Origin of the sequence: Croceicoccus hydrothermalis, from assembly GCF_022378335.1 — a bacterium.
Lineage (GTDB): Bacteria > Pseudomonadota > Alphaproteobacteria > Sphingomonadales > Sphingomonadaceae > Croceicoccus > Croceicoccus hydrothermalis.
On sequence record NZ_JAIQCI010000009.1, the window covers coordinates 1 to 57,671 of the forward strand.

51 protein-coding genes, 1 tRNA gene and 1 pseudogene (1 of these 53 running past the window's edge) are annotated in these 57,671 nt (G+C 62.6%); 25 read left to right on the plus strand and 28 right to left on the minus strand.

Annotation, left to right across the window (positions count from 1 at the left end; translation table 11 throughout):
- Both K4G67_RS08150 and K4G67_RS08155 read left to right on the plus strand, forming a co-directional pair.
- Window positions 1–782, plus strand: a 782-nt coding sequence (locus K4G67_RS08150) for an SIR2 family protein (protein ID WP_239805894.1), incomplete at its 5' end; no start/stop codon positions are given.
- A complete protein-coding gene (locus K4G67_RS08155; protein WP_239805895.1) occupies window positions 779–2,620 on the plus strand; it encodes an ATP-binding protein in 1,842 nt (613 codons plus the stop codon). The genes K4G67_RS08150 and K4G67_RS08155, both read left to right, overlap by 4 nt.
- An 819-nt stretch (window positions 2,621–3,439) precedes the next feature.
- Here K4G67_RS08155 and K4G67_RS08160 read toward each other — a convergent pair.
- On the minus strand, window positions 3,440–4,036 hold the full coding sequence (locus K4G67_RS08160; RefSeq protein WP_239805896.1) for an SOS response-associated peptidase: 597 nt from the start codon (window positions 4,034–4,036) through the stop codon (window positions 3,440–3,442).
- 61 nt (window positions 4,037–4,097) lie between these two features.
- On the opposite strand from K4G67_RS08160, the gene K4G67_RS08165 reads away from it, so the two are divergent.
- Window positions 4,098–4,340: a hypothetical protein gene (locus tag K4G67_RS08165; protein WP_239805897.1), complete on the plus strand. Its 243-nt coding sequence runs from the start codon at window positions 4,098–4,100 to the stop codon at window positions 4,338–4,340.
- Between the two features lie 65 nt (window positions 4,341–4,405).
- Here the strand turns inward: K4G67_RS08165 and K4G67_RS08170 are convergent, their stop codons facing one another.
- The 7 genes from K4G67_RS08170 to K4G67_RS08200 form a co-directional block, all read right to left on the minus strand.
- Window positions 4,406–5,335, minus strand: coding sequence for a HEPN domain-containing protein (locus tag K4G67_RS08170; RefSeq protein WP_239805898.1), 930 nt, complete (start codon window positions 5,333–5,335; stop codon window positions 4,406–4,408).
- A 412-nt stretch (window positions 5,336–5,747) separates the two neighbouring features.
- Window positions 5,748–5,823, minus strand: a tRNA-Lys gene (locus tag K4G67_RS08175).
- A 109-nt stretch (window positions 5,824–5,932) separates the two neighbouring features.
- Complete coding sequence (gene rodA / locus K4G67_RS08180; protein WP_239805899.1) at window positions 5,933–7,048, minus strand: rod shape-determining protein RodA; 1,116 nt, start codon at window positions 7,046–7,048, stop codon at window positions 5,933–5,935.
- Window positions 7,048–9,147: a penicillin-binding protein 2 gene (mrdA, locus tag K4G67_RS08185; protein ID WP_239805900.1), complete on the minus strand. Its 2,100-nt coding sequence runs from the start codon at window positions 9,145–9,147 to the stop codon at window positions 7,048–7,050. The genes rodA and mrdA overlap by 1 nt, the downstream gene beginning before the upstream one ends.
- Complete coding sequence (mreD, locus tag K4G67_RS08190; RefSeq protein WP_239805901.1) at window positions 9,147–9,704, minus strand: rod shape-determining protein MreD; 558 nt, start codon at window positions 9,702–9,704, stop codon at window positions 9,147–9,149. The genes mrdA and mreD overlap by 1 nt, the downstream gene beginning before the upstream one ends.
- The gene (mreC, locus tag K4G67_RS08195) at window positions 9,701–10,582 is read right to left on the minus strand and encodes a rod shape-determining protein MreC (RefSeq protein WP_239805902.1); all 882 of its coding nucleotides are present in this window, start codon (window positions 10,580–10,582) and stop codon (window positions 9,701–9,703) included. The genes mreD and mreC overlap by 4 nt, the downstream gene beginning before the upstream one ends.
- Window positions 10,583–10,621: 39 nt before the next feature.
- The gene (locus tag K4G67_RS08200; protein WP_239805903.1) at window positions 10,622–11,668 is read right to left on the minus strand and encodes a rod shape-determining protein; all 1,047 of its coding nucleotides are present in this window, start codon (window positions 11,666–11,668) and stop codon (window positions 10,622–10,624) included.
- A 202-nt stretch (window positions 11,669–11,870) separates the two neighbouring features.
- Here K4G67_RS08200 and mutL point away from each other — a divergent pair, with 202 nt between their 5' ends.
- Window positions 11,871–13,709, plus strand: coding sequence for a DNA mismatch repair endonuclease MutL (gene mutL, locus K4G67_RS08205; protein ID WP_239805904.1), 1,839 nt, complete (start codon window positions 11,871–11,873; stop codon window positions 13,707–13,709).
- A 68-nt stretch (window positions 13,710–13,777) separates the two neighbouring features.
- On the plus strand, window positions 13,778–14,242 hold the full coding sequence (locus K4G67_RS08210) for a hypothetical protein (RefSeq protein WP_239805905.1): 465 nt from the start codon (window positions 13,778–13,780) through the stop codon (window positions 14,240–14,242).
- A gap of 329 nt (window positions 14,243–14,571) precedes the next feature.
- Here K4G67_RS08210 and K4G67_RS08215 read toward each other — a convergent pair whose 3' ends face one another.
- From K4G67_RS08215 to K4G67_RS08240, 6 genes are all read right to left on the minus strand, one after another.
- Complete coding sequence (locus K4G67_RS08215) at window positions 14,572–15,381, minus strand: DUF1206 domain-containing protein (protein ID WP_239805906.1); 810 nt, start codon at window positions 15,379–15,381, stop codon at window positions 14,572–14,574.
- A 107-nt stretch (window positions 15,382–15,488) separates the two neighbouring features.
- Window positions 15,489–16,589: a redox-regulated ATPase YchF gene (gene ychF / locus K4G67_RS08220; RefSeq protein ID WP_239805907.1), complete on the minus strand. Its 1,101-nt coding sequence runs from the start codon at window positions 16,587–16,589 to the stop codon at window positions 15,489–15,491.
- A 97-nt stretch (window positions 16,590–16,686) separates the two neighbouring features.
- Window positions 16,687–17,256: an aminoacyl-tRNA hydrolase gene (gene pth / locus K4G67_RS08225; protein ID WP_239805908.1), complete on the minus strand. Its 570-nt coding sequence runs from the start codon at window positions 17,254–17,256 to the stop codon at window positions 16,687–16,689.
- 93 nt (window positions 17,257–17,349) lie between these two features.
- Window positions 17,350–18,045, minus strand: a complete 696-nt coding sequence (locus tag K4G67_RS08230) for a 50S ribosomal protein L25/general stress protein Ctc (RefSeq protein WP_239805909.1) — start codon at window positions 18,043–18,045, stop codon at window positions 17,350–17,352.
- A 142-nt stretch (window positions 18,046–18,187) separates the two neighbouring features.
- Window positions 18,188–19,081 carry a TraB/GumN family protein gene (locus K4G67_RS08235; RefSeq protein ID WP_239805910.1) on the minus strand — a complete coding sequence of 298 codons (894 nt, stop codon included), beginning with the start codon at window positions 19,079–19,081 and terminating at the stop codon, window positions 18,188–18,190.
- Window positions 19,078–20,016 (minus strand): TraB/GumN family protein, encoded by a 939-nt coding sequence (locus tag K4G67_RS08240; RefSeq protein ID WP_239805911.1) that lies wholly within the window; start codon window positions 20,014–20,016, stop codon window positions 19,078–19,080. The genes K4G67_RS08235 and K4G67_RS08240 overlap by 4 nt, the downstream gene beginning before the upstream one ends.
- Before the next feature lie 150 nt (window positions 20,017–20,166).
- On the opposite strand from K4G67_RS08240, the gene K4G67_RS08245 reads away from it, so the two are divergent.
- From K4G67_RS08245 to ppdK, 3 genes are all read left to right on the plus strand, one after another.
- The gene (locus K4G67_RS08245; RefSeq protein WP_239805912.1) at window positions 20,167–21,075 is read left to right on the plus strand and encodes a glycine--tRNA ligase subunit alpha; all 909 of its coding nucleotides are present in this window, start codon (window positions 20,167–20,169) and stop codon (window positions 21,073–21,075) included.
- Window positions 21,072–23,174, plus strand: coding sequence for a glycine--tRNA ligase subunit beta (glyS, locus tag K4G67_RS08250; protein ID WP_239805913.1), 2,103 nt, complete (start codon window positions 21,072–21,074; stop codon window positions 23,172–23,174). The genes K4G67_RS08245 and glyS overlap by 4 nt, the downstream gene beginning before the upstream one ends.
- A gap of 92 nt (window positions 23,175–23,266) precedes the next feature.
- On the plus strand, window positions 23,267–25,930 hold the full coding sequence (gene ppdK, locus K4G67_RS08255) for a pyruvate, phosphate dikinase (RefSeq protein ID WP_239805914.1): 2,664 nt from the start codon (window positions 23,267–23,269) through the stop codon (window positions 25,928–25,930).
- Window position 25,931: 1 nt separating this feature from the next.
- Here the strand turns inward: ppdK and K4G67_RS08260 are convergent, their stop codons facing one another.
- The gene (locus K4G67_RS08260) at window positions 25,932–26,849 is read right to left on the minus strand and encodes a methyltransferase domain-containing protein (RefSeq protein ID WP_338026412.1); all 918 of its coding nucleotides are present in this window, start codon (window positions 26,847–26,849) and stop codon (window positions 25,932–25,934) included.
- On the opposite strand from K4G67_RS08260, the gene K4G67_RS08265 reads away from it, so the two are divergent.
- Window positions 26,818–27,567, plus strand: coding sequence for a ComF family protein (locus K4G67_RS08265; protein ID WP_239805915.1), 750 nt, complete (start codon window positions 26,818–26,820; stop codon window positions 27,565–27,567). The genes K4G67_RS08260 and K4G67_RS08265 overlap by 32 nt on opposite strands.
- Window positions 27,568–27,871: 304 nt before the next feature.
- Window positions 27,872–28,234 (plus strand): phosphoribosyl-AMP cyclohydrolase, encoded by a 363-nt coding sequence (hisI, locus tag K4G67_RS08270; protein ID WP_239805916.1) that lies wholly within the window; start codon window positions 27,872–27,874, stop codon window positions 28,232–28,234.
- 15 nt (window positions 28,235–28,249) lie between these two features.
- Here the strand turns inward: hisI and cysK are convergent.
- From cysK to K4G67_RS08285, 3 genes and pseudogenes are all read right to left on the minus strand, one after another.
- Window positions 28,250–29,173: pseudogene (gene cysK / locus K4G67_RS08275) on the minus strand (cysteine synthase A).
- A gap of 27 nt (window positions 29,174–29,200) precedes the next feature.
- Window positions 29,201–30,484: an MFS transporter gene (locus K4G67_RS08280; RefSeq protein WP_239805917.1), complete on the minus strand. Its 1,284-nt coding sequence runs from the start codon at window positions 30,482–30,484 to the stop codon at window positions 29,201–29,203.
- The gene (locus K4G67_RS08285) at window positions 30,484–31,170 is read right to left on the minus strand and encodes a carbonic anhydrase (protein WP_239805918.1); all 687 of its coding nucleotides are present in this window, start codon (window positions 31,168–31,170) and stop codon (window positions 30,484–30,486) included. Before K4G67_RS08285 ends, K4G67_RS08280 begins: the two co-directional genes overlap by 1 nt.
- Window positions 31,171–31,229: 59 nt before the next feature.
- Between K4G67_RS08285 and lipA the strand changes: the two genes are divergently transcribed.
- Together lipA and K4G67_RS08295 are read left to right on the plus strand one after the other, a co-directional pair.
- Entirely contained in the window at window positions 31,230–32,204 is a 975-nt protein-coding gene (lipA, locus tag K4G67_RS08290) for a lipoyl synthase (RefSeq protein ID WP_239805919.1), read from the plus strand.
- 7 nt (window positions 32,205–32,211) lie between these two features.
- Complete coding sequence (locus K4G67_RS08295; protein ID WP_239805920.1) at window positions 32,212–32,673, plus strand: type II toxin-antitoxin system RatA family toxin; 462 nt, start codon at window positions 32,212–32,214, stop codon at window positions 32,671–32,673.
- On the opposite strand, the gene K4G67_RS08300 is transcribed toward K4G67_RS08295, so the two are convergent.
- Window positions 32,634–33,134, minus strand: coding sequence for a CinA family protein (locus K4G67_RS08300; protein ID WP_239805921.1), 501 nt, complete (start codon window positions 33,132–33,134; stop codon window positions 32,634–32,636). The genes K4G67_RS08295 and K4G67_RS08300 overlap by 40 nt on opposite strands.
- Before the next feature lie 12 nt (window positions 33,135–33,146).
- Window positions 33,147–34,316 (minus strand): bifunctional 2-C-methyl-D-erythritol 4-phosphate cytidylyltransferase/2-C-methyl-D-erythritol 2,4-cyclodiphosphate synthase, encoded by a 1,170-nt coding sequence (locus tag K4G67_RS08305; protein WP_239805922.1) that lies wholly within the window; start codon window positions 34,314–34,316, stop codon window positions 33,147–33,149.
- 73 nt (window positions 34,317–34,389) lie between these two features.
- On the opposite strand from K4G67_RS08305, the gene dusB reads away from it, so the two are divergent.
- From dusB to hflX, 7 genes are all read left to right on the plus strand, one after another.
- Window positions 34,390–35,415 (plus strand): tRNA dihydrouridine synthase DusB, encoded by a 1,026-nt coding sequence (gene dusB, locus K4G67_RS08310; protein WP_239805923.1) that lies wholly within the window; start codon window positions 34,390–34,392, stop codon window positions 35,413–35,415.
- The gene (locus K4G67_RS08315) at window positions 35,412–36,527 is read left to right on the plus strand and encodes a two-component system sensor histidine kinase NtrB (protein WP_239805924.1); all 1,116 of its coding nucleotides are present in this window, start codon (window positions 35,412–35,414) and stop codon (window positions 36,525–36,527) included. Before dusB ends, K4G67_RS08315 begins: the two co-directional genes overlap by 4 nt.
- The gene (locus K4G67_RS08320) at window positions 36,524–38,014 is read left to right on the plus strand and encodes a sigma-54-dependent transcriptional regulator (protein ID WP_239805925.1); all 1,491 of its coding nucleotides are present in this window, start codon (window positions 36,524–36,526) and stop codon (window positions 38,012–38,014) included. Before K4G67_RS08315 ends, K4G67_RS08320 begins: the two co-directional genes overlap by 4 nt.
- A gap of 43 nt (window positions 38,015–38,057) precedes the next feature.
- A complete protein-coding gene (locus K4G67_RS08325) occupies window positions 38,058–40,334 on the plus strand; it encodes a sensor histidine kinase (RefSeq protein ID WP_239805926.1) in 2,277 nt (758 codons plus the stop codon).
- 50 nt (window positions 40,335–40,384) lie between these two features.
- A complete protein-coding gene (ntrX, locus tag K4G67_RS08330; RefSeq protein ID WP_239805927.1) occupies window positions 40,385–41,767 on the plus strand; it encodes a nitrogen assimilation response regulator NtrX in 1,383 nt (460 codons plus the stop codon).
- Between the two features lie 162 nt (window positions 41,768–41,929).
- Complete coding sequence (gene hfq, locus K4G67_RS08335; protein WP_239805928.1) at window positions 41,930–42,493, plus strand: RNA chaperone Hfq; 564 nt, start codon at window positions 41,930–41,932, stop codon at window positions 42,491–42,493.
- 9 nt (window positions 42,494–42,502) lie between these two features.
- Window positions 42,503–43,822 carry a GTPase HflX gene (hflX, locus tag K4G67_RS08340; protein ID WP_239805929.1) on the plus strand — a complete coding sequence of 440 codons (1,320 nt, stop codon included), beginning with the start codon at window positions 42,503–42,505 and terminating at the stop codon, window positions 43,820–43,822.
- Between the two features lie 5 nt (window positions 43,823–43,827).
- On the opposite strand, the gene mazG is transcribed toward hflX, so the two are convergent.
- The 7 genes from mazG to K4G67_RS08375 form a co-directional block, all read right to left on the minus strand.
- The gene (gene mazG / locus K4G67_RS08345) at window positions 43,828–44,586 is read right to left on the minus strand and encodes a nucleoside triphosphate pyrophosphohydrolase (protein ID WP_239805989.1); all 759 of its coding nucleotides are present in this window, start codon (window positions 44,584–44,586) and stop codon (window positions 43,828–43,830) included.
- 95 nt (window positions 44,587–44,681) lie between these two features.
- Window positions 44,682–44,849 carry a hypothetical protein gene (locus tag K4G67_RS08350; protein ID WP_239805930.1) on the minus strand — a complete coding sequence of 56 codons (168 nt, stop codon included), beginning with the start codon at window positions 44,847–44,849 and terminating at the stop codon, window positions 44,682–44,684.
- Window positions 44,846–45,613 (minus strand): MBL fold metallo-hydrolase, encoded by a 768-nt coding sequence (locus tag K4G67_RS08355; RefSeq protein ID WP_239805931.1) that lies wholly within the window; start codon window positions 45,611–45,613, stop codon window positions 44,846–44,848. The genes K4G67_RS08350 and K4G67_RS08355 overlap by 4 nt, the downstream gene beginning before the upstream one ends.
- Entirely contained in the window at window positions 45,610–46,386 is a 777-nt protein-coding gene (locus K4G67_RS08360) for a TatD family hydrolase (protein ID WP_239805932.1), read from the minus strand. Before K4G67_RS08360 ends, K4G67_RS08355 begins: the two co-directional genes overlap by 4 nt.
- Window positions 46,386–47,936: a methionine--tRNA ligase gene (gene metG / locus K4G67_RS08365; RefSeq protein ID WP_239805933.1), complete on the minus strand. Its 1,551-nt coding sequence runs from the start codon at window positions 47,934–47,936 to the stop codon at window positions 46,386–46,388. The genes K4G67_RS08360 and metG overlap by 1 nt, the downstream gene beginning before the upstream one ends.
- Before the next feature lie 50 nt (window positions 47,937–47,986).
- Window positions 47,987–48,952 carry a DNA polymerase III subunit delta' gene (locus K4G67_RS08370; protein ID WP_239805934.1) on the minus strand — a complete coding sequence of 322 codons (966 nt, stop codon included), beginning with the start codon at window positions 48,950–48,952 and terminating at the stop codon, window positions 47,987–47,989.
- Window positions 48,953–49,042: 90 nt separating this feature from the next.
- Complete coding sequence (locus tag K4G67_RS08375; RefSeq protein WP_239805935.1) at window positions 49,043–49,915, minus strand: YihY/virulence factor BrkB family protein; 873 nt, start codon at window positions 49,913–49,915, stop codon at window positions 49,043–49,045.
- Window positions 49,916–50,132: 217 nt separating this feature from the next.
- Between K4G67_RS08375 and K4G67_RS08380 the strand changes: the two genes are divergently transcribed.
- The 6 genes from K4G67_RS08380 (at window position 50,133) to K4G67_RS08405 (ending at window position 57,372) form a co-directional block, all read left to right on the plus strand.
- Entirely contained in the window at window positions 50,133–52,040 is a 1,908-nt protein-coding gene (locus tag K4G67_RS08380) for a cation:proton antiporter (RefSeq protein ID WP_239805990.1), read from the plus strand.
- A gap of 8 nt (window positions 52,041–52,048) precedes the next feature.
- Complete coding sequence (locus K4G67_RS08385; protein WP_239805936.1) at window positions 52,049–52,687, plus strand: OmpA family protein; 639 nt, start codon at window positions 52,049–52,051, stop codon at window positions 52,685–52,687.
- A 117-nt stretch (window positions 52,688–52,804) separates the two neighbouring features.
- On the plus strand, window positions 52,805–55,033 hold the full coding sequence (locus K4G67_RS08390; protein ID WP_239805937.1) for a GGDEF domain-containing phosphodiesterase: 2,229 nt from the start codon (window positions 52,805–52,807) through the stop codon (window positions 55,031–55,033).
- Between the two features lie 236 nt (window positions 55,034–55,269).
- Window positions 55,270–56,565 (plus strand): 3,4-dihydroxy-2-butanone-4-phosphate synthase, encoded by a 1,296-nt coding sequence (ribB, locus tag K4G67_RS08395; RefSeq protein ID WP_239805938.1) that lies wholly within the window; start codon window positions 55,270–55,272, stop codon window positions 56,563–56,565.
- A gap of 19 nt (window positions 56,566–56,584) precedes the next feature.
- Window positions 56,585–57,007, plus strand: coding sequence for a 6,7-dimethyl-8-ribityllumazine synthase (ribH, locus tag K4G67_RS08400; protein WP_239805939.1), 423 nt, complete (start codon window positions 56,585–56,587; stop codon window positions 57,005–57,007).
- A 53-nt stretch (window positions 57,008–57,060) separates the two neighbouring features.
- Window positions 57,061–57,372 carry a hypothetical protein gene (locus K4G67_RS08405; protein WP_239805940.1) on the plus strand — a complete coding sequence of 104 codons (312 nt, stop codon included), beginning with the start codon at window positions 57,061–57,063 and terminating at the stop codon, window positions 57,370–57,372.
- Between the two features lie 11 nt (window positions 57,373–57,383).
- Here K4G67_RS08405 and K4G67_RS08410 read toward each other — a convergent pair whose 3' ends face one another.
- A protein-coding gene (locus K4G67_RS08410; protein ID WP_239805941.1) for a M13 family metallopeptidase crosses the window boundary here: on the minus strand, window positions 57,384–57,671 show its end. The gene runs 1,758 nt beyond the window's last position; the window shows 288 of its 2,046 coding nt (coding positions 1,759–2,046); its start codon lies beyond the right edge, outside the window — the gene reads right to left on this strand; its stop codon occupies window positions 57,384–57,386.

A 57,671-nucleotide genomic window follows, 5' to 3' on the forward strand; every position in this document is an offset into this window, starting at 1 on the left:
GATACCCAGTTCCTAATTCAGATCAGAGGCTTAGGCCACTCCCGCCAACCCTTCCGAACCCGCCTGGTGAATACGACGGGCTAGAGTTCGTTCGCACGCCGGTAGAGTTTTTCACCACCAACTACGATACGCTCCTGGAAGATGCCTTGGCGCTCTCGGGCGTTGAGTTCGCGGACGGCTTCACCGGAGGCGGTGTGGGGTTCTGGAACATGAATCACTATGATCATCGTCCCGGGGTAAGAGCCGTCGTCTCAAAGCTCCACGGATCGATAGACTGGTATCGGCCAAAAGCAGGAAATGCGACTTTGCTCCGTATCAGGCACGGCGACACTTACCCAGCGCATGGTGGTGCGGTGATGATCTATCCACAGGCCACGAAATACATCAACACTCAGCGCGATCCATTCGCCGAACTTTTTCAGCGGTTTAGAAATAGATTATCCCAAGGCAGTGATCATGTGCTCCTGATCTGCGGATATTCTTTTGGGGATGACCACATCAACGCTGAGATCGAAATGGCCATGGAATCGGGCAGGAATCAATTGACGATTGTTGCTTTTGCGGATGAACCAAACGACACATTGCCGCCGACCCTCCAACGCTGGATGACAGCTTCTTGGGCAAATCAGCTGTTTATTGCTAGCCCGAAGGGGCTCTATCAGGGAAGCGAGGGACCCGTTTTCCCAGGCGCGACTGGAAAGCGCGACTGGTGGACGTTCGGGGGCGCATCCAAGCTGTTCAGCGAAGGTCTGCCCAATGATATTCAAGAGGCGATGGCATGATGGCGTTCTCGCTAGACGCCGATCTTGAAATCGGCACGGTTTTTGAAGTCGCGGGGAACGCGATAAAGGTTACCCTCAAACGCGATATTACCGAACTTACACGGAGCCACAGCGGACGCGTCTACGACGTTGGACAGATTGGTAGTATCATCAAAATGCACCTCGGGCGGAGAATTATTTTCGCCACGGTCAAGCTGCTCAGACTCCAGTCAGACGAGGAGACCGCCTCACTCGCGCTGCAAGGCAAAGCCGCCGATCAGGACCGTCGAGTTATCGAAGCGGATCTTCTAGGAGAGGCTTGGTTTAACTCCGCAGACAAGAAGTTAAATTTTAAGCGGGGTGTTTCGACCTACCCCTTGCCCCTGCAAGCGGTCCATCTGATAACGAAGGACGAGACTGAGCAGCTTTTCATTAGCGCTGAAAAATCCGCCGAAGATGGGGCGGACCGCCATGTCCCGATCGGCAATTATGTCGGTGCGACCCGCGTACCTTGCAGAGCCAACATGGACCGCCTCTTCGGCCACCACTGCGCAGTCCTCGGTTCAACGGGCGCGGGCAAATCGAGCGCTGTAGCTGCAGTTCTGCATTCGGTTCTTGAACACGAATGTCATCCCGATAAGGGCACCAGGCCCTGTATCATCTTAGTCGATCCTCATGGGGAATACGCTTCCGCGTTCCATGGTAAGGCGAAGGTTTATCGCGCTTATGACGCGCTGGGTCAGAATGCCGAGGGAGCCGAAACGCTGAAACTGCCGTATTGGCTGATGTCGAGCGATGAGCTCCGATCCTTGGTTATCGGCAAGACTGAGTTCGAGGCCACGTCCCAGGCCAACACAGTCTATAAGGCCTTAGCGCACGCCAGAATGGTGGGTGCTGGCATCGCTCGGACGGCACTCGGGGATATCCCTGCCGACTTGCCCGCCGGTCAGCACCCGGAGCAGCCGATGCCGATGCCGGGAGTCGGGGAGGACAAAATTGTCTCCTTCGACCGTGACAAGCCTCGTCCCTTCAAGCTTGCTGAATTTCATGCTCACATTGTTGGTCGGCAGGCAAAACGACCGCAAGGTGGAGGCTGGGGCGATGTTACGGCTTCTGACTTCCAAAAGGACTATGCGTCTATCCTGAATAAGTTTCGCGTTCTCACGACTGACCCGCGTGTTCGTTTCCTCATGGAAGAACATAGCGAAGCGGCACCATCACTGACCGAGGTGTTGGGTCAATTTCTCAATGTCGATGGACAAGCAGAGTCGTGTCTCAAGATCGTGGACATCTCAGGCTTGCCAAATGAAGTGGCAGGTCCTCTCACCGGCGCGATCGCGCGACTTCTATTCCAGTATAAACTTCATCAGACCCGCGAGGAGCGTGAACGCGATCCGGTGCTCTTCGTCTGCGAGGAAGCCCACCGCTATGTGCCAAATCGTGGCGAAGCTCAGTACGAAGTGGCGCAGACTGCCATCCGCCGATTGGCTCGCGAGGGGCGCAAATACGGTCTAGGTCTGATGCTCGTCTCGCAGCGACCATCTGACATCGAGGACACAGTGATCTCGCAATGTAATTCGTGGATAGTGCTACGCCTGGCCAACAGCAGCGACCTAGAGCACGTTTCTCGAATCCTGCCGGACAGTTTGGCGGGCATGACTAGAATACTTTCGTCTCTGCCTCGGCAGGAGGCGCTTTTCGTCGGCGAGGCAGCGGCGATTCCAGCGAGAATTCGGTTGCGTACTCTCAGAAAGGATCAGTTGCCGAATTCCCATGACATTTCATTTGCCGAAGGCTGGTCGTCCGAAGGCACAACCAACGCAATCTTGACGGGGGTGGTCGAGAGAATGACCGCTTGACCACGGCTTGCTGCTACCACGTGATAGCTGCAAAACGGTTGGCCGCTTTGGCGACCCTAACCACCGATTTAGTTTCCTCGTTCAACGTGGTAGTGGTTTGCAGGGGCCACCCTTGCTTGCCTGAACGGAGTGCGGCTTTCTGCTTCTCCCGTCCAAATCCAGACTGTGTCCAGCGCCAACGTCGCTGACGCTCGGCGATGATCCGCTCGATGCCCGCTTTCAAGAAACTGACGACAGAGGGCGAACGACTGGATGAGGGGCGCACAGCCGACATAGATCTCATCTGTCGGGTGATGACGGACCGACCTGGGGGATCATGGAGAGGAGCAGACCGCCCGCCATCGACACCGAGTATCGCTTGATCGCGGGTTGCCGCGCCACATGACGTTTCTACGCCGGGACCGCCCCTCCTACGCTAGCGCGCCGCTCTTCAGGCAACTGTGCGCAAGGTGCATCCGAACGTGTCCCCAAGAACGAGTACGGACCTCTTCTCAGAAGCTCATTTGTTGCATTGCTGCTCGATTCTGCGAGGCGCCGTCGCACTCTGCATTGAAAACAAAAGGATTTCAGAGGGCAGGGCCAGCAGGGCACCTTGGGTGCAGTCGGCAAATGATCAGCAAAACCAACCACCTGCAGCCCGTCCGACGGCGCTGCTTTTATCTCGCCATCCTATTTCCTACCCACCCCAAACGGCCACGGACAATTCATCTGAACGGCACGCGATGCAGCGTAGTTGCAATTACGTGGCGTCGATGTTGCGAGGCGAGCGCAACGATTAAAGTGTACTGAAAGCGGCGTGAGCGCAGGCCGAAAGTAGTCCTACCAGCGCTGATCAGTCCTCTCGATTGCAAGTTCACCGACCCACGGCTTGCAAAGACTACGCGCCTCTCTTGTCGAACCGTCGGTCCATTTCGCCCAGTCGTTTTGCGACAGCAGTACCGGCATGCGTGAATGACATTCCGCAGCAACGCCTGCGCTGTCGGTCATCACCATCGAGTAGACGAGACCCCACTCATCGCTGTTGCGCCAGAGCCCTGCGGCTGCAAACAATTCGCTATCGGGACGACTTAGCCAGGTCCGCGTCTTGCTTCCCGGTGTGCCCTCGGCTTCCGCCCAGGCCGTCAGCGGAATGAGGCAGCGACGCTCCTCGAAGCTGAAGCGCCACATGTAGCTGTCGAGCTTGTCGGTGCGAGCGTTGTTGACCGGCTTCGGTTTGAGCGGCTCGCCGGTGCGCTTGCTTTTGAGCGACAACGGGAAACCCCAGGTCATCTGCGAGAGCTTGCCATCTGCAATCACAGCACCGGGATATCCCGGAAAAACTTCGGTCCCAAAGTTGGCGTTGCCGAGCTGATCGACTGCATTGAACCAGCGCGCGACCTCGTCGTTCGCCTTCGTCATTCGGTAGAGATTGCACATCGCAAAGCGCCTGCCGGGAGCATGTTTTGCTGTCAATCGGAAGCAGGGTGGAAGTTTCGAATTGGCAAATAGTTCCGGTTTTGTTCTAACGCAAAAAATGTTGATTCGACCAAGCGATGATGAACTTAACCATGTGATCGGGGCTGCGCTCGGTAAGGCCGAGACCTACGCGCTCCGCGACGTGCTTTCAGCAACGAGAGCCTTCAACCGGCGCGAAGCGGTCGATACGCTCACGGCAAGGATCGTGGAGGCGCTCGGGCCTTATGAAATTACCCGGGAGGCGGGAGAGGCCGCTTTTTCCTGAAACAGAACAGGTGAGTGGGTGTGACGCTCAGCAATCCTAGCGAGGCAAGCCAACCCGGCAATTGTCTAAGAGCCTTTTCCGGCGTCGGCTTTGAGTTTTTCTAATCGCTCAGAACAAACTTCGTGGACGACGCGACCCAGCTCCTCGACCTGCTCACCGAGCCATTCGAGCTCCTCTGGCGTGATACGGTAGTGTTTGCTGTAGCGCGCTTTCACATAGGCTTCCTTGAGCTTCTCGAAGCGCGCGCGGTCGCGCTTCGTTTCGCGCGGCCAGACGTAAGTCAGGCGAGGGTCGATGCGCTCGGCCTGAGTGCGCAGAAAACCGAGGTTGTGAACGTGAGGCGTGTAGAACGTGCAGACCAGGAGCACGCAATGATAGAGCCGCTCAGTGGCTTGGTGCATGTTGAACGCAGCCTCACGTAGGCCACCTTCGCCAACCAGAAATTCTGCTGCTTTCTTGAAGCGGCTGGCGCTCGGGAACCACTCGTCGAAATACTCCTGCGCCATCGCCTGCGCTTGCGGGGGTGTCTTCGGCTTAGGAGTATGCAGCTCGGTGTCGTCCGACTGGTAGAGCGCGACTCCATCCTGCTTCACGTCCATGAAGAAATAACGGCCATGCGCGAGGCCGTCGTTCACCTCTTGGAGAGTATGCACGATGAAATTAACCGGCGTGTGGAGCGTGCCCGTCACGCCGTATTCGCGCATCAGGCGGTCATCGAGCTTTGCCCAATATTTCACTCTGTCGGTGAGCCGCTTGTCATTGACGATGATGAGCAAATCATAATCCGACTGGTAGCCTTTGGCGGTATGCGGCTCGTCGACCCAGGTGCCGCGTGCGTAGCTTCCGTAAAGGATGACCTTGAGGATACGCCCGGCCTTCTTCCAGTCGTGCTTGGCCAGTGCGAATGCATCTTCGAACTCTTCGAAAATCAACTGCAAAACGCGCTCCAGCTCGCGCTGCTTTTGCGGAGGCAGGTGATCGAGGTCGGTCTTCATCGGTCTATGCCTAGCAAGCTGCTGTGAAGCTTGCACCTATGCATCGCGGCTAATCCTCATCCAAAAAACTCCAGGACGTTTGCTCGCTGATAGTGATTCACCGCGAGCACCGTCCGTCAATACCAAGAATTGGGGAGGGGGCGAGGAGGAGCGCTGTAGGACGTTGGCACCGGATGAATCCGGACGAAATTGGATGGAAATTTCCCCTTCATTCGGGATCACATTCGGATGTGCGGGAATTCGAGCGGGGAGACGAAATCCCGACAAAGCGCGCCTCAAGTACTCTGCGCTACGCCAGAGTTTCCGGGGCTCTTACGCCACTGCACGAGGCCGCTTGATTACGTGGTGATTAAACGGCCCTCGACACCCATTGGGAAGGGGTGTAATATCGGCCTTAAGTCTTTGAAAGGTTTGGTGGACGCACTAGGGCTCGAACCTAGGACCCGCTGATTAAGAGTCAGCTGCTCTACCAACTGAGCTATGCGTCCACTCTGTCGCGTTTCGGACAGACCGTCAGCGGTTCGGATCGTCCGATCCGCTGCGGGAGCGCTCCGTATACACATTGTCGCGACGGTGAAAAGGGGGTTTCTCGCGTATTTAGTCAAAATTGCTGACGCGGCGCTGACTCCACCGATTTACGGCCATGATCAGCCCCACGCAGATCATGATCGTCATCATCGAAGAACCGCCATGGCTCATGAAAGGCAGGGGAATGCCGACAACCGGCGCGAGTCCCATGACCATCATGAGATTGACCGCAGTGTAGAAAAAGATCGTCGCAGTCATGCCGGCGGCCAACAGGCGGGAGAAGCGGTCCGGCGCGCCGATCGCCACCTTCAAACCCCACCGCAACAGCAAACCGAACACGAAAATGACGAAGAATCCGCCGGCCATGCCCCATTCTTCGGCCATTGTCGCGAAAACGAAATCGGTGTGCGGTTCGGGAAGATAGTTCAGATGGCTTTGCGTGCCATTGCCAAAACCCTTTCCGAAAAAACCACCGGATCCGATCGCGATCTGCGACTGCGTTATGTGATACCCCGCGCCAAGCGGATCGCTTTCGGGATCGAGGAAGGTCAGAACGCGCTTTTGCTGATACGGGTGAAGGGCAAAGAAGAACAGCGCCGGAATGGCTGCCATACCGGCCACGCCGACGGTCACGAACCACGCCATCGGCAACCCGGCCAGAAACATGACGACCACCGCCCCGAACATGATCGCCAGACTGGTGCCAAGATCGGGTTGCAACAGCACAAGCCCCACCGGAAGTCCGATAAGGAAGGCGGGAGGTAGCAGCGATTTGAAATTCTGCACGTGCCCGCCCGGAAGAAGGTCATAAAGCCGCGCAAGAATCAGGACGATGCCAGGCTTCATCAGCTCCGATGGCTGCAACGTCATGAAACCGAGATTGAGCCATCGCTGACTGCCACCCCCCACGAAGCCCATCGCCTCCACCGCCATCAGCAGCAACACGAGCAGGACATAGACAGGCACGGCGATCGCCTTGATGAAGTCCATTGAGAAACGCGAAATGACGAATGCCATCGTCAGAAAAACGCCGAACCGAACGACGTGGAGCAGCGACCAGGGCCACAAATTGCCTCCCGCTGCCGAATACAGGACCGCCGCGCCAAACAGGACGAGCGCGGTGAGCGGAAGGATCACCCCCCACGGTTCGCGTGCGATAAAGGCGGGAACCGACGCGCGTGCCATCAATCCGTCGCCCCGGTGTCCGGCGTGTCCCCCCCGCCGGCCGGGCTGTCCGCACCGGCATCGGGGGTGTCGCCTTCGGGGGGGCGGGGGGCGCCGGCGGCGTCGACCGGGCTGGGGCTGGGGGCAGGGCGGCGGCCTTCTTCGACCGCGTCCTGTATTTCGCCCTGTTCCGGTTTCGGGGCCGCGCCGCCATAGGCCTGTTCATAGGCGGCGTATTTGCGGGACAGCCGTTCCTGTGCCGTACCGCCCCATTCTTTTTCATAGTTATGAAGCACTTCGAGCGCCTTGTTCGCATCGAACAGGAAGGTCATGACATCGCGCGCCACCGGATAGGCGGAGGACGAACCGGCCCCGTGTTCGATCGCCACGGCACAGGCGTAGCGCGGCTTGTCCGCCGGTGCGAAACAGATGAAATGCCCGTGGTCACGATACTTCCAGGGCACGTCGCGCCCCCCGCGACCATAGGCGAGCGAGACGACCTGCGCCGTACCGGTCTTTCCGGCAAGCTCGATCCCGTCGATGGGCAGGCGTGCGCGTCCCGCAGTGCCGGGACCGTTCACAACGTCGCGCATCGCCTGTCGCACGACCTGCAGATGTTCTTCGGGCAGGTTCAGCGAGGGCGCGGGGCGGGGCGCGTTTTCGAGGAGCAGGCGCGGCTGTATCCGCAAACCGCTCGCGATGCGGGAGGTCATCACCGCCTGCTGCAGCGGATTTACCAGCATGTAGCCCTGTCCGATGGTGGCATTCACCGTATCGAAGGTCTGCCATTCCTTGTCGTATTTTTTCAGCTTCCAGGCCGGGTCGGGCACCGTGCCATAGGATTGGCTCGCGACGGGGAGCGGGTATTGATAGCCGAGCCCCAGGCGCCGCGCCATGTTGGCAATCCGCTCCATGCCGATGCGCTGCGCGAAATAGTAGAAATAGACGTCGCAGCTTTGATAAATGCCCTTTGCCATGTTGGTGCGCCCGTGGCCGCGCCGGTTCCAGCAGCGAAACACGCGATTGCCCACGCGCAGTCCGCCATTGCAAACCACCGATTCCTCAGGGTCCAGCCCGCCTTCGAGAAAAGCCAGCGACACGAAGGGTTTCACCGTGGAACCGGGCGGATAAAGCCCGCTCAACACCTTGTTTCGCAAAGGAACATGGTCGTCTTCGGACAGCATTTTCCATTCGATGCGGCCGATGCCATCGGAAAAGCTGTTGGGGTCGAAACTCGGCATGGAGGACGCGGCGAGAATGTCGCCGTTCTTCAAATCCATGACCACGACCGACCCGGATTCGGGGCCGAGCCGCCGCGCCGCGTAATCCTGCAACGGGCCGTCGATGGTGAGCTGCACCGGATCGCCCTGCACATCCTCGCGCATGTCGAGATCGCGTACGATCTTGCCGCTCGCGGTGACCTCGGCGCGGCGGGCGCCCGGTTCGCCGCGCAGCGTATGCTCGAAATATTTCTCGACGCCGTCCTTGCCGATCTTGAAGCCGGGCGTGATGAGCAGCGGCTCCGGCTCCTCCTCGTACTCTTCCGCCGACACCGTGCCGACATAGCCGAGCAGGTGGCCGACGGCGGGGCCGGTGGGGTAATAGCGCGAAAAACCGCGCTGCGGTACCACACCGGGGAGATCGGGCAGCCGAACCGACAACGCCGCGAACTGCTCCCAATCGACGCCGGTCGCGACCTCGACCGGGCGGAAACCGCTGGTCGATTCGATCTTGTCGCGAAGATCGGTGATCCCTGCGGGGGTGAGTGCGAGCACATCGCCCAGCACCTGCAACGTCTGATCCACATCGACGATGCGGTCGGGGATGAGATCGACGCGAAAATCGGCCCGGTTGGAGGCAAGCGGCACCCCGTCACGATCGAGAATCCACCCGCGGCGCGGCGGGATGAGCGTGAGATCGACCCGGTTGCTTTCCGAGGCCAGCTCGTATTTTTCGTTCTGCGCCACGGCGAGATAGGTCATCCGCCCGGCCAGCAAAAGGCCGATGCCGCCCTGAACCGCGCCGATGAAGAAGGTTCGCCGGTCGAAGCGATTGTTGAGTTCGCCCGCGCTGACCCTCTGTTCGGGTTTCGCGACGCGCTTGCCAAAGCCGAACGCCATCAGCCGACCACCTTTACGCGAGCGCGACGAAGCATGTCGAGAACGGCAACGATGCGGGTGAAAAGCGGGAACATGATGAGCGACAACAGCAATTGCGGAACGATGAGCGACAGATCGAATGGCCCGCCGGCAAGCGCGGCAATGGCCATGGCCAGAGCGAGATAGGAAGCGAAAGCGAGACTTGCCACCATCCAGTCCTGCCAGAACCCGCGCCACCGTGCCCAATCGTCGACCATGTCCATCACGATCATGGTGACGGACCACAGGAACATAGCACTGCCAAATGGCTGTCCGCTGTAAAGATCGTCGATCAGGCCGAGCGGAAACCCGGCCCACACCGGCAACAGGCCCGGCCGCAACAATTGCCAGCTCACCAGCAGCATGAAGGCGAGCGGCGGCACCACCGGCGCCGATGCGATGATCGGCGACAGCGGGACGAGGGAGAGCAGCGCCACGCTGATCCAGGGGACGATGGTCGCGAGAATGCGCGACGGCGCACGATTGATGCGCCGCGAAAAAAGGCCCGATCCGGGCAGCCTGTCGCCGGCGAGGCTCATTCGCCGGGCGCGGGGCGCGGCGGCGGCAGGTCCGTCACCGGTTGCCAGATCGGCTGAATCGTGACGAATTCGGTCGCCGCCGGGTCCGAGATGATGCGCGCGACCGCACCATCGCGCGTGACATCCCTGACCACCGCGACGGGCACGTTCGGCCGATACAGTCCGCCGGAACCCGAGGTGACGAGCACGTCGCCTTTTTTCAGCGGATTGATGCCCATCTCGATCAGCCGGACGATAAGCGTTCCATCCGCCTGACCCTGGGCGAAACCCGCAACGTTTCCGCGCGTACGGCGCACCGGCACGACGCTCTCGCTATCGGTGATGAGCAGGATACGTGCGGTGCGCGATCCAACCTCCAGCACGCGGCCGACGAGGCCCGTCGGCGATCGGACCGGCTGACCCACTCTGACGCCGTCCCGCCGTCCCGCGCCGACAAGGGCAAGGCGGCGGCTGCTCGTGGCGGTCGATCCGATGAGGCGGGAGGCAGCGATGGCGCGGCCATCGGTTTCGCGCATGTTCAGCACGCGTTTCAACCGGCGGTTCTCTTCCTCGATCGCCTCGGCCTCGGCAAGGCGGCTGCGGGCGACGCGCAATTCCTCGCGCAGGGCGGCGTTCTTGCTCCCCGCCTCGATATAGCCGGCGACCACGTCGATCACCGACTTGCCGTTGGAGCGTCCGATGGCGGACGCCTGCCCGACCGGTTCGGCAACATCGGTGGCCGCGGTGCGGGCAAAGGCGAATGCGGACGGGTGAAACAGCGATACGATCAGCAGGACAAGCCCCAGCATCCCGCCAACCACGGCCGCGACATAGCTCGTGAAAATTGAGAACTGCGCCCTTTTGGAAAATCCCGGACGCCGATCCATCGGCGGCGCCATCTGTCCGCTCCCTCCTCGTTAGTGCGTGCGACGTCCGGTTCAGGCCGTCTCGAGCACGCCGCGATACACAGCCTCTTCCAGAGCGCGTCCGGTGCCCAGTGCCACGCAGGACAGCGGATCTTCGGCGACGGTCACCGGCAGTCCGGTTTCCTCACGCAGATATTCGTCCAGCCCTGCGATCAGCGCGCCGCCGCCCGTCAGAACGATGCCCTGATCGACGATGTCCGCGGCAAGTTCGGGCGCCGTGTTTTCGAGCGCGATCCGCACCGCCTCGACAATGGCGCCGATCGGTTCGGACAGGGCCTCGGCGATATTCGCCTGGTTGATCGTGATTTCCTTGGGCACGCCATTCACCAGGTCGCGGCCGCGAATGTGGATCTTTGCGCCTTCTCCATCCTCGGGAACGATGGCGGTGGCATAGCCTTTCTTGATCCGCTCCGCCGTCGAATCGCCGATGAGCAGATTGTGATGCCGCCGGACATAGGAGACGATCGCTTCGTCCATCTTGTCGCCGCCGACGCGCACGCTGGTGGTATAGGCCAGCCCGCGCAGCGACAGGACCGCAACTTCGGTCGTGCCGCCGCCGATGTCAACCACCATGGAGCCGACAGGTTCGGTCACTGGCATGCCGGCGCCGATCGCAGCGGCCATCGGCTCGAGGATGAGATAGACCTGGCTTGCCCCGGCGTTGGACGCCGCATCGCGGATGGCGCGCCGCTCGACCGAGGTCGAACCGCTCGGCACGCAGATGACGATTTCGGGATATTTCAGGATGTTACGCTTCGAATGTACCTTCTTGATGAAATATTTGATCATCTGTTCGGCAACTTCGATGTCGGCGATGACCCCGTCGCGAAGCGGGCGGATCGCCTCGATCGTGTCGGGCGTCTTGCCCATCATCATCTTGGCGTCGTCGCCGACGGCTTTCACCTTCTTGATGCCGTTCATCGTTTCGATCGCCACGACCGACGGTTCGTTCAGCACGATGCCGCGCCCCTCGACATAGACCAGCGTGTTCGCCGTGCCGAGATCGATCGCCATGTTCTGCGACCCGAATTGAAAGAGGCGGGAAAGGAATGAAGCCATAGTGAAAATCGTTTCCGTGAAATCTACTGCTGCGCCAGCCGAATCCATCGCATGGCCGGCAGGCGACCGCAATCGGGGACTCGCGCATCGCCCTAGACGATACAGGGGCCGTATGGGAAAATCTTTTTAACCTTGCCGCCATGGTTTTTCCACAGGGGTCAACTCGATATTCACAACAGTTGGCGTTATCACGAACCGAACCATGGCCCGCATCCGTCGCCTTCCCGAAAGCCTGATCAATCGCATCGCCGCGGGCGAGGTGGTCGAACGCCCTGCCGCCGCGCTCAAGGAGTTGGTGGAGAACGCCATCGATGCGGGCGCGCGGCAGATTTCCGTCACGCTGGAGCAGGGCGGCCTTAAGGGAATCGAGGTGACGGACGACGGCATCGGCATGACGCCGGAGGAGATCGCCCTCGCGCTTGAACGCCATGCGACGTCGAAATTGCCGGACGAGGCGATCGAGGAAGTCGCGACGCTCGGCTTTCGCGGGGAGGCCCTGCCATCCATCGCCAGCGTCGCGCGTCTGACCATCGAGAGCAGGCCGCGCTCCGCATCGCAGGGCTGGCGGCGCGTGGTCGATCACGGCGAGACGATTGCCGACGAACCCGCAGCATTGCCCCCCGGCACCCGCATCCGGGTCGAGAATGTGTTCGCCAGGGTTCCCGCCCGCCGCAAGTTCCTGCGCACCGCGCGCAGCGAATATGGCGCGTGTCACGATATCATGCGCCGTCTCGCCATGGCGCGGCCGGCGATCGGCTTTACATTGAGCAATGAAGGGCGCCGGATATTCGCGGTGCAGCCGGACGAAGATCTTGGCACGCGGGTAAGCCGCCTCATCGCGCGGGAGCTTGCCGACAATGCGGTCGCCATCGATTGCACGCGCGGACAGGTGGACGAACCGGTGCGGCTGACCGGGCTGGCCGGCCTGCCGACCTATAATCGCGGCGTCGCCGATCATCAGTATCTGTTCGTGAATGGCCGCCCGGTGAAGGATCGCCTGCTGACAGGGGCGGTGCGCGGTGCCTATGCCGACATGCTGGCGCGCGACCGGCACGCGGTGCTGGCGCTTTTCCTCGACATACCGGCGCATCTGGTGGACGTGAACGTGCACCCGGCGAAGACCGAGGTGCGCTTTCGCGACCCGCAGGCCATTCGCGGCATGATCGTGAGCGGGCTTCGCCAGGCGCTCGACACCGGCGACCGGCGCAGTGCGCAGACCCCGTCGCAAAGCGCCATGCGCGCCTGGCAAAGCGAGCCGTGGCAGGCCGAGCTTCATGCGCAAACCGATCTTTCCACGAAAGGAAGCGCCTTCGCGGTAAAGGAACGCGTGGCCGAGTTCGGTGCCTTTCCCACGGCCAACACGCGCCCGCACGGCCATGCGGGCGAAAATGCCGCGCCCGTTTTCGAGCCGCAGGGCCGCGCCGAAACCGCGGAGGAAGCGCCGCAGGATGCCGCCCGCTTTCCCATGGGGATCGCGCGCGGGCAGGTCGCCGAAACCTATATCGTCGCGGAGGCGGAGGACGGGCTCGTGCTCGTCGATCAGCACGCCGCCCACGAACGGCTCGTGCTCGAACGGCTGCGCGCCGCAGGGGCGGGGGAGGGCGCGCGCCGTTCGCAGGCGCTGCTCATCCCGCAGGTCGTGGAACTCGACGAAACCGATTGCGACCGTATCGAGGGCGCGGCTGAAAAGCTCGGCACCCTGGGTCTTGTCGTGGAACGGTTCGGGCCGGACGCGATGCTCGTACGCGCGATGCCCGGTGCCATTCGCGGCGGCGATCCGGCAAAGCTGTTGCAGGATATTGCCGACGATATCGCGGTGAACGGCGACGCGCTCCTGCTTGAAGAAAGGCTCGATCTCGTGTTGGCGACGATGGCGTGCCATGGTTCGGTGCGCGCGGGGCGGCGGCTCAATGTGACGGAGATGAACGCCTTGCTGCGCGAGATGGAGCGCACGCCGCGTTCGGGTCAGTGCAATCATGGTCGTCCGACCTGGGTAAAGCTGTCGATGTCGGACGTGGAAAAGCTGTTCGGGCGGAAATGAGGGAGAATGCCGCGATGAAGACCCCGATCCATACTTTTGGCCGTTTTGGGGCCCTCGCCCTTCTAACCGTGGCCCTGGCGGCCTGCGGCGATGGCGCATCGTTCGATCCGGCCCGGGACGCGGCCGATGTCGCGAAGATCCGCGCCACCCATGACACGCCGCCGGTCATGCCGATCGCGCCGGAGCGGATCAGCTACTCCGATGTGGAGGACAATAATCTGTTCGGCGTATCCTGCGCCTTTGCACCGGGCAATGGTATGGCGGTGATGATGATGGCGATGCCCGACCGCGCCTATATGAAGCTGGACGGCAAGATTGTCAGCTTCGCCGCGGACAAGGGTTCGGCCGCGATGCCGCTTGGCACATGGGCGCAATATGACGGCCGCGAATATGCCATCCGTATCGCGCAGCCCGAAGGGGAGGCGCCGCAGGACGGCATATCGAGGGTAAGCTGGAACGGTTCGATCGCGGTCGTCGATGGGCGAAACCGCCCGGTCTACGAAGAAAGCGGCACGTTGCAATGCGGGAGCTGATCTGAGCGTGCGGCCTGCGGGAGGACAGCGCGGTGGAGCGATAACTTCACCGGATTGGATAGCTTGCCCCCTGTCGCGACTGTTCCGCTTTATAGCATCGCGGTGCTGCTACGCGTTTTGAAGGTTTTCGTCACCTGGTGCACCGGGTTTCGGGGGTAGGGGGGACAAAGACCGGCGTAGATCGTCGCGGCCTTCTCCACGACGCGAAAGTCTTCGAACCAGAGCATCGTATTGGGTGAGGACGCCCGCGTTCAAAGTTCCCTTCGCCATGCCGCCCCACGCTCGCCGATCGGCAGGCATGGGGCGTCACATCGCAGGATCGCGTCAGATCAGAGGCGGTAGGCCGGCTTCAGCCCGTCGGGGCCAAGGTCGGGGACCACGCGATAACGCGCCATCACGAGGCTGAACACGCCGAAAAGCAGCAAGCCGATCGCCACCAGCGTAAACCAGATGCCGTCATCACGAAGCGATGCAACCGCGCCGCCCAGCGATTTTACCTGCGAAGAGCTGTCCAGCCAAGCCGACTGCACCAGCGACCAGCCGATGACGACAAACACCACGGCCCGCGCGGCATAGCCCGCATGGCCGAGATATTTCGTGAAATCGGGCGCCCGGCCCGAAATGCGGTTCATGAAATCGCCGGTGATCGCTTTCTTGCCCTGCATGACGCCGGCGATCAGGAAGCCGAGCCCCACGATGCCGATGATCGCCGGGCCGAAACCCATCGACAGGACGGTGCCGGTCGCCTGTTCGGCGCCGCTGGCTCCGCCCGACGACTGCTTGTCACCCTGCGCGAATTGGAACGCGGTATAGGCGAGCACGAGATGCGCGATACCGCTCGCGCCGTGCCCGACACGGTGGGCGATGCCCTTCTTGTCGCTGCCGTAATGTTCGATGTCGAACAACGGGCTGCACAGCCGGTACAGCGCATAGCCCAGGAGGCCCAGCGCACACAGATACAGGATCGGCGTGCCGAGCGGAATATCCTGCAGATAGTCGAACGCACCGCTCGCGCCATCGTCGGCCTGGCCCTGTCCGGTGGTGGACAGGAACAGATAGCCGATGAGAATATAGACCACGCCCCGCGCGGCAAAGCCGAGGCGCACGAGCCAGCGGAATTTTTCGGACTTGTCTACCATTGTCAGTTCCCCTTCTGATGGTGTGACAACGGTGGTGGCCCGAAATGGTGCCCGCTGGCCAATCCGATGTTAATTAAACTGTGGAAGCAATTGATTTTCCGGATGGTTCATACGTTGAACTTGAACAGCATCACGTCGCCGTCATTGACGATATATTCCTTGCCTTCCTGCCGCAGCTTGCCCGCCTCGCGCGCCGCGCTTTCACCGCCCAGCGTCACGTAATCGTCGTAGGCGATGGTTTCGGCCCGGATGAAGCCGCGCTCGAAATCGGTGTGGATCTCGCCGGCGGCCTGCGGTGCCTTTGCCCCCTTGGCCACGGTCCATGCCCGCGTTTCCTTCGGCCCGGCGGTAAAGAACGTCTGCAGGCCGAGCAGCTGGTATCCTGCGCGAATCACGCGGGCGAGCCCCGTTTCCTCCAGCCCCAGCTCGGCGAGATATTCGGCGCGTTCCTCGCCATTCATGCCGACAAGCTCCGCCTCGATCGCGGCGGAGACGACGACGGCCTGCGCGCCCTCGGCCTCGGCCTTGGCGAACACTTTTTCCGCCATCGCATTGCCGGTCGCGGCCTCGTCCTCGGCCACGTTGCAGACGTAGAGCACGGGTTTGGCGGTCAGCAATTGCGCTTGGCCGAAGACGCGCGCCTCTTCCTCGTCCTTCGGTTCGGTAAGGCGGGCGGGCTTCCCTTCGCGCAGGAGTTCGAGCGCCTGTCCCAGCACGCTGGCCGCGATCTTCATCTCCTTGTCACCGGTCTTCGCACGCTTTTCGGCGGCGGGCACTCGCTTTTCCAGGCTTTCGAGATCGGCCATCAGCAATTCGGTCTCGACCACCTCAGCATCGGCGAGCGGATCGACCTTGTTGGCGACATGCTGAATATCGTCATCCTCGAAACAGCGCAGCACGTGCACGATCGCGTCCACCTCGCGAATATTGCCGAGGAACTGATTGCCCAGCCCTTCGCCCTTGGACGCGCCCTTTACCAGACCGGCGATGTCGACGAAGGCAAGCTGCGTCGGGATGGTCTTGGCCGACCCCGCGATACCCGCAATCTTGTCGAGCCGTTCATCGGGCACGCCGACCTGTCCGACATTGGGTTCGATGGTGCAGAACGGATAGTTCGCCGCCTGCGCCGCCTGCGTTTCGGTCAGCGCGTTGAAAAGGGTCGATTTGCCCACATTGGGAAGGCCGACGATGCCGCAACGAAAACCCATCGAAAACTCCGGTCAAGAATTGAGCCGCGCCCATAGCCGGATCGGCGGGACATGGCCAGAAAACAGATATTGCGGCCGATACCGCGTTCTTGATGCCTCAGCCGTTCAGCCGCATCGCGACGTCATTCATGAACCGCTCGCCATCGCCCCTGGCCAGCCATTCCGCCTCCGCCGCGACCGCGCCGAGCATCGCGGCAAGATCGTCCATCTCCACCTTGGCATAATTGCCGAGGACATGGCCGGTAACCCGGTCTTTCGATCCCGGATGGCCGATGCCGAGCCGCACACGGGTGAATTCGCGGCCCATATGGCTGTCGATACTGCGCAGCCCGTTATGCCCCGCCGTGCCGCCGCCCTGCTTCACCTTCACGCGCATGGGGTCGAGGTCGAGTTCGTCGTGAAAGACGGTGAGCGCGTCGATCTCCAGCTTGTAGAAGCGCATCGCTTCGGCAACCGAACGCCCGCTCTCGTTCATATAGGTCGCGGGTTTAAGCAGCAGGATACGATGCGCGCCGATACGGCCTTCCTGCAACCAGCCGGAAAACTTCTTCTGCACCGGGCCGAAGCCATGCATGTCGGCAATCGTGTCAAGCGCCATGAAACCGACATTGTGCCGGTTCAGCGCGTATTTCGCGCCCGGATTGCCAAGACCTGTCCATAATTGCATGGCGTTTTCCTATCCCAGCCGCGGCCAAAAGCAAAACGCCGGCCTTGCGCATGGCACGGCCGGCGTTTCGTCTCGCCAGAAAGCAAGAACGCGTCAGGCGCTCTTTTCTTGCTGTTCCTTGGCGGCATCGTCGTCCGGGCCCTGCTCGGTCGCGGCGGTTTCGCCCGCTTCCATGCCGGCACCCGTCTGATCCGAACCCTCTTCACCATCGGCCTTCTTGAGAGCCGAGGGCGCGACGACGGTCGCGATGGTGAAGTCGCGGTCGGTGATCGCGCTTTCCGAACCCTTGGGCAGGTTCACGTGGCTGATGTGGATCGAATCGCCGATTTCGAGACCGGTCACGTCGATCTCGATCTGGTCGGGGATATGGTCGGCGTCGCAGACCAGTTCCAGCTCGTGACGCACGACGTTAAGCACGCCGCCACGCTTGAGCCCGGGGGCCGCTTCCTCGTTCACGAACACGACGGGCACGTTCACGTCGACCTTCGCATCCTTGGCAAGGCGGAAGAAATCGACATGGGTCGGCGTATCGCGAACCGGGTGAAGGGCGACGTCCTTGGGCAGGGTGCGCAGCTTCTTGCCGTCGAGTTCGACCATCACGATCGAATTCATGAAATGGCCGGTGTCCAGCAGTTTCACCAGCGCACGTTCCTCGACGTGGATGGGCTGCGGTTCTTCCTTGCCACCGTAGATGACGGCGGGAACGCGACCTTCGCGGCGCAGGGCACGGGAGGCTCCCTTGCCTGCCCGTTCGCGCTTTTCGGCCGCCAGGGTAAGCTGATCGCTCATAATCCTAGACCTTTGTATAAAGCTTGTTAGTTCAACTCGCGCGGCACGCGCCTCCAGGGATGACCATGTGCCGATGCGAAGGCGGGCGCGTAGCGGCTCAGCGCGCCGAATGCAAGCGCCGCGCGCCGAACAGGCCGCCCTTTCAATCGGCGCGCACGACCCGCCACCCGCGCGTGCGCAGCATCGCGATCAACCCGTCGTCTCCGCCCATGTGCCCTGCGCCCACCGCGACCAGCGGCCTGCGCCCATTGGACAACAGCGGCTCGATCTGCGCAATCCAGCGGCGATTCCGATTGACCAGCAAGGCCGTCCGCAGGTCCGGATCGGCGGCAAGGCCCTGCTCCAGCATGCGGGTGAGCGTGGCCGCGTCGCCGCGCATCCATGCATCGAGCATCGCGCCGTCATCCTCGGGCGTCTCCCAAATGCTCCGCAAAAGGGCGAGCTGCGCATCCTCGTCCAGACGGTCGAAGATCGCAAGCTGTTCGCCCGCGGTTTCGAGCCCGGCGACCGGACGCCCGCCGAACGCGTCGAGCAGCTCGCGATCGGTGCCCGCGCCGCTGTCGTTGCCGGCCTGCCGCGACAATGCGGACGATACGGCGAGCGCCGCCGCCCATGTTTCGACATCCCGAAAGGCGCCCGGCTCGATATCCGCCCGTTCATAAAGCGCGGCGAGGGCAGGGCGGTCGCGCGCAGGGATCCGGCGGGACAGCGGGGGCAGACCCTCTGTCCGCCCGAGCGCCGCCATGGCGCCCGCGATCGCCGCCGTATCGTCGAGCGCGCGCACCTCGACCACCAGCATGCCCGCATCCTCGATGACGCGGTTCAGCCCTTCGCGGCGCCAGTCCACATTGGCGGGCAGGGCGTGAACCGTTCCGAACAGCCAGCCCGCCGTCCGCCCTCCTGCATCCTCCATCCGCCAGAGCGCAGGGTCGGCCTCAACCCGCGGTCCCCCACAGGCCGCGAGCATGCCAGACAGAACGCACAGCAACACCGCATACAGACACGCCGCCCAGCGCCGCGTTAAGGCGATCGTCAATACGCGATCCGTTCGACGGTGAACCCGCGCTTCGCCAATGCGTCCTGCACGCTGTTCTCACCCGCAAGATGGCCCGCGCCCACTGCGATTAACACGGTACCGGGCCGGTCCATGCGCGCGTCGATCTGCCGAGCCCAATCGGCATTGCGGCGGTCGAGCAGCAGCGTCTTCACCTGCGGATCGTCCTCGAACCCTTCGTTGAGCAGCGCGGCGGTATCGACGATGTCGCCCATCGCCCATGCGCGCTCCATCCGTTTCATCTCGGCGGCCATCGTATCGGGCGCGTCGATCGTCGCCATCAGAAACGCAATCTGCGCATCGGGCGACATGCTTTCGAAAAAGCCGATCTGCTGGCGGAATGTTTCGAGCCCCGATACCGGCTTGCCATTTTCCTCGGCCGCGCGGGTCAGCACCTGTTCCGCACCCGAGGCAGGCGAATAGCCCAGCTTCTGACCGTAGCCGACGGTCATCATCGTGGCGGCGAACCATGGTTTCATCCGGTCGATCGCGGCCATCGGCACGCCAATACCCTCGGCCGCGGCGGAAAGCTTCTCGCGCTGCTCCGGATCGAGCATTGCCGAAAGCGTCTGATCTTCGGGCAGCATCGCCGAGGCGCCGACGACCTGCGCGGCCTCGGTCTCGTCAGGCTGCACGATTTCTATCATGAGTTCGTCACTGTTCGCGAAGGCGTCGGCGACCGGCCCGGCGAACCATTGAAGGTCGGGCTTTATCGCATGCATCGTCCCGAACAGGTAGATGGTCGTATCCTCGTCCGACAATTTCCACAGGGCCGGCGTGGCGTTCTGACGATCGAGCGTGGCCGCCTCTGCCGCCACGCTTGGCGCAGGGGCGACACCGGGTTCGGCGGGCGCGGTCGCGCAGCCGGCAAGCAGCGGCGGCAGTATCGCGACCAGCGGGCGGAGGAAACGTGGCATTCGCATGATAGGTGATCCCGTTTTGAAAAGCGGCGCCCCCTCGACCCCGCCTCCGTCCGATCAGATTGCCGGTGCGCGCGTTAAATTCAAGGGGTGGACCGGTCCGAAATTGTTGACGCTGCGGGACCGCTTCGCCATTGCGGCGGCACCATGAAAACGCCCGAACGAGACCCCAAGACCAGCTTTCAGGACATGATCCTCACGCTCCACGATTACTGGAGCGCGAATGGCTGCCTGATCCTGCAACCCTATGACATGCGGATGGGGGCGGGCACGTTCCACACCGCCACCACGCTGCGCGCCCTTGGGCCGGAGCCGTGGAACGCCGCTTTCGTACAGCCGTGCCGCCGCCCGACCGATGGGCGCTACGGCGAAAATCCCAATCGTTTGCAGCATTATTACCAGTATCAGGTGATCCTCAAACCCAGCCCCGCCAATTTGCAGGAGCTGTATCTGGAAAGCCTGCGCGCGATTGGCATCGACCCGCTCAAACACGATATCCGCTTCGTCGAGGATGACTGGGAAAGCCCGACACTCGGCGCTTGGGGGCTGGGCTGGGAAGTGTGGTGCGACGGGATGGAGGTGACGCAGTTCACCTATTTTCAGCAGATGGGCGGCTATGACTGCAAACCCGTGGCGGGTGAGCTGACCTACGGGCTCGAACGGCTGGCCATGTATATTCAGGGGGTCGATAATGTCTACGACCTCGGTTTCGACGGGCGCGGCACGACCTATGGCGATGTGTTCCTCGATAACGAGCGGCAGATGTCGACCTGGAATTTCGAGGTCGCCGATACGGATGCGCTGTTCGATCTGTTTCGCAAGGCGGTGGCAGAATGCCGCAATTGCCTCGACGCGAAACTCCCCATTCCCGCCTATGAACAGGCGATCGAGGCGAGCCATATCTTCAACCTGTTGCAGGCCCGCGGCGTGATCAGCGTGCAGGAACGCGCAAGCTACATGGCGCAGGTCCGCGATCTCGCCCGCGGTTCGTGTGAGGCGCATATGGAAAAGAACGCCGCCCGATGGGCCGAAGCCTATCCGGAGTGGAGCGCATGAGCGATTTCCTGCTTGAACTCAGGTGCGAGGAAATTCCCGCGCGGATGCAGGCCGGCGCCCGCCGCGATCTGGAACGGCTGTTTCGTGCCGAAATGGACGGTGCCGGGGTATCGCATGGCGCGGTGACCGTGTGGTCGACGCCGCGGCGCCTCGCCTTGATCGCGCGGGACTTGCCGATCGAAACGCAAGGCATTTCCGAAGAGGCGAAGGGCCCGCCCGAAGGCGCGCCCGATGCCGCCATCGACGGGTTCTGCCGCAAGAACGGCGTGTCGCGCGACGACCTGCAACTGCGCGAGGTGAAGGGCCGCAAGATCTGGTTCGCGGTGCGCGATATTCCGGGCCGGGCGGTAAGCGATGTGCTGGCCGAGGCGATCCCGGCGATCGTGCGCGCATTTCCCTGGCTCAAATCCATGCGCTGGGGCATGGCGTCGCTTTCCACCGAAAGCCTGCGCTGGGTCCGGCCGCTTTCGGGCATTGTCGCCATTCTGGGCGAAGATCTGGTGCCGTGCGACGTCGAAGGCATCGCCAGCGGTTTTGCCACCATGGGCCACCGATTTCATCATGACGGGCCCATCACCATCGGCGGCGCGGACGATTATGCGGGCAAGCTTCGCGCATGCCATGTCATCGTCGACCACGAGGAACGCGAGGCGATCATCCGCGAACGCGCGCAGCAAGCCGCGTCCGACGCCGGTCTCACGCTGGTCGAGGACGAGGGGCTGGTCGTCGAGAATGCCGGGCTGACCGAATGGCCGGTGCCTTTGCTCGGCAGGTTCGACGCCGAATTCCTCAGGGTGCCGCCAGAGGTCATTCAGCTGACCGCCCGCACGAATCAGAAATATTTCGTGTGCGAGGAGGGCGGCACGCTCGCCAACGCCTTCGTTTGCACCGCGAATATCGAGGCGGCGGACAATGGCGCCGCGATCACCGACGGCAATCGCAAGGTTCTGGCCGCACGGCTGTCGGACGCGCGCTTCTTCTGGGATCAGGACCGGAAAAAGACGCTTGGCGACCATGCCGAAGGGGTGGCCCGCATCACCTTTCACGAAAAACTCGGCACCGTCGCCGACAAGGTTGAACGGGTCGCATCGCTCGCTCGCTGGCTCGTCACCGAGAAGATCGTGAAGAATGCCGACCCTGACGAGGCGGAGCAGGCCGCGCGGCTGGCAAAGGCCGATCTCGTCACCGAAATGGTCGGGGAATTTCCTGAGTTACAAGGACTTATGGGTGGTTATTACGCCCGCGCTGAAGGTTTGAACGACCGCGTCGCCGACGCCATCCGCGATCATTACAAACCAGTGGGGCAGGGGGACGAGGTACCCACGGCGCCGGTGACAGTGGCGGTCGCGCTGGCCGATAAGCTGGACAATCTGCGCAGCTTTTTCGAGATCGACGAAAAGCCGACGGGTTCAAAGGATCCTTTTGCGCTGCGCCGTGCCGCGCTTGGCGTCGTTCGGATCGTGACGGAAAACGGGCTTCGGTTCGGTATCGCGTCTGGCGATCTGCTCGATTTCTTTGCCGACCGGCTCAAGGTACAGCAGCGTGAGGCCGGCGTTCGTCATGATCTGATCGATGCGGTATTCTCTCTTGGGAACGAAGACGACCTTGTGCGACTTCTATCCCGTGTGAACGCATTGCAAACCTATATGAGCAGCGAGGACGGGCAAAACCTGCTCGCCGCCTACAAGCGCGCCGCGAACATCCTCAAGAAGGAAGGTTTCGAGGCTCCTGAAAACCGTACCGCACGAACGGGGGAGGAAGATCCGCTCGCGCTGGTCGACGACCCCGACCTTGGCCCGATCGTAGCCGAACGCGCCCGCGAAAAGCAGGAGCCGTCCTATGAGCGCGAGCCGGCGGAAAAGGCGCTTGCCGATGCTCTCGACACGTCCGAACCGCAGGCCGAATCCGCCATCGCACATGAGGATTTCCAAAGCGCGATGGATGCGCTGGCCTCGTTGCGGGCGCCGATCGATGCGTTCTTCGACAGCGTGACCGTGAACGACGATGATCCGGTAAAGCGGAACGCACGCCTGACCCTTCTGGACAGGTTTCGTGCTGCGGTGCACAAGGTTGCAGACTTTTCCCGCATCGAGGGTTAAGACCGCTCAAGGGTCACTTCTATGCGATTGTTATATGCACGACGCGGAACTCTTCGCGGATGCGGCACGATTATCCGGGGGGCACAGACGTTATGACGCAATATGTTTACACATTCGGCGGCGGGGCCGTTTCCGACGATCCGCGCGCGCGGGACAAGACGATCACCGGCGGCAAGGGTGCGAATCTCGCGGAGATGGCGTCCATCGGTCTGCCGGTTCCGCCGGGCTTCACCATCACGACCGAGATGTGCGTGAAATATCTGGCCGAGGGTGCGAATTTTTCCGATGAATTGCGCGCCAGCGTCTCAGATGCGCTGCGCCATATCGAACAGACGGTCGGCAAATCCTTCGGCGACGCGCAGGATCCGCTGCTCGTTTCGGTACGGTCGGGCGCCCGCGTTTCGATGCCGGGGATGATGGACACGGTTCTCAATCTCGGCCTTAACGACGAAACGGTTGCGGGGCTGGCTACGATTTCGGGTGACGAGCGTTTCGCCTGGGACAGCTACCGCCGGTTTATCCAGATGTACTGCGACGTGGTGCTCGGTCTCGACCACGGCCTGTTCGAGGAAGCCCTCGAAATCGCGAAGGAAGACAAGGGCTTCCTCAACGATATTGACATGACGGCTGAAGATTGGAAGGCGCTCGTCTCCCAATACAAGGCGATCGCGGAACGTGAGCTGGGCCGGCCGTTCCCGATGGATGTGCACGAACAATTGTGGGGTGCGATTGCCGCGGTCTTCGGCAGCTGGGATGCGGAGCGGGCCAAGATCTACCGCCGGATCAATGGCATATCGTCCGAATGGGGCACCGCGGTCAACGTACAGGCCATGGTGTTCGGCAACATGGGCGACACCAGTGCGACAGGCGTTGCCTTCACCCGCGATCCGGCAACCGGCGTGCGCAATTATTACGGCGAATGGCTCGTCAACGCGCAGGGCGAGGATGTGGTCGCCGGCATTCGTACGCCGCAATATCTGACCAGATCGGCGCGCGAGAGTGCGGGTGCGACGCTTCCATCGATGGAGGAGGCGATGCCCGATGCCTATGCCGAGCTGGAACGTGTGTTCGCTCTGCTCGAAAACCACTATCGCGACATGCAGGACATCGAATTCACGGTGCAGCAGGGCAAGCTGTGGATGTTGCAGACGCGCACGGGCAAGCGAACCGCGCGCGCCGCGTTGAAGATGGCGGTCGACATGGTGAACGAAGGGCTGATCGATCAGTCCGATGCCGTGCGCCGGATCGACCCCATGGCACTCGATCAGCTTTTGCACCCCACGCTCGACCCGGACGCAGAGCGTGACGTGCTGACTACCGGGCTTCCCGCATCGCCGGGGGCGGCGTCGGGCAAGGTGGTTTTCGACGCCGACACGGCGGAAACGATGGCGAACCGCGGCGAGGATGTCGTGCTCGTCCGCGTCGAAACCAGCCCGGAAGACATTCACGGGATGCACGCGGCCAAGGGTATCCTGACCGCGCGTGGCGGGATGACCAGCCACGCCGCCGTCGTGGCGCGCGGCATGGGCCGCCCGTGCGTATCGGGCGCATCGGCACTGTCCATCGACCGGCAGACGAAGATCGCCCGCATCAACGGCGAGGAATTGAAGGAAGGCGACATCATCACGCTCGACGGGGCGAACGGGCAGGTGATGAAGGGCGCGGTCCCGACGATCGAGCCGGAGCTGGTCGGCGATTTCGCGACCTTGATGGAATGGGCCGACACGATGCGCCGCATGAAGGTGCGCGCCAATGCCGAAACGCCCGAAGATTGCCGCATGGCGCGGCAATTCGGCGCCGAGGGCATCGGCCTTTGCCGGACCGAGCACATGTTCTTCGACGCCGAGAGGATCAGCCTCGTGCGGCAGATGATCCTGGCCGAGGACGAGGGCGGACGGCGCAAGGCGCTCGACCAGCTGCTTCCCGAACAGCGCAGCGATTTCGTGTCGATCTTTACCGAGATGGCGGGCCTGCCGGTGACGATCCGCCTGCTCGATCCGCCGCTTCACGAATTCCTGCCCACGCGGGATGAGGAATTCGACGATCTGGCGAATGCGACGGGTTACGGTGCCGATCATCTCAAACGCCGCGCGGGCGAACTGCACGAGGCGAACCCGATGCTCGGACATCGCGGTTGCAGGCTGGGCATTACGTTTCCTGAAATCTACGAAATGCAGGTCCGCGCCATATTCGAGGCTGCGCTTACCGTCGCGAAGGATAGCGGTGAAGCGCCGTTGCCCGAAATCATGATCCCGCTGGTCGCGACGCGGCGCGAATTGCAGATCCTGAAAACGCTGACCGACCGTGTGGCCAAGACCGTGTTCGAGGAAAAGGGACAGACCATCGCCTATCTCGTGGGCACGATGATCGAATTGCCGCGCGCCGCCCTGATGGCTGGCGAAATCGCGAAGGAGGGCGAATTCTTTTCCTTCGGCACCAACGATCTGACGCAGACGACGCTGGGCGTGTCGCGGGACGATGCCTCGCGTTTCCTCGGCCCCTACGTCGACCGGGGCATTTACCCACGCGATCCTTTCGTCAGTCTCGACATCGAAGGGGTGGGGCAACTCGTCGAACTCGCCGCCGAACGCGGGCGGGCGGAGCGCGCCGGTATCAAGCTCGGCATTTGCGGCGAGCATGGCGGCGACCCTGCCTCCATCGCGTTCTGCGAAAAGCAGCGGCTCGATTACGTATCGGCCTCGCCCTATCGCGTGCCGATTGCCCGGCTCGCCGCTGCGCAGGCGGCGCTGGGCTGACCTATTGCGGAATGGGGGAGTGCGGCCCGGCCTGCGGCGCCGCGCTCCATCCGCTCAGCGTCACGATCTCGAACCGTTCGCGGACCAGACCGCTATCGTCGGCTTGTCCGGCAAACGCATCGCGAGCGCGCAGCAGGGCCGCCTTTCCAAGCGGTGGCCCCGCATTGCGCAGGACATTGCCCGCCGCCTGCGCCCGCAGATCGCCGACAAGTTGTTCGAGCGAATCGAATGCAACCTCGAAATGCCAGCCATCGACCACCGGGCTTTCGAAACCGAGCCGGTTCATCAATCGCCCCGCTGCCCTTACGTCCACCTGGGGATGAATGCGCGGAGCCGGCCGGTCGGCATCGGCTGCGGCCATGGCGTTGCGCAAGGCGGGCAGGCTTCCTGCGCCGAGAAAGCTTGCGATCATCAGGCCGCCCGCATTCAACGCCCGCCGCATCAGGATCAACGCGCCGGGCAGATCGTTCACCGTATCGAGCAGCCCGAGCGACACGATGAGGTCATAGGGCCCACCGGGGAGGGGGCGTTCCTCGTCAAGATGCACGTCGGCGAGACCCGGTGCGGGATCTGCGCGCGTGACCTGCGTTCCTTGTGCGGCAAGATCGTCCGAAAGGCGGTTCGTCGTGTCACCGATGACGAGAGCTTTGCCGAAATCGCCGCGAACGAAACCGATCCTGTCGATCGCATCGTTCGCCGTTTCGCGCGCGATCGCCTGTGCAACCGGGCCATGGTGGCGAAGCCGTGCCATGCGTTGACGGGCAGCGATACGCCGCGATGGCGCGAAGATGCGGGGTGGGGCATTGTCGGTCATGGGCGCGTCCTGCCCGCTGGCGGCGTTTCTGACAAGCTTGCCCAATGGCTTGGCGGCGGGCAGGATGACACGCATGTCGCTCCACCAGATCATCGCCCCGATCATCGATTTTGCCTATCCGCCGCGTTGCCCGGCGTGCGGCGATCCGGTCGACAGCGGCGGGTTCGGGGAGGTCGATGCGCTTTGCCCGGACTGTTTCGCGAAGGTGGATCGGCCCGGCTCGCCCGCCTGCGCAACATGCCAATATCCGTTTTCGGAGAACGCGCTCGGCACCGATGCGCAATGCGCCGAATGCCTGCTCAACCCGCCCGAACATGACGGGATGACCGCCGCTACCTTTTACGGCCCTGTTTCAAAGGATCTGGTTCTCTCGCTCAAATACGGGGGGCGGATGGCGATTGCCGACATGCTCGGCCGGCAGATCGCGGCGCGTCTGCCCGAATTTTCGAGCGATACGATCATCGTGCCGGTGCCGCTGCACCGCTGGCGCCTGTGGCAACGCGGTTATAATCAGGCTGCGCTTCTCGGCCGTGCGATCGCGCGCGCCAGAACGCTGCCGCTCGTGCCCGATGCGCTGGAACGGGTGCGGCGCACGACGCCGCTTGGCGGGATGGGCGCGGCACAGCGCCGGGCCATGATCGCAGGCTCGATACGTATGAACCCGCGTCATGCGTCATTGCTTGCGAATCGTGCCGTGATCCTGGTCGACGACGTGTTCACCACCGGCGCGACGACCGGGGAATGCGTCAGGGTATTGAAAGCCGGAGGAGCCAAATCGGTGCATGTCGCCTGTTACGCGCGGACACGATCGAGAGACGACTGAATCACGAAAAACGCCCGGAACCGAAAAGGCTCCGGGCGTTTACGTGACGATGATCTCGCTTCGGCTTCGAGGGATCGTATCCCGAGCCTGTCACAAGATCTTCACCCTGGCAGGTCCCCCCGAACCTGCCATTTTCCCTGAACCCGCCAAAGCGGACTGGCTCCCTCAAGCCGCGATCATCTTGTGTGCTTGCAACACATTTGAAAAGGGGGCAGGCGCAACGGCACAGGAATATGAGTCTTCACTGTGGCTGTCACGCAACAGTTCACCAAACCTATCAAAAGCCATAAAGCCGGAGCGCACCATGCCGACGATCGAAACGACCACGCAATTCGAACCGCGCTTCAATGCCGATGGTCTGATCACCGCGGTGTGCGTCGATGCGGGAGACAATACCGTGTTGATGGTGGCGCATATGAATGCGGATGCGCTGCGGCTGACGCGGGAGACGGGATTTGCGCATTTCTGGTCGCGTTCGCGCAAATCCTTGTGGAAGAAGGGCGAAACCTCCGGCCATACGCTTCGTCTTGTCGACATGCTCGTCGATTGCGATCAGGATTGCGTGGTGCTGCGCGTCGACGCGGCGGGGCCGGCATGCCACACGAATGCGCGAAGCTGTTTTTACCGCCGGGTCACCGACGACGGGTTGCAACCCGTCGCGGTGTGAATCGGGCCGCGAGGCTTATTCCTCGGTCGGCAGGAAGTCGGGGACCGAGAGGTAACGCTCGCCTGTGTCGTAGTTGAAACCCAGAACGCGCGTGCCGGCATCCATCTCGGGCAGCTTCTTTGCAATGGCGGCAAGCGTGGCCCCCGAACTCAGCCCGACGAGCAAGCCTTCGACACTGGCGCATTGGCGTGCCATGTCCTTTGCCGTGTCCGCGTCCACCTGGATGGCGCCATCGATGGCGCGGATGTGCAGATTGTTCGGGATGAAGCCGGCGCCGATCCCCTGCAACGGGTGGGGACCGGGCTGTCCGCCCGAAATGACGGGGGAAAGCGCGGGTTCGACGGCATAGGCTTTCATTTTCGGCCAATGCTTCTTCAACTCTTCGGCACATCCGGTGATATGTCCGCCCGTCCCGACGCCGGTAATCATCGCGTCGATCGGCGTATCGGCAAAATCGGTCAGGATTTCCTGCGACGTGGTGCGCACGTGAACGTCGACATTGGCGGGATTGTCGAACTGCTGCGGCATCCATGCACCATCGGTTTGCTCCACCAGTTCGCGGGCGCGTTCGATGGCGCCCTTCATGCCGCCTTCCTTCGCGGTGAGGTCGAAACTCGCCCCGTAGGCCAGCATCAGACGCCGCCGTTCGACCGACATCGATTCCGGCATGACGAGCACCAGCTTGTAACCCTTGACCGCCGCGACCATCGCAAGTCCGACGCCGGTATTGCCCGATGTCGGCTCGATAATGGTGCCGCCCGGTTTCAACGTGCCCTCGGCCTCTGCCGCCTCCACCATGGCGAGTGCGATGCGATCCTTTATCGACCCGCCGGGGTTGGCGCGTTCGGATTTTACCCAGACCTCGTGATCGGGGAAAAGCCGCTACAGGCGGATATGCGGGGTGTTGCCGATGGTTTCGAGGACGCTGTTGGCCTTCATGGCGGCTCCTTTCAGGATGGGACGATTTTATTCGCGATATGCGGGGGCAAAGGTCCGCGCGTTCTTTAGTTCCGGGAAAGCCATCGCCCAGATCAGCGTGACGAGCACCGCGCCCGCCCCGCCGAAGATCACAGCCCCCGTCGCACCGAGAAGCGCGGCGGCAATGCCCGACTGCAATTCGCCCAACTCGTTCGAGGCCGAAATCGCAAGACCGGAAATGGACGAGACCCGCCCGCGCATGGCGTCGGGGGTGTTGAGCTGGACGAGCGAGCTGCGCACGAAGACCGAGATCATGTCCGCCGCACCCAGCCCGACCAGCAGGACGAGGCTGAACGCGAGAGAGCGGCTGAACCCGAAGATCGCGGTGGCAAGGCCGTAGGCGCCCACGGCCCAGAGCATCTTGACCCCGACGTTCCGCTCCATCGGCCTGACCGAAAGCCAGAGCGCGACGATCCCGGCCCCGACCGCGGGTGCCGCGCGCATCCAGCCCAGCCCCTCCGGCCCGACACGCAGAATATCGCGCGCGAACACGGGCAAAAGCGCCGTCACCCCGCCCAGCAATACCGCGAAGAGGTCGAGCGAAATCGCACCCAGTAGAAACCGGTCGTTCCAGACGAAGCGCAACCCGTCGCGCACCTGACGCCAGGGGTGGACGGTCCGGTCGATATCCGGCTTTCGAAGCGGCTTGATCATCAGGACGAGGCTCGCGCCCAGCGCCAGAAGCCCCACTGACACGATATAGGGGAGGGTGGGGAATATGGCATAGAGCAGCCCGCCCGCCGCCGGGCCAAGCACGGACGCGAATTGCCACGCGATCGAATTCATCGCGATGGCGCGCGGTATCATGGCCGCCGGCACGATATTGGGCGCCAGCGAATTGAGCGCCGGCCCCAGGAATATGCGCGCCACCCCGTGCAGCGCAGCAAGCGCGAACAATAGCGGCAGCGAAAGGATATCGAACCACGTCGCCAGCCCGAGCCCGGCGGCGACCAGCATGTCGATTCCCATCGACAAGGCTGCGACCCGGCGCCGGTCGAACCGGTCCGCCGCAAGGCCCGCCACGGGCGTGAGCACGAACAGCGGCACGAATTGCACCAGGCCCAGAATGCCAAGTTGAAACGCCGCGACGGACCGGCTCATCCCGTAATCGGACCGGGCGACGTCGTACACCTGCCAGCCGAGGACGACCACCATCGACAAGGTGGCGATCACGCCGGAAAACCGGCAGATCCAGAAAAGCCGGTAATCGCGAATCTGATAGGGGTGACGCGGCGCTGGCGCCGTGCCGTCACCCGCCGCTTTTTCGGGCATCAGAAGCTGGGTTTGAATTCGTCGCTATCTTCGTCGAGCCAGTGCAGGATGCCGTCCGATATGGCAAAGAACGCCCCGCGCAGGCGCAGGCGCGGCTTGCCGTCGCGAATGTCGCCCTCACGCTCCTGCACGAACGGGAACGTGCGCAGATTGGCGAGGCTGACGCGCACGCCGGCCAATTCCATTTCCCGCTCCGCCGCGCGGCCCTCGGTGCCGCAACGGGCGGCAACGTCGTCGCGTGCTTCGTCGAGGAGTTGGATCCAGTCGGCGACAAAGCCGCCCTGACCGGGTTCGGCACCGCGCATCGACTGGCTGAGGGCTGCCTTGCAGCCACCGCACATGCCATGGCCCATGACGACGATCTCCTCGACCTCCAGCACCTGCACCGCAAATTCCAGGGCGGCCGATACGCCGTGCTGTCCCGGCGTCGTTTCGAACGGCGGGACCATCGCGGCGACATTGCGCACGACGAAGATTTCGCCGGGGTCGACATCGAACACCTGCGCCGGGTCGACCCGGCTGTCGGAGCATGCGATGATCATAACCTTGGGCGACTGCCCCTCGCTCAACGTGCGCCAGCGTTCGTGCTGCGGATGCCAGTTCTTTTCGCGGAACCGGCGATACCCTTCGTTGAGATGGGCCAGCGCGTCGGACGGCGCGTTCGATCGGGGGTTTGATTCGGTCATGCCATTAGCTTTGCCGTGTAGCATTGCGCGTGGCAAGCGGGACGACTATGTCGACGGTCATGGACGACACCGCAACACAATCCGACCTTTCGCCGCAGCAGCTCGAACGCCGGCGCAAGCCCGACTGGATCCGGGTGAAGGCGCCCACGAGCAAGGGCTATGCCGAAACGCGCAAGCTGATGCGCGATCTCAAGCTCAATACCGTGTGCGAGGAAGCGGCCTGTCCGAACATCGGCGAATGCTGGACGAAGAAACACGCCACCGTGATGATTCTCGGCGATGTGTGCACGCGGGCGTGTGCGTTCTGTAACGTGAAGACCGGCATGCCGCGCATGGTCGATGCGAACGAGCCGCAGCATACCGCCGATGCCGCCGCCGCGCTCGGCCTCGAACATATCGTCATCACTTCGGTCGATCGTGACGATCTGCCCGATGGCGGCGCGGGGCAGTTCGTGAAGGTGATCGAGGCGCTGCGCAAGACCGCGCCCGACACCACGATCGAAATCCTGACCCCCGATTTCCGCGGCAAGATGAAAGCCGCGATCGCCGCCATCGTCGAGGCGGGCCCGGACGTGTTCAATCACAATCTTGAAACCGTGCCGCGGCTTTACCCCACGATCCGGCCCGGTGCGCGCTATTACAATTCGCTTCGCCTGCTGGAGGAGGTGAAGACCCGCAATCCTTCGGTCTTCACAAAGTCCGGCATCATGCTCGGGCTGGGCGAGGAACGGCTCGAGGTGCATCAGGTCATGGACGACATGCGCAGCGCCGACATCGACTTCCTCACCATGGGTCAATATCTGCAACCGACGCCAAAACATGCGAAGGTCGTCGATTTCGTCAAGCCGCAGCAGTTCGACGCATTGGGCGCGATCGCGCGGGCGAAAGGCTTCCTGCAGGTCGCGTCGAGCCCGTTGACGCGGTCGAGCTATCACGCAGGCGACGATTTTGCCGAAATGCGCGCCGCGCGCGAGGCGAAGCTGGCCAAAGCGGCGACGACACCCGCAAAAATTCCGGGACGCAAGGCACGCTGAACGACCGATGCCCAGTATTCGTGAATCCAGAGAGCTGCCGTACAGCGCCGACCGCATGTTCGCGCTGGTGGCGGATGTGAAAAGCTATCCGCAATTCCTGCCGTGGGTGGTGGCGACGCGGGTGCGATCCGACGACGGTACGGTCATGATCGCGGACATGATGGTCGGGTTCAAGGCGCTGCGCGAAAAGTTCACCTCGCGCGTGACGCGCAATGCGCCGCACGACATCAAGGTCGAATATATCGAGGGGCCGCTCCACCATCTCGAGAACCTGTGGCATTTCGAGCCGACCGGCCCCGATAGCTGCCGCATCGATTTCTGTGTGGATTTCGCGTTCAAGAATCCGATTTTCGAGGCGCTCGCCGGCACATATCTCGATCGCGCGTTTCGCAAGATGGTCGGCGCGTTCGAAAAGCGCGCCGAAGAGCTTTACGGCAGCAGCAGTTCGAGCGCGCACAGCGTCGCCTGATGACGGACGTCGGCACGGGTCCGGCAATCGAAACGTTTCAGCTCCGCCGTCGGTTTGTCGTTCGCCTGCCCCCGGATCGCGCGGGCGAAGACAACCGTGCCGACCGGCTTGCGTTCGGTTCCGCCTTCCGGCCCGGCAATGCCCGTTATCGACACCGCGACATCTGCGCGCGACGCCGCTAGCGCCCCCTGCGCCATGGACCATGCAACGGCCACCGATACCGCGCCGAAGGTTTCGATAAGGTCGCTCGGCACCTGTAGCTGCTCCATCTTCGATTCGTTCGAATAGGTGATGAAGCCGCGTTCGAGCACCTTGCTCGACCCCGCAATCTCGGTCAGCGCGGCACCGACTAGCCCGCCGGTGCAACTCTCCGCGAGCGCAACGGTCCGGCCGATGCGGATGTTTTCCTCCACCACCCGGCGGGCAAGCTCGGTAATGTCGGGGGAAAGCATGCTATCCATCGTATCGTCCTTTCAGCAGCGCGTCACAAGAACGCTGGCCTGTGCCGCGATACCTTCGCCGCGCCCTGTGAAACCCAGCCGTTCGGTCGTCGTGGCCTTCACCGATATGACACCGATCTCCACGCCGACAAGCTCGGCAAGGCGGGCGCGCATCGCATCGCAGTGGGGCCCGATCTTCGGTCGTTCGCAGATAATGGTCACATCCGCATTCGCAAGGCGATAGCCACATTCCCGCGCCAGCCCGACCGCGTGGGTCAGGAACCGGTGCGAGGCGGCGCCGCGCCATTGCGGGTCCGTGGGCGGAAAATGCTGTCCGATATCACCGGCCGCCGCCGCGCCCAGAATCGCATCGGTGAGCGCGTGGAGCGCGACATCGGCATCGCTGTGCCCGGACAGTGCGCGATCATGGCGCACATGCACCCCGCATAGCCAGATGCCGTCGCCCGGAACCAGCCTGTGCACGTCATATCCGCTTCCCATGCGAAAGGCGGGTGCGGCATCGGCCGGTCGGTTCATGTTCGCCTCTGTAAAATCTTCACGCCAGGTCAGCTTGCGCAGGCGCGGATCTCCGGCGACCAGCGCGACGCGGCCGCCTGCCTGCGCCAGCACCTCCGCATCGTCGCCCGCAACCGCCCCGCCGGTCCAGCGCCGGTGCGCGGCAAGGATTGCATCAAAATGAAAGGCCTGAGGCGTCTGCACCCGGCGCAGGGATTCGCGGTCGAGCATGGCGCCGCGCATGTCGCCCTCGGTGCTGATCATGCTGTCCGCCACGGGCAGCACCGGAATGGCCCCCGCCGCATCGTCGAGCGCTCCAAGAAGCCGCGTCACGACTTCGCCCGGCAGATCGGGGCGGGCCGCATCGTGGATGAGCACCCAACGCGGCGCAAGCTCGCACAGCAATTCGAGACCGGCACGCACCGACTCCTGCCGCGTGCGCCCGCCAGTGGCGAAAAGCAGGCCGTCGCACGCACCGATCGCGACGCGCGCGGTCGGTTCCTCGCCCTCGGGGATGACGACGACGATCGGATCGGCGCTCGCCGCCCGCATCCGCGTGACGGCAAGGCCGAGCATCGTCGTCCCGCCCATGGCCGCATATTGCTTCGCCACTGGAAGGCCCGCTCGCGTTCCGGTCCCGCCGGCGACGATGACGGCGGCATATGTTCGCTGTTCTTCGCTGCGCATGGCAGGCGCGCTACAACCTTGCCGCGCTGGCGGCAATCGACTATGCGCCGTGCTTAAATAATAGGCACTTTTCATGACACATCCACAGCCCCCCAAGCTCGCCCCCATAGCCATCGGGCCCGTCACGATTGCGGAACCGGTGATCCTGGCGCCGATGACCGGCGTGACCGACCGCCCGTTTCGCACGCTGGTGCGGCGCTTCGGTTCGGGGCTGAACGTGACGGAAATGATCGCGAGCCCGGCGATGATCCGCGAAACGCGGCAATCGTTGCAAAAGGCCGCCTGGGCCCCGGTCGAGGAACCGGTTTCGCTTCAGCTCGCCGGATGCAATCCTGCCGAAATGGCGGAGGCGGCGAAGCTGAACGCGGATCGCGGCGCCGCCATCATCGACATCAACATGGGCTGCCCCGTCAAGAAGGTCGTGAACGGCGATGCGGGTTCCGCGCTGATGCGGGATGTGCCGCTGGCCGCATCGCTGATCGAGGCGACGGTGAAGGCGGTGGACGTTCCGGTGACGGTGAAGATGCGGATGGGCTGGGACCATGGTGCGCTCAACGCCCCCGAACTGGCGCGCATCGCGCAGGATCTCGGCGCGAAGATGATCACCGTGCACGGCCGTACCCGCAATCAGATGTACAAGGGTAGCGCCGACTGGGCCTTCATCCGCAAGGTCAAGGACGCGGTCACGATCCCCGTGATTGCCAATGGCGACATCAATGGCATCGAGGAGGCCGCCATGGCGCTCTCGCAAAGCGGCGCCGATGGCGTGATGGTCGGGCGTGGCGCCTATGGCAAGCCGTGGCTGCTGGGTCAGATCATGGACTGGCTTGCCGGGCGCGACGTGCGTCCCGATCCGACCCTGCCCGAACAATTCGCCCTCATTTCAGAGCATTATCAAAGCATGCTCGACCATTATGGGAGCGACACGGGCGTCAAGATGGCGCGCAAGCATCTGGGTTGGTATACGAAAGGTCTCCAAGGTTCCGCCGAATTTCGCAATCGCGTGAATTTCATCGATGATCCGGATGCAGTCATGGCCGCCCTGCGCGCCTTTTACGAACCGAAGTTCGACGACGAACTTTCCCAAGAAGCGGCGTGAGCCACGCGCCCGATCCCGATGCGGACCGGATCCTCGCCAGCCTTCCGCATGCGGTCATTCTCCTGCGATCCGACCTGACCATTCACCGGGTCAACACGGCGGGCGAAATCCTTTTGGGGCAGGGCGAGGGGCGGCTCGTCGGGCGGGCCCTGTCGGATGCGATCACGTTTGCCGAACCGCGCCTTATCGAAATGATGGCTGACAGCGAAGTGCGGGTGAACGCACGCGACGTGAGCGTAACGGTCGGCGGACACGTGACCGGGCCGGTGCATGTCTCGCTCGCCCCGGTGTTCGGTTGGGAGGGCTGGCGCGTTCTCACGCTTACCCGCCCGGTCGAGGTTGAGGCGCTCGAAGGGGCGGCGGGGCCGGATGCGGACGACAGCATGCTGCGCGCGCCCGAAATCCTCGCGCATGAGATCAAGAACCCGCTCGCCGGTATTCGCGGCGCGGCGCAGCTCATCGCCCGAAGGCTGGGCGAGGAAGGGCGCGAGCTTACCGGCCTCATCGCGAGCGAGGTCGACCGCATCGCCGCACTTATCGATCAGATGCAATCGCTTAGCCGCAAGAGTTCAGACCCGTCCGAACCCATCAACCTGCATCTTGCCGTGCGGCGTGCGCGCGCCGTGCTGGAAATGTCGGAGCCCGATATCCGCATCGTTGAGGATTACGACCCCTCGCTTCCCGAAGTGATGGCGAGCGTCAATGCGCTGGTGCAGATCCTGCTCAACCTCATGAGCAACGCCGCCGATGCATCGCGGGGGGAAAAGGAACCGGTCATCATGCTGCGCACGAAATTCGCCAGCGGGATCAAGCTTCACCCGAAAGGCGGCGACGCGCCGATCCGCCTGCCCATCGAAATCCGAGTCAGCAACAACGGCCCCCGGATCGATCCGGCCCTGCGCGCCCACATCTTTGAACCTTTCGTCAGTGCGAAACAGCATGGGCAGGGGCTCGGCCTGGCGCTGGTTCGCAAGATGGTCCGGGACATGCACGGGCGCATCACGCATGACAGGGACGAGGCCCGCGGATTGACGCATTTTCGGATCCACCTGCCCGTTGCGGGGACGCTTTCGCACGTCCCGTCGGAACAGCCCGAAAGAACAACGCCATGACCGATCCGGTTCTTTTGGTCGAGGATGACAATTCCATCGCCATCGTCATTTCCGCCGCGCTGGAGGCCGAAGGATTGCGCGTCATGCGATGCGAGACGATTGCCGCCCGCGACGAAGCGCTGCGCAACGGGCGTTTCGCGATCCTGCTGACAGACGTGATGTTGAAAGATGGCGACGGTATTGCGACGCTCGCCGATGTTCGCGCCCGCGATCCCGACATGCCGGTCATCATCCTTTCGGCACAGAACACGCTCGATACCGCGGTGCGCGCGACGGATACGGGTGCGTTCGAATATTTTCCCAAACCCTTCGACCTCGACGATCTGGTGCGTGCCGCGCTGCAGGCGATCGGCGAACGGGCCAGTGCGTCCGGCGATACCGCGCAGAATGCCGCAACCGACAACGATGCGACGCAATTGCCGCTCATCGGACGGTCGCCGCCGATGCAGGCCGTGTTCCGCATGATTACCCGCGTGTTGCGAAACGACCTCACGGTCCTGATCCTCGGCGAATCGGGTACGGGCAAGGAGGTCGTGGCCGAAACCATCCATCAGCTCGGCTCGCGGCGCGGCAACCCGTTCGTCGCGGTCAACACCGCCGCCATCCCGGCAGAGCTTATCGAATCCGAGCTGTTCGGCCATGAGAAGGGCGCCTTTACAGGGGCGGTGGCCCGCCATGCCGGCAAGTTCGAGCAGGCGCGCGGCGGAACGCTTTTCCTCGATGAGATCGGCGACATGCCGATGCAGGCACAGACACGCCTGTTGCGTGCGCTCCAATCGGGCACGATCCTGCGCGTCGGCGGGCGCGAGGAGGTGGCGATCGACGCGCGGATCATCGCCGCCACCAATCGCGATCTCGGCCCGCTGATCCAGGCGGGAAAATTCCGGGAGGATCTGTTCTATCGCCTGAACGTGGTGCCGATGAAGCTGCCGCCCCTGCGCGAGCGAGGCTCCGACGTGGCTGCGCTCGCCACGCATTTCCTCAATCGTGCGGCGCAGGACGGGCTTGCGCGGCACCGCCTTTCCGATGCCGCCGCGACCCTCCTTTCGCAACAATACTGGCGCGGCAACGTTCGTGAATTGAAGAATTTCATCTATCGCCTGGTCCTGTTCTCGCGCGAAGAGACGATCGATGTCGACGCCGTTAGCGCCTTGCTCAACGAAGCGGGCGGCCCTGCACCCATACCGCCGCCGCAAGATGTGACCGACACAAGCGAAAACGGTTTCGAGGGGGCGCTGGGCCGCTGGATGGCGGCGCATGAACCGGCCAGTGGCGACATCTACGCCTCGGCGCTGGCTGCATTCGAAAAGCCGTTGTTCGAACACGCCTTGCGCACGACGGGCGGAAATCAGCTGCGCGCCGCGGAAATGCTCGGCATCAATCGCAACACGCTGCGCAAGCGGGTGAACGAGCTTGGCATCGATGTCGACGCGCTGTCGGGGCGGGGTGCGCCCGGCACATCTTCCCGGCAAATTTTGCAACCATAAGTCACTTGCCATTCAGCCACAGCAGTGTTGTATCCCGGCCACGATGGATGCCACGCCCGACATAATTCCCGACGATACACAGCCCGAAATCGGCAGGGCCGTGCCGCAGGGGACGTCCTTCTGGGCACGCGGGCGGCGTCAGATCGCGCTTTCCTGGCACCGGGCGAACGGGTTCGCCCTGCTCGAAATCGCGGCGCTGGTGGCATTGATCGCCGTGGTGGTGAGCGGTTGGTCCACCCTCGACGGGAGCGACACGCCCGGCGAATTGCTGCCAACGGTGACGACGACGACGCTGCTGGTCGCGACGCTGGTGCCGGGCATGGGGCTGCTCGTTCTGATGGGGCGGCGGCTCGCGCTGCGCCGGGCATTGCGGCAGATGGGCAGCACCGGACAGCTGCACGTGCGGCTCGTGTTCTTCTTCTCGCTTCTGGCGGCGGTTCCGACCCTGCTCGTCGTGGTGTTCGCCTCCGTGCTGTTTCAATCGGGGGTCGAGTTCTGGTTTTCGGAACGGTCGCGCGGCATGCTGGAGGATGCGAACCAGCTGGCGCGCGGATATTATGAGGAAAACTTTCGCGATGTCGGCGACAAGAGCGTCGCGATGGCCGACGATATCCGGTTCTACCTGTCGCAGGTTTCGCTCACCAATCCTGAATTCGCGGAGGCATTCACGCGGCAGGTCATCCTACGCGAACTCGACAAATCCGCCATTCTGGAACGGGGGGAGGACGGCGTGGTGCGCACCGCGGCCATCGTCGACCCCGACGAATCGACCGACCCCGGCGCCATCGATCCGGAGGTGTTCGAACGCCTGATCGCGGGCGAAACCGTCGTGGTCAGTTCCACGGCGGAGCGGCTTGAGGCGGTGACGCCCCTCGATCTCAGTGCGGGGATCTATCTTTATACCGCCCGCGATTCCGATGCCCGTTCGCTGATGCAGTGGCAGCGGGCGCAGAGCGTGCTCGAAAACTATGATCAGATTACGGGCCGCGCGCGCCTTCTCCAATTGCAGTTCAACATGGCGCTGCTCATCGTATCGCTGATGCTGGTCGGGTTGGCCGTGTGGTTCGCACTGCGCTTTGCGGATCGGCAGGTTGCGCCTCTTGCCGAACTACTTGCCGCGACGCGCACCGTCGGTGCCGGCAATTTCGCGATGCGGGTCGCAGGCCGCACGGGAAGCGACGAGATCGGTCAGCTCAACCGCGCCTTCAACCGCATGACGGAGCAGATCGAGCAACAGACCCATGCGCTGATCGGCGCCAATGCACAGCTCGACGAGCGGCGCGCGTTTACGGAAGCCGTGCTCGATTCCGCGACGGCGGGCATCGTGTCGGTCGATCGCGACGGGCGCATCCTGCTCATCAACGGGTCGGCGCAGACGATGCTCGGCAGCCAGGACGAAACCTCCGCCATCGGGCAATCGCTCCTCGACATCGCACCGCAATTGCATGCGCTGGTGGCGCAGGGGCGGGGCGGGGGCATTGTCCAATATCCGCGCGGCGGCGATACGCGCACCTTCGCTGTAAAGCTTGCCGAAACGCAACATGGCCACGTCCTCACCTTCGAGGATATCACGCGGCAATTGCTCGACCAGAGGCGCGCGGCATGGTCGGACGTGGCCCGCCGGATCGCGCACGAGATTAAGAACCCGCTCACCCCGATACAGCTTGCGACCGAGCGGCTCGGCCGCCGGTTCCGGCGGCAGGTGGAGCAGGATACCGAATTGTTCGACGAGCTGATGGCGACGATCATCCGGCAGGTCGGCGATTTGCGCAAGATGGTGGACGAGTTTTCCTCCTTCGCCCGCATGCCCAAGCCGAATTTCCGGAACGAGGATATCAACGAGCTGATCCGGCAATCGCTCTTCCTTCAGGAAGTGGCGCATCCCGAAATAGCCTATCGCTATATCGCGAGCGATGGCGATACGGTCATCGAATGCGACCGCCATCAGGTCGGCCAGGCCATGACGAATGTTCTTAAGAACGCAGCGGAAGCCGTTGAAACACGTCGGGAAGATAGCTCGGACTATCGCGGTTCGATAGAGGTGTCGATCGCCGCCGACGATGCAGGGGTGACGGTGATCGTGGCCGACAATGGCGTCGGCCTTCCGCAGGACAGCGGCAATATCATCGAGCCTTACATGACGACGCGGGAGAAGGGCACGGGTCTCGGTCTCGCCATCGTGCAGAAGATCGTTGGCGAACACGGGGGAAACATCGCCTTCGAGGCCGGGCCGCAAGGGGGCACGCGGGTCCGGCTTCGTTTTGCGCGCCAACCGCTGACCGGTGCCGCGACAACGGACGAACGGGACGAAACCGAATGAAACGGGGGCGAACGGTGCAAGCCGCAATTGAAGACATGCAAGGACGCTGAATGGCTCTCGATATTCTCATCGTCGACGACGAACGCGATATTCGCGAATTGGTCGCGGGCGTGCTTTCGGACGAAGGTTACGAATGCCGCACCGCGGGCGACAGCCGCGCCGCGCTCGCCGCGATCGACGAACGCCGGCCCTCGCTGGTCCTGCTTGACGTGTGGCTCCACGGTTCGCCGATGGACGGGCTTGAGGTGCTTGACGCGATCAAGGCGCGCGAACCGGACCTCCCGGTCATCATCTTTTCCGGGCACGGCAATATTGAAACCGCCGTTGCCGCGGTATCGCGCGGGGCGGTCGATTTCATCGAAAAGCCCTTCGAATCGGAACGGCTCCTCCTCATGGTGGCTCGCGCGACCGAAACTGAAAGCCTGCGCCGCGAGAACATTCGGCTGAAACAGGATGACGAGGCAGGTTTTGCCGAATTCAACGGACACAGCAGCGCGATCAACAATGTGCGCGCCACGTTGAAGCGCGTCGCCAATACTGGCAGCCGCGTGCTCATCACCGGCCCCGCGGGCGCCGGCAAGGAAGTCGCCGCGCGCCTGTTGCATCAATGGAGCAATCGCGCGGACAAGCCGTTCGTCACCGTCAATTCCGCCCGCATCACCCCCGAACGGTTCGAGCAGGAGCTTTTCGGCGAGGAATCGAACGGGCGGCTCGTGCGCACGGGGCTGCTCGAAACGGCGGACGGGGGCACGCTCTACCTCGACGAGGTGGCGGACATGCCCGAATCCTCGCAGGCGCGAATCCTGCGCGTGCTAACCGATCAATCCTTCGTGCGCGTGGGCGGCAACCGGCAATTGCGCGTCGATGTGCGCGTCGCATCCTCCACCTCGACCGATCTGGAACAGGCGATCGCCGAACGGCGGTTCCGCGAGGATCTCTACTATCGCCTGAACGTCGTGCCCGTCGCGGTGCCGGGGCTTGCCGAACGGCGGCGGGACATTCCCGTGCTCGTCACGCATTTCTTCACCCGCTACGCCAATCAGCAAGGCCTGACCCCGCCGGAGGTCAGCGACGACGCGATGGCGGTGCTGCAAAGCTACGACTGGCCCGGAAACGTCCGGCAATTGCGCAATGTGATCGAACGCACGGTGATCCTGACCCCGCGCGAAAAATTCACGCGGGTGGAGGCCGACATGCTCCCCGCCGAATTGACCAGCGACAATGGCGATGACAGCGCCGGATTGACCGTGATGATGGGCATTCCGCTACGCGAGGCGCGCGAACAGTTCGAACGGGAATATCTCAAGATCCAGATCCGGCGCTTTTCGGGCAATATTTCCCGCACGGCAAGCTTCATCGGGATGGAACGCTCCGCGCTTCACCGCAAGCTCAAGACGCTCGGCATCAACGAGCGGCGCGAGGATCAGGAATAGCGTTTCGGGGAACCACTTGCGCTTCGGGGCTTTGGCCAAATAAAATCGGCGCGGCGCAGCGTGAAGGGATTCGCGTCTTTGCCACGCACGATGATTCGGCCGGTACCATCCGGCCAGACTGCGGCAGGAGCCATCCTGCACGCCAAGAAAAGGGAAAAAACGATGGCCGGCAAGACATTGAGCATCAAGACACCGCCACCCGCGCCCCCGGCGCCGCCCAAGCCCGCGAGAAAAAGCACCGGAAAGGGCGGCCAGAACCTTCAGGATCTTTTCCTGAACCAGCTTCGCCGCGGCAAGACGCCGGTGACCATGTTCCTGGTCAAGGGCGTGAAGCTTCAGGGGATCGTAACCTGGTTCGACAATTTCTCGATCCTGCTGCGCCGCGATGGGCAGTCGCAGCTTGTGTACAAGCATGCCATTTCCACCATCATGCCCACCGTGCCGATGGACGCCGAACAGTTCGAAATGGACGACGTCAGCCGCGGCAAACGCCAGTTGCAGGACGTTTTCCTGACCTCCGTGCGCGAGGCGGGGGTTCACGTGACCATGTTCCTGATCAATGGCGTCATGTTGCAGGGGCGGATCGCGGCCTATGATCTGTTCTGCATGCTGCTCGAACGCGAAGGCTATGTGCAGCTGGCCTACAAACATGCGGTATCGACGGTGCAGCCGGTCAGCCACGTGGATCTGAGCGGCGACTGGGACGACGATGGCGACGATGGTTAGGCCTGTATCTTGAGCGACGATATTACCGGCGAAGTGACCCGCGGCGCCCGCGCCGTCGTGGTCATGCCCGACATCCGCACCGCGCATATCGCCGATCCGGAGGCCCGGCTCGAAGAGGGGCGGGGGTTGGCGCTCGCCATCGGGATCGAGGTGGTCGACAGTTTCGTGATCCCCATCCGCGAGGTGCGCCCCGCCACGCTTTTCGGCGCCGGCCAGATCGAGCGGATCGACACGGCCTGCACGATGGAGGAGGCCGAGCTCGTCATTGTCGACGGGGCCTTGTCCGCGATTCAGCAGCGCAATCTCGAAGAAAAACTCAAGCGCAAGGTCATCGACCGGACTGGGCTCATTCTCGAAATTTTCGGCGAACGCGCGGCGACGGCCGAAGGGCGTCTTCAGGTGGAGCTCGCCCATCTCGACTACCAGGCCGGTCGGCTCGTGCGCAGCTGGACCCACCTCGAGCGGCAGCGCGGCGGTTATGGGTTCCTCGGCGGGCCGGGCGAAACGCAGATCGAGGCCGACCGCCGGATGATCCGCGACCGCATGGGCCGGCTGCGCCGCGATCTCGAACAGGTGCGTCGGACGCGGGCGCTTCATCGCGCGCGGCGGGGAAGGGCCCCCTGGCCCGTGGTGGCGCTTGTCGGCTATACCAATGCTGGGAAATCGACGCTTTTCAATCGCATGACCGGTGCTTCCGTCATGGCGGAGGATCTGCTTTTCGCGACGCTCGACCCGACGATGCGGGCCGTGTCGCTGCCCGCGGTGGAAAAGATCATCCTGTCGGACACGGTCGGCTTCATCTCCGACCTCCCGACGCAGCTTGTGGCCGCATTCCGCGCCACGCTGGAGGAGGTGACGGGGGCCGATGTCATCGTACACGTCCGCGACATGTCGAGCGACGCCGCCGAGGAGCAGAAGCAACAGGTCGAACAGATCCTCCACGATCTCGACATCAATACGCAGGAGGGGGATGGCCTGCAAATTCCGGTCATCGAAGCCTGGAACAAGTGGGACAGGCTTTCACCCGAACGGCAGGCGCAACTCACCGAAATTGCCGAGCGCGAGGACGAAATGACCATCGTGCCGATTTCGGCGCTGACCGGGGAGGGTGTCGACAGGCTTGAACGGGCGGTCGCGGAACGGCTTACACAGGATGCGCGCGTTTACGAGTTTCTCTTGCCGACCAAGGACGGGCAGAGGATCGCCTGGCTTCATGCGCATGGCGAGGTTCTATCCGAGACGGCGGCGGGTGAAGGAGAGGACGGCCCGCAAACCGCGATGAAGGTACGTCTTGGCCCAATAGAACACGGCCGGTTTTCAAGCCTTTAGAGCGTTTAGTTAGCGATTTTTTTATCCTTCTCGTCGCGCTTTGCCGCTTGCCAAAGCTGCTCCTGCGCGTCGAGATCGAGCGTGGCGAAGGTGTGGCCATCGCGGGCGGCGCGTCGCTCCATGTCGGTAAAGCGCCGCTCGAACTTACCGTTGGCGGCACGCAGGGCCTCTTCGGCGTCGATGCCGCGTTTGCGCAAAAGGTTCACGGCCGAAAATAGCAAATCGCCGGCTTCCTCCACACGCTCCGCATCGGTTTGCGCGGCATCGAATTCCTGAATTTCCTCGGCCAGTTTGGCCGCGGCGCCGCGATCGTCGGGCCAGTCGAAGCCGACCCGGGCGGCACGTTTCTGCAACTTTTGGGCCCGCAAAAGCGCCGGCAGACCAAGCGCCACACCATCGAGCGCACCTGTCTGTGACTTCGCCGCACGTTCCTCGGCCTTTACCGTTTCCCAGTTGCGATTGCCGTGGCCGCTTCCTTCCGCAGTGTCGTCGGCGAAAATGTGGGGGTGACGCCGCCGCAACTTGGCGGCGATGCCGTCCGCGATCTGTGCGAAGTCGAACAGATGCGCTTCTTCGGCGATGCGCGCATGGAATACGACCTGCAGCAGCAGATCGCCGAGTTCGTCGCGAAGGTCGTCCGTATCGCGGCGCGCGATCGCATCGGCGACTTCGTAAGCTTCCTCAATGGTATAGGGGGCGATGCTCGCAAAATCTTGCGCGATATCCCATGTGCAGCCGGTGTCCGGATCGCGCAGTCGAGCCATGACCGTCAACAGATCGAGAAGTGCCGAGGCGGCGTTCTGCAATACCTATTCCTTCAAACCGATAATATGTATTATGTTAAATAGAAGTTGTTCTTTTACCGCATGCCGCCAAACGCGAACGCCGCCAGCGCGAAGAGCCCGACCCAAAGCAATGCCATTCGCAGCAGCTTGGCCCTCGGCACCTGATGCGATTTCAGCGCACTCAACGCCAGAACGAGCCAGCCGAGCAGGCTCACCACAGACACGATCGCAAGCGGCGTCACAATGTCACCGTCAGCCCGTCGAACGCCGGTTCGACATGGTCTGGCGTTTCCGCGGTCAAGGCATCGTAATCCATGCTCTTGTCCAGATGCGTGAGGATGACACGCCGCGCGCCACATCGTTCCGCAAGGTCGAGCGCCATGCCAAGATGCGCGTGCGTCGGATGCGGATCGCGGCGCAGGCAATCCACGACCAACAGGTCGACATCGCGAAAAAGCGTCACCATTTCGGTTCGAATTTCACTGAAATCCGTCGCATAACCGATTGATTTATCGCCGCTATCGAAACGATATGCTGTACTTTTGGCGGGCCCGTGAGGCATTACAGTCCACCCAAGCCGCATGCCGTGAACGAGGCGAAGCCGGTCCAGCGTTTCAATCTGGCATATGGTGGGATAGCCGTGCTGTCCGGCGAACACATATCCGAACCGCTGACGAAGACGCCGCACCGTTTCCTCCGCAGCGTAGGCCGGTATCGGACCCGCCCGTCCGTAGCGCAGCGCGCGAAGATCGTCGATTCCGTGACAATGGTCGGCGTGGTCATGCGTCCAGAATACCGCATCGATCCCATCGATGTCATTGGCGAGAAGCTGATTGCGCAGATCCGGGGATGTATCGATAAGGACACGCGCGCCATCGTCGGATTCGATCACGATTGACACTCGCGATCGCCGGTTGCGCGGATTGTCGGGATCGCACACGCCCCAATCGTTCCCGATGCGCGGCACGCCGGTCGATGTGCCGGAACCGAGAATGATCAGTTTCATGCCTGCGCCTTTCGAAACAGGGCGAAAAAATTACGTCCGGTCTGCGCGGCGAGAACATCCTCGGACACGCCGCGCAGATCGGCGAGAAACGCCAGCGTGTCGCCGACAAAGGCCGGCTCGCATGTCTTTCCGCGATGGGGAACGGGCGCGAGAAACGGCGAATCCGTTTCGACCAGCAGGCGATCGTCCGGAATATCGCGGGCGACAGCCTGCAAATCCTTTGCATTCTTGAATGTCACGATTCCGGAAATGGAAATCGTGAGCCCCAGGTCGAGCACCGCTTCGCCAAATTCGCGCGACGCGGTGAAGCAATGGATGAGAGCGGGAAATGCCCCCTTCCCCATCTCGTTGCGCAGGATGGAAAGCGTGTCGTCCTCCGCATCGCGCGTATGGATGATAATGGGCAGGCCGGTATCGCGCGCAACGCCGATATGCATGGCGAACAATTCGCGCTGCGCCTCGCGGTCGGATTTGTCGTAATAATAATCGAGGCCGGTTTCGCCGATGCCGATGACACGCGGATGCTCGCTCGCCTTCCACAGCGCGGTGCGGCCAAGGTCGCGATGCTTGTCCGCTTCGTGCGGATGTATGCCCACGCTCGCCCATACGTCATCTTCGCGCTGTGCCGTGGCGACGACCGCGTGCCATTCGGATTGCCGGGTCGAAATGTTCAAGAACCCGCGAACACCCCGCGCCCGCGCGGCGTCGAGGACTTCGCCCTGACGTTCGATCAAACCTTCGTAGTTGAGATGGCAGTGCGAATCGATCAGCATCACGCCTCCCCTTCCCCCAGTTGCAGTCGGGGAAAGATCGGCTTCGGATCGACGATCTCGACCGTTTCGCAGAGCAATGGCGCGCCTTCCATCGCGGCGAAATCGCGTGCGTCGTCCGGCGTGGCCACGATGTCGAGAATACGGGCGGCGGAACCCGGCACGACCGGCTGTATCGCGATGGCAAGGTCGCGGATGCACCCGACAAGCGTGGCGAGCACGCGGCGCATCCGCACCGGATCGGTCTTCCGCAAGGTCCACGGCGCCTGCTCGTCGACATATTGGTTACAGGCGAAAACCGCCTGCATCCATGCCTCGATCCCTTGCGAAAAGGCCAGCGCCTCGAAATGCGCGGGCAGTTCGCGCAGGCAGGCTTCGCGGACTTTCGCGGCCAGCGCTCGATCGGCGTCCTGCGCCTCGCCATCGACGTCGAAACCGCCGTCGCAATTCTTCGCGATGAAGGAGGAGACACGCTGCGCCAGATTGCCGAAGCTGTTGGCGAGTTCCGCGTTTGCGCGTGTTACGATCGCCTCTGCGGAATAGCTTCCATCCTGCCCGAACGCGATTTCCCGCATGAGGAAATAGCGCAGCACGTCCGCGCCATAGGTTTCGACCAGCCCGACCGGATCGGTCACATTGCCGAGCGATTTCGATTCCTTCTGCCCACGGTTGAGCAGAAAGCCATGGCCGAACACCTGCCGCGGCGCCGGCAGGTTCGCACTCAACAGGAAAGCCGGCCAGTAAACGGCATGAAAACGCACGATATCCTTGCCGATGAGATGCACGTCTGCAGGCCAGAACCGCGCAAAATCGCCATTCGTATCCGGATAGCCCAACCCTGTCAGATAGTTGGTCAGCGCATCGACCCAGACATACATGACATGGTCTTCGCTTCCCGGCACCTTCACGCCCCAGTCGAAGCTGCTGCGCGATACGGAGAGGTCGCGCAGCCCGCCTTCGACAAAGCGCATGACCTCGTTGCGGCGGCTTTCGGGGCGGATGAAATCGGGGTTTTGGCGGTACAGGTCGAGCAAAGGCTGCTGATATTTCGAAAGACGGAAGAACCAGCTTTCCTCCACCGTCCATTCGACAGGCGTTCCCTGCGGCGAAAGCTTCTCGCCCCCCTCCCCGTCGCTCAGCTCGCTTTCGTCGTAATACGCTTCGTCGCGGATCGAATACCAACCCTCGTAACGATCGCGATACAGGTCGCCGCGCGCGGCCATGGCGGACCACAGCGCCTGGCTAGCGGCGTGATGCGCATCCTCGGTCGTGCGGATGAAACGGTCATAGCTGATATCAAGCATGTCGAACAAATGCTTGAAATGGGAGGACATTTCGTCGCTCAACGCGCGCGGGGTCACGTCGAGATCGCGTGCCTTCTGCATCATTTTCAGACCGTGTTCGTCGGTGCCGGTCTGAAACCGCACCTCCCGCCCGCGCAACCGCTGAAACCGGGCCGCGACATCGGCGGCGATGGTTTCATACGCGTGGCCGATATGCGGCTTGCCATTGGGATAATGGATGGCGGTGGTGATGTAATACGGCTCGGCCATGGGTGGCGCGTCTCTTTCATGCATATGCGAAGTGCCACGAGTTGCGGCGATCAGTTGCCCTCCCCTTTAGGCATCGCAATATCCGCCAGCAACCCGCCGATTTCCACCACGGTCAGTCCGGGGTCGAAATTGGCATAGGGGATTTCGGCGCCCAGCCGCGTCAACGCCGCATGCGCCGTGATGAGCCGCGCCTGTTCGCCCCTCGTCGCATCGTGCATTCGCGCAGCGCAGATCGTGCGGGCAAGATCCACACTCGCCACGAGCCGGTCGCGGTCGGGCCTCGTTCCGATCGCCTTGGCAAGGGCGCCGCGCCGCGCGAAATCCGTATCGCCATGCGCGGCGATCCCGATCAGCTCGTGACGGATTGGCGCCATATCCTTCGCGATGAAGCCAAGCGCCGCGCCGGGCGAACCATGCGCCGCGGCAATCGCGGCCTCGCGAATGTCGGGCGACACATCGGGTGCCGCATCGCCCACCACCTGATGCATCTGCGCATTGTCGAGCGCAGTGAACCGTAGGATCCGGCACCGCGAACGCACCGTCGGCAGAAGCCCGCCCGGCCGATGCGATACGAGCAGGAATACCGTACCCGCAGGCGGCTCCTCCAGGCTTTTGAGGAGCGCGTTCACCGCCGATTTTTCGAGATCATCGATAGAATCGATGATGATCGCGCGCCTTGGACCGAGTGTCGGCCGCGTGTTCAACCGCCGCTGCATCGCGCGCACCTGTTCCACATTGATGCTGCGCTTCGTGGCGAAGGGCTTGCCCTCCTCCATCTTTTTCTCGTCATCCTTGCTGGCCGGTGGGCGGGTCAGGATGAGGATATCGGGATGCGATGTCGCAGGTGGCTGCGGCGTGCCGTCCACCTCTACCAGAGCGGCGGCGGCATGGACCGCGAACTGCGCCTTGCCGATACCCGCCATGCCGGTGAGCAGCCATGCATGGTGGAGCCGTTCGTCCGCCACTGCGGCACGCCATTGGCGCCACGGCGTTTCGTGTCCGACAAGCGTTGTCATCGACAGGGGCGAGGGAAGGAGCGGGCAATCACGGCGCGCGCATTGCTATAACGATTGTGCGCCCCCGGCAATCGGCGGTGGGCGGTTTGCTCACAATTCGGGGGCGGTGGCATTGCTCGCGATCAAAGCGGCGTTCATTTCCGCACCCAGCAGGAGGATATAGGCCGACGCCCACATCCAGGTCAGCAGCACGATCACCGCGCCCAGCGAACCATAGGTCGCGTTGTAATTTCCGAAGTTCGATACGTAATAGCCGAAAAGCAAGGTCGCGATCACGATACCCACTGCGGCCAGCACCGAGCCGGGGGTCAGCCATTTTAACGCCGCCGTCTCGCAAGCCGGGCCATAGCGGAACAGGAGCGCGGCCCCGCCGGTGATCGCGGCCGCCAGCACGATATAGGCCAGGATCTTGCCCAAAGGCGCAAAGACCGCCGGCGCGGCAGCAAGCAATCCGTCGAGAAAGCCCAGCGCCGCGATCGCGCCGACCGAAAGAAGCGCGATCAGCGCACCGCCGACCGTCACGGCGATGGCCGTCAGGTTCTTCGCGATAAACCCGCGACCTTCCTTGCATTCATATGCGATATTGAGCGCGATGATGAGCGCACCTGCGCCCTTGCGCGCACTGAACAATGCAACCAGCAAGGCAAGAATCAACCCTAGCCCCTTTTTCGAGGACGAGCTTTCGACCACCGCGGAAAGCTGATCCTGCACAAGCTCGGCCGCGCTTCCGGGCAGATCCTGTGCGAGTGACTGCATCTGCGCCGCGACGCTTTGCGGGTCGGCGATCAGCCCGTAGGTCAGCACCGTCGCCGCCATGAGCGGAACCATCGCGAGAAATCCATAGAACGCGACGCCCGCCGCGATCAGGCTAATGTTATCGTCGCCGCCGCGCGCCCAGGCCTGTTTCGCCGCGGCAATCCATCCGCCGCGGGGCAGATCATATGGTGAAGATGCTGTCGGCATGGCCGTCCCCTGTCTCGTACATATTCGGTATCGGGCGATCGTCCGATGCTGCACGTTGCAGCACCGGGCGGCAATCGCCATCGCGCCCGTCGTCAACAGCCTAACCCCCACGCCGGGCTCGCGGTTCCATGCGCACCGTCTTGCCCGGGCGAAATCCGGGCGCATTGCGCAGCTTTCGTTTGCCCATGCCCTGCCGCTGTGGCAGCAACGGATCTACATGGAAGAACAAGCTCTCGTAATCGCCCTCGTCGGTGTCCTGGGTATCGGGGCGCAGTGGGTCGCGTGGCGAACCGGCTGGCCTGCCATCGTGCTGATGATGGTCGCCGGGTTCGCTGTCGGCCCGGTTTTCGGCATCATGGACCCGCATCACGCCTTTGGCGAATTGCTGGAGCCGGCCGTTGCCATCGGCGTTGCGCTCATCCTGTTCGAAGGCGGCTTGAGCCTCAATTTCAAGGAATTGAAGAAAACGGGCGGCGCGGTCTGGCGGCTCGTCGTTCTGGGCGTGCCGATCGCATGGTTCGCAGGGTCGCTCGCCTGCTATTACATCGCCGGGCTGGTCTGGCCGGTATCGATCCTGTTCGCCGGCATTCTGGTGGTGACCGGGCCAACGGTCGTCCTGCCGCTCCTGCGACAGTCGAGCGTGGCGCAAAGACCGGCCGCGATCCTAAAATGGGAGGCGATCGTGAACGATCCCTTCGGCGCGATGTGCGCGGTGATCGCCTATGAGTATTTCCGCGCATCGGCCAATGGCGCGACCATATTCGACGTGGTTCCCCAACTCGTATTCGCCGCGATCGCCGCTGCCGTGCTCGGCTATGCCGCGGCCTGGGCCATCGCGTGGAGTTTCCCCCGCGGCATGGTGCCGGAATATCTGAAGGCACCGGTCCTGCTCGTGGTCGTGGTCGCGCTGTTCGTCGCCTCCAACACGATACAGCAGGAAACCGGCCTCGTTGCCGTGACCATTATGGGCATCGCGCTTGCCAACATGAAGGTGGATTCGCTGCGCGACATCCACCCGTTCAAGCAGAACATCGCGGTCATCATGGTATCGGGCATTTTCGTCCTGCTGTCCGCTTCGCTCGAACGGGAATCGCTGGCCTTGCTGGAATGGCGGTTCGTGCTGTTCCTGCTGGCGATCCTGTTCCTCGTGCGGCCGGCGACCATCCTTCTCAGCCTCGCCTTCTCCAAGGTTCCCTGGAACGAGCGGCTGTTCCTTGCCTGGATCGCACCGCGCGGCATTGTCGCGGTCGCGATTTCGGGCCTGTTCGCCCTGCGGCTTTCCGACCTCGGCTATGGCGACGGGTCCATCCTCATCAGCCTGTCCTTCGCCGTCGTCGTGGCGACGATCGTGGCGCATGGCTTTACGGTCGGCATCGTATCCCGTTGGCTGAAGGTCACCGGCTCCACGACGCCGGGCATTCTGATGGTCGGCGCAACGCCGTGGTCGATCGCGCTTGCGAAGGAAATGTCGGATATCGAGGTGCCCGTGCTTATCGCCGATACGAGTTGGTGGCGTCTTTCCAAGGCGCGGCAACAGGGAGTGCAGACGTATCACGGCGAAATCCTCGCCGAATCGACGGAACATTCGCTCGACCTTTCGCGGTTCGGCGTGCTCGTCGCCGCGACGGAAAACGAAGCGTATAACGCGCTCGTCTGTAACGAGTTCGCGCCTGAAATCGGCCGCGATGCGGTGTATCAGCTGGGCGAGGCGGGCGCGCATGACGACCCCCGCGCCCTGCCCCCGTCGATCCGCGGCCGCAGCCTGTTCGAATCGGGCGTCGACATGGACGAAATATATCGGCGGCAGCAGCAGGGCTGGGAATTTCGCAAGACGCGCCTGTCCGAACGCTTCGGTTTCGAGGAGGCGCAGGCCGCTCTTCCGGCCGACGCCGATTTCCTTCTACTGGTGCGCAAGGGCGGCGGGATCCGGTTCTTCACCCACGCCACCCGCCCCACTCCTGCTGCGGGCGACACCGTCATATCCTACTCTCCGCCTGAGGATCCGGTGACCGAGAAGGTGCAGGCCAAGAAAGAGAAACGGGCAAAGAAACAGGCAAAGGCCGAGGCCGAGACCGGGGCGAACCAGGCCGGAGGTCAGGAAGGCCCGCTGGGGGAAGCGACATGAAAATGCGAATGACATCCAAGCCGATCGCAACCGTCCTCGCAATGGGCGCGTTCGCCATGGTCGGGGCATGCAACGACCCCGATACCGAAACGCCGGCACCCGCCCCTTCCGTGACGATGGACACCGGCCTTCCCGATCCCAATTCCAGCCCGGCATCCATCCTGCGCAGCGATTTTTCCGAAGACGTGATTGAGGAACCGGCGCTCGAACCGCTCGATGCGACGATATCCTTCGGCGAAGGCGGCACGCGGCTGTCCGACTCGGCGCGCGAGAAAGTCGAGGAGCTTCTGGGCACGGCGCAGATGAAGGCGGGCGGCGCGATAATTCTGCGTGGTCATACCGATTCGGCCGGATATGACGAGGCCAACCTGCGCGCCTCGCGCCAACGCGCAGAGGCCGTCGCCGCCATGCTGGAAGACAATGGCATCGACGCGGACCGGATCGAGATCATCGCTTTGGGCGAAATGCGTCCGCTGGCACCCAACGCCAATCTCGATGGCACGGCGAACGAGAGCAATCGCGCGCGAAACCGGCGTGTGGACATCCACATCGATGTTCCGGAAAACGGCGACGAGCAAGATACGGATGCGGATGAAGCGGGCGAGGACAGCGCCGGTTCGTCCGGAAGTTCGAATTTGACCGACTGATCGAAATGGCGAATTCTGCGTTCGATGGCGTATGCCGTAGAGCGGGTTGCGATGTTGTTAAACAAAACTGTGATACCCGTTTCCAAGATGCATAGCCCTGCGAGCGAGATCTGACCCATGACAGCATCGCTGTCCCGTGTGTATCAGCTGGCCGCGGCCGCTGTTGCGGCCGGGTTGCTTGCACTCGTCGGTGCGGCCGATCCGATCGAGGAGATGATCTGGATCGCGCTCTACCGGCTGGAGGACAAGCCCGTTTCGGGTCAGACCGTCATCGTCGACGTCGATCAGACGGCCGACTCCACGCTTAGCATTGCGCAGCGGCAGGCCGAGGTCATCCGGCAATTGTCGCGGTACAGGCCCAAAGGCATTTATCTTCAGGGGAATTATTCAGCCGACGATCGCGGGATTGCCGAACTGGGCGCGGCGATCGACGCGACGGATGTTCCCGTGGCGATCGGATGGATCGACGGGGTCGGCAGTTCGCGCGGCCTGCCGAGCCTGTCACGCTCCTCGCTGCTGGATGGCGCGGTTGCCACGGTCGATCGTTATCATGCGACGGCGCTCGGCTTTGCGTGGGAATCGCTGACGTCGTTCGATGTCGGCAATCGCAAAATGCCAAGTTTCCCGGCGGCCGCCGCCGGTTTTGTCGATCTGAAAAACTACTATTTCATCGATTATCGCTACGCCAATTCGGAAATCACCATCTATCCGGCACGCGTTTTGGACAGCGGCAATCTACCGCTGACGGGAAAACGCGTACTCGTAGGCTCGGCATCGTCGGGTTCTGTTCTCGATCAGGGCGTCGTCGCGATCCCGGGCGACATGGTTCCGCGCATACAGCTCGCCTTTTTCGCGGCGGAAAGCCTCCTGCAAGGTCCGCCGGTCGCGGTGGGATGGCTCTTCGCGCTCGCCATCATCGTCGCGATCGTGTTTGCCGCGGTGTATTACCCGCCCGCGATCCGCCGCACGCTTTACGGCGTTGCGGTTGCGGCGTGTCTCGTCATTCCGTTTACCGGGCTTCATCTCAACCGGATCGTGGAGGCGGGGGCGGCTGTCGTGTTCCTGCTTCTGTTCGCGATCCTGCGCATCGCCGGCCTGCTCAAGACGCAGGCGGCCAGGACCGATCATCTTTCAGGTCTTCGAAATTTCGGCGCGCTTGCCGAAAAACTCGAACGCGAGGATGGCATGGTGATCGTCGCCCGTGTCAACCGGTTCGAGGAAGTGCTGAGCAGTCTCGATCCTGAATTGCATGGTGAATTCATGCAGCAGATCGCCGAACGGCTGGCGGCTGACAGCTTTCGCGAAATCTTTTCCGACGGCGCGGGCAATTTCGCATGGCTGGACGACACGCGAGACCCGCGTGGGCGGATGGCGGATCTCGTCGGGCTGACCGGGGCGCCGATCCACGTCGAAAATCGTACTTTCGATTTTAGCTGTTCCTTCGGGATACAGGATGTCCCGATCGACAGCGCGCAACAGGCAATCAGCGCGACGCTGGTCGCGGCGGAACTCGCGTCCACCCGCGTGTCCCATATCGCCTTGGTCAGCGAGAGGAAGGATTCGGACGTCAACTGGCGGCTTTCGCTTCACACCTCGCTCGATCATGCGATCGTGAACGGCCACATCTATCTGGTGTATCAGCCGCAAGTGTCGATCGAGAACGGCCAAATCGTCGGTGCGGAGGCGCTGGTCCGGTGGAAACATCCCGAACGCGGCGAGATCAGCCCTTTCGAATTCATTCCCCAGATCGAAAAGGCCGGACGTCTCAAACCGCTCACGGCGCACACGTTCCGCATGGCCGCACGAACGGCGAGCCTCCTTCCCGAAGGCGACCTTCGCATATCGGTCAACGTGTCCGCGACGCTGGTGTGCGACGACAATTTCGTTCAATTCATCAAGGACAACGTGATGGTCGGCGGCGGAACCGCATCCCGGATCATGCTGGAGATCACAGAAACCGCGCGTATCGAGAATCTCGAACTGGCCGCACGCCATCTTACCGAACTTCGCGAGGCGGGGTTCAAGGTTTCCCTGGACGATTTCGGTACGGGCGAAGCCAATTTGAGCCTGCTCGCCCATCTTCCCTGCGACGAAGTGAAACTGGACCAGAGCTTCGTGCGGCTGGCGAAAACGAATGAGCGCGCGCGAATGATCATCATCGCACTGGCGCAGACCACGCGACTTTCGAACATGTCCTTCGTGGCGGAGGGAATCGAAACGATCGAGGATCAGGCGATCATGGCATCCCACGATTGTAAAGTTGGACAGGGATATCTGTATGGATATCCCCTTCCGTCGCATGAGTTGATTGATATGGCCCGCAAAAATATTCGGCTCGTAGGATAAAATCGCTTTTCTTCTTGTCAATCTGCGGTTAATATAGTGGTCCAAATAATGGAGGTGTTTATGGACTACCAAGAACGCGGTGGCGGCATTTGGGAATGGTTTTTCGGCGAATATTGGTTCTAAAGCCATTCCCGATCGTTGAACGGGGCCTTGTGGTAAGCGGGGCCCCGTTCTCATAACATCGCGGTGTTGCATTATGGCTTGCAATCACATTCGAGTGTGATATTGCGCCGACCATGCAGAATATAGCAACTCCATCGGTCAAGGACCGTGTCCGTCAAATCGTTTCCAGCGGCAGCATGTCGCGCGCCGCGCTTGCAAGAGCGGCCGGATTGCACGCCAATTCCCTGCGCGATTGCAATGAGGCGAACTGGAACCCCACTTCGGACACGCTGGCAAAACTCGAAAATTTCCTGGATTCGAACGACGATCGTCCCGTTCTTGCAAGCCCGGAAGAAATTATCGACGAAGCCCGCAACGGTAGGATGTTCGTACTCGTCGACGATGAGGATCGCGAGAACGAAGGCGATCTCGTCATTCCTGCGCAAATGGCCACTCCGCAGGCAATCAACTTCATGGCGTCGCACGGGCGTGGACTAATCTGCCTCGCTCTCGCCAAGACGCGCGTCGAACAGCTCGGCCTTGAACTCATGAGCCGGAACAATCGCACACGCCACGAAACGGCGTTCACGACCTCCATCGAAGCGCGCGAAGGCGTCACCACCGGGATCAGCGCCGCCGATCGCGCCCGCACCATCAGCGTGGCAATCGATTCCGCCAAAACCGCGGATGACATCGTCACGCCCGGCCACGTCTTCCCGCTTATCGCGCGTGACGGTGGCGTGCTCGTGCGCGCGGGCCATACCGAGGCTGCGGTCGATATCGCGCGTCTTGCGGGGCTGAACCCGTCGGGCGTCATTTGCGAGATCATGAAGGACGATGGCACGATGGCGCGAATGGACGACCTCGTCGAATTCGCCCGCACGCATAATCTGAAGATCGGCACGATTCGCGACCTCATTGCCTATCGCCGCGAACATGACCATCTGGTCGAGAAGCGGGCCGAAACCCGGTTTCGAAGCCAGTGGGGCGGCGACTGGACCGCCATGGCGTTCTTCAACAAGGCCACGGGCGAGGAAACGCTGGCACTTTGCCTGGGTCATCTTGCCAAGGACAGCCCGACGCTGGTCCGGATGCACGCGCTAGACCTGTTCCCCGATGTTTTCGCGGATGACACCCCGCGTGCGGGCATTCTGCAACGCGCGATGCAGGCCATTGCGGAAGAAGGCGCAGGCGTCATCGTCGTCATCAATCGCAAATCGCCGGATCTTTTGTCCCGTAGCATGGCGCTGCGCGACGCGCCCAAGTTGGACGATATGGACGAATTGCGCGACTATGGCGTCGGAGCACAGATCCTGACCGAGCTCGGGGTGCAGGAAATGATCCTGCTCACCAATTCGCATCATTCGCTTGTCGCGCTCGAAGGTTACGGCCTGACCGTGGTCGGCGAACGCCCCATCCCTGACGCCTGAACCAGACTGGACACAGACAATGGCACGATTTCTGATTGTCGAAGCGCGCTTCTACGACGAATTCAACGATCTGTTGATCAGCGGCGCGCGTCAGATGCTCGAACAGGCGGGGCACGAGGTCGAGGTGCTCACCGTTCCGGGCGCCCTTGAGATACCCGGCGCGATCGCGCTCGCGGTCGAGGGCGGCGGTTATGATGGTTTCGTCGCGATCGGCGTGGTGATCCGCGGCGAAACCTATCATTTCGAGATCGTCGCGGGCGAAAGCGCACGTGCGATCATGGCGCTGACCATGGACGGGATCGCGATCGGCAACGGCATACTGACCGTCGAAAACGACCAACAGGCACGCGTCCGGGCCGACCCCGCGCAGAAGGACAAGGGCGGCGAGGCGGCACGCGCCGCGGTCGCGCTATACGATCTTCGCACCCGTTTCACCGGATGACCGGAACCGCACGACGAACGAGGCGTCATTGATCCCATGAAGGACATGACGCCTTGATCACCACGATACTGGAATGGTTCGGCGCGCTCGGCACGATCGCGGCCGCCGCGCTTATCGCCTCCGATCTGGGCCGGCGCGTGACGGGATGGGCCTTTGTCCTGTTCACCGTCGTATCGGTGGCGTGGATCGGGGCCGGAATGCTCGGCAATAATACGCCGATCGCGCTGCAGAATGTCGTGATGTTCTTCGTTAATGGCTGGGGCGTGTGGCAATATTTGCTCAACCCGAAGAAGAAGCGCGAGATCGAGCGCACCGAGGAGCTCGAACAACAGGCACACGAAGAGGTCGAGAACGGCGACGCCTGAGGCCCCGCCGCTCACCAGATCGTGATGCGATCCTCCGGCGGAAGATAGAGCGCGTCGCCCTCCTCCACATCGAAAGCGCGATACCATGCATCGAGATTGCGCACGGTCGCGGCCCGATACCGGCCGGGCGCATGGGCATCGGTGGCAAGCTGCGCCCGCAATTTGGCGTCGCGTGTTTTCGTGGCCCAAGCCTGCGCATAGGCGATGAAGAACCGCTGATCCCCGGTAAATCCCTCGATCACCGGGGGCTCCTTACCCCGCAATGAGGCGCGATACGCATCATATGCGGCGGCAAGTCC

Excerpts from the sequence above, each read along its gene's own strand:
- ppdK (WP_239805914.1), top strand. The coding sequence starts at position 23,267 with ATGACGCAATATGTTTACACATTCGGCGGCGGGGCCGTTTCCGACGAT.
- K4G67_RS08260 (WP_338026412.1), bottom strand. The coding sequence starts at position 26,849 with ATGATCGGGGCGATGATCTGGTGGAGCGACATGCGTGTCATCCTGCCC.
- K4G67_RS08390 (WP_239805937.1), top strand. The coding sequence starts at position 52,805 with ATGACAGCATCGCTGTCCCGTGTGTATCAGCTGGCCGCGGCCGCTGTT.
- K4G67_RS08170 (WP_239805898.1), bottom strand. The coding sequence starts at position 5,335 with ATGAAGACCGACCTCGATCACCTGCCTCCGCAAAAGCAGCGCGAGCTG.
- hisI (WP_239805916.1), top strand. The coding sequence starts at position 27,872 with ATGCCGACGATCGAAACGACCACGCAATTCGAACCGCGCTTCAATGCC.
- rodA (WP_239805899.1), bottom strand. The coding sequence starts at position 7,048 with ATGGCACGCGCGTCGGTTCCCGCCTTTATCGCACGCGAACCGTGGGGG.
- mazG (WP_239805989.1), bottom strand. The coding sequence starts at position 44,586 with ATGGCTCGACTGCGCGATCCGGACACCGGCTGCACATGGGATATCGCG.
- mreD (WP_239805901.1), bottom strand. The coding sequence starts at position 9,704 with ATGAGCCTCGCCGGCGACAGGCTGCCCGGATCGGGCCTTTTTTCGCGG.
- K4G67_RS08285 (WP_239805918.1), bottom strand. The coding sequence starts at position 31,170 with ATGACCGAATCAAACCCCCGATCGAACGCGCCGTCCGACGCGCTGGCC.
- K4G67_RS08325 (WP_239805926.1), top strand. The coding sequence starts at position 38,058 with ATGGATGCCACGCCCGACATAATTCCCGACGATACACAGCCCGAAATC.
- lipA (WP_239805919.1), top strand. The coding sequence starts at position 31,230 with ATGGACGACACCGCAACACAATCCGACCTTTCGCCGCAGCAGCTCGAA.
- K4G67_RS08200 (WP_239805903.1), bottom strand. The coding sequence starts at position 11,668 with ATGGCTTCATTCCTTTCCCGCCTCTTTCAATTCGGGTCGCAGAACATG.
- metG (WP_239805933.1), bottom strand. The coding sequence starts at position 47,936 with ATGGCCGAGCCGTATTACATCACCACCGCCATCCATTATCCCAATGGC.
- K4G67_RS08320 (WP_239805925.1), top strand. The coding sequence starts at position 36,524 with ATGACCGATCCGGTTCTTTTGGTCGAGGATGACAATTCCATCGCCATC.
- mutL (WP_239805904.1), top strand. The coding sequence starts at position 11,871 with ATGGCCCGCATCCGTCGCCTTCCCGAAAGCCTGATCAATCGCATCGCC.
- K4G67_RS08385 (WP_239805936.1), top strand. The coding sequence starts at position 52,049 with ATGACATCCAAGCCGATCGCAACCGTCCTCGCAATGGGCGCGTTCGCC.
- K4G67_RS08355 (WP_239805931.1), bottom strand. The coding sequence starts at position 45,613 with ATGAAACTGATCATTCTCGGTTCCGGCACATCGACCGGCGTGCCGCGC.
- K4G67_RS08155 (WP_239805895.1), top strand. The coding sequence starts at position 779 with ATGATGGCGTTCTCGCTAGACGCCGATCTTGAAATCGGCACGGTTTTT.
- K4G67_RS08360 (WP_239805932.1), bottom strand. The coding sequence starts at position 46,386 with ATGCTGATCGATTCGCACTGCCATCTCAACTACGAAGGTTTGATCGAA.
- ntrX (WP_239805927.1), top strand. The coding sequence starts at position 40,385 with ATGGCTCTCGATATTCTCATCGTCGACGACGAACGCGATATTCGCGAA.
- K4G67_RS08245 (WP_239805912.1), top strand. The coding sequence starts at position 20,167 with ATGAAAACGCCCGAACGAGACCCCAAGACCAGCTTTCAGGACATGATC.
- K4G67_RS08375 (WP_239805935.1), bottom strand. The coding sequence starts at position 49,915 with ATGCCGACAGCATCTTCACCATATGATCTGCCCCGCGGCGGATGGATT.
- K4G67_RS08160 (WP_239805896.1), bottom strand. The coding sequence starts at position 4,036 with ATGTGCAATCTCTACCGAATGACGAAGGCGAACGACGAGGTCGCGCGC.
- K4G67_RS08380 (WP_239805990.1), top strand. The coding sequence starts at position 50,133 with ATGGAAGAACAAGCTCTCGTAATCGCCCTCGTCGGTGTCCTGGGTATC.
- K4G67_RS08230 (WP_239805909.1), bottom strand. The coding sequence starts at position 18,045 with ATGAGCGATCAGCTTACCCTGGCGGCCGAAAAGCGCGAACGGGCAGGC.
- K4G67_RS08305 (WP_239805922.1), bottom strand. The coding sequence starts at position 34,316 with ATGCGCAGCGAAGAACAGCGAACATATGCCGCCGTCATCGTCGCCGGC.
- ribH (WP_239805939.1), top strand. The coding sequence starts at position 56,585 with ATGGCACGATTTCTGATTGTCGAAGCGCGCTTCTACGACGAATTCAAC.
- ychF (WP_239805907.1), bottom strand. The coding sequence starts at position 16,589 with ATGGGTTTTCGTTGCGGCATCGTCGGCCTTCCCAATGTGGGCAAATCG.
- pth (WP_239805908.1), bottom strand. The coding sequence starts at position 17,256 with ATGCAATTATGGACAGGTCTTGGCAATCCGGGCGCGAAATACGCGCTG.
- K4G67_RS08280 (WP_239805917.1), bottom strand. The coding sequence starts at position 30,484 with ATGCCCGAAAAAGCGGCGGGTGACGGCACGGCGCCAGCGCCGCGTCAC.
- hfq (WP_239805928.1), top strand. The coding sequence starts at position 41,930 with ATGGCCGGCAAGACATTGAGCATCAAGACACCGCCACCCGCGCCCCCG.
- K4G67_RS08215 (WP_239805906.1), bottom strand. The coding sequence starts at position 15,381 with ATGGTAGACAAGTCCGAAAAATTCCGCTGGCTCGTGCGCCTCGGCTTT.
- dusB (WP_239805923.1), top strand. The coding sequence starts at position 34,390 with ATGACACATCCACAGCCCCCCAAGCTCGCCCCCATAGCCATCGGGCCC.
- K4G67_RS08295 (WP_239805920.1), top strand. The coding sequence starts at position 32,212 with ATGCCCAGTATTCGTGAATCCAGAGAGCTGCCGTACAGCGCCGACCGC.
- glyS (WP_239805913.1), top strand. The coding sequence starts at position 21,072 with ATGAGCGATTTCCTGCTTGAACTCAGGTGCGAGGAAATTCCCGCGCGG.
- K4G67_RS08265 (WP_239805915.1), top strand. The coding sequence starts at position 26,818 with ATGTCGCTCCACCAGATCATCGCCCCGATCATCGATTTTGCCTATCCG.
- mreC (WP_239805902.1), bottom strand. The coding sequence starts at position 10,582 with ATGGCGCCGCCGATGGATCGGCGTCCGGGATTTTCCAAAAGGGCGCAG.
- K4G67_RS08370 (WP_239805934.1), bottom strand. The coding sequence starts at position 48,952 with ATGACAACGCTTGTCGGACACGAAACGCCGTGGCGCCAATGGCGTGCC.
- K4G67_RS08240 (WP_239805911.1), bottom strand. The coding sequence starts at position 20,016 with ATGCCACGTTTCCTCCGCCCGCTGGTCGCGATACTGCCGCCGCTGCTT.
- mrdA (WP_239805900.1), bottom strand. The coding sequence starts at position 9,147 with ATGGCGTTCGGCTTTGGCAAGCGCGTCGCGAAACCCGAACAGAGGGTC.
- ribB (WP_239805938.1), top strand. The coding sequence starts at position 55,270 with ATGCAGAATATAGCAACTCCATCGGTCAAGGACCGTGTCCGTCAAATC.
- K4G67_RS08300 (WP_239805921.1), bottom strand. The coding sequence starts at position 33,134 with ATGGATAGCATGCTTTCCCCCGACATTACCGAGCTTGCCCGCCGGGTG.